Here is a 56348-nt window from a genome sequence, read left to right on the forward strand (position 1 = left end):
TCTGCGTCCATTCCTTTCGTTTTGAGCAGTTTGTCTAGCTTGTTGTAAGAAAGGTATGTGCCATGTTGAAAAAAAGTTTGCCTGACTTGATAGTTTGCAAAGTTGTACAAATTCTTTGATTGGAAGCAATATTCGTCTAACATGTGATAATAAGGATGAGTAGGACAAATGATATGCCTTTCAACACGATTCCCTTCCATCTTCGCCATTCACCTCCTTTTCTTCTAATATCTTTTTTATTTTTTGTCCTTTTCTTTTAGAGTATAATCTCATCGAATAACAATGCAATAAACGAACGATTTCTTCAAATATCTCCTCGCTATCTAATTTTTCAGACCCTACTTCACTCATAACGATGATCTCACAATTGTACTTTTTAAACAAATGAGAAAATAATTCAAACCCTACTCTGCTTAATCTGTCTTTATAAGTAATGACAACCCTTTCTACTTTTCCTGCAATGACATCGTCAAGTAATTTGAAAAAGTCTTTTCTCTTTTCAAAACTGATGCCACTTGCTACATCTGAAAATACTTTTGACACAGAATACCCATTTGCAAAACAAAATTGTTTTAGCATCTGAATTTGATTTTCTAAATCAGCTTTCTGTTTTGGTGTAGAAACTCTCGCATATATATAAGTTTTTCTTTCTACCCCTTTGTTGAACAACTTATACACACTATCTTTATCATAATCATATCTACCATTAGGTAGAATATTTACTTTGATTCCCCCTTCTTTAACGTATTTTGTTAAAGTAGGTCTTGATAGTTGAAGCAATTCTAATACTTCTTTTGCTTTTATTGGAATTACCACCTTTCGCAATATGATGATAACATATTGCCAGATTAAAAATAACTATTTTTATAAAAATTTTTAATTATTTTTATTTATTTGGTTAATTTTATTATCCATATACGTATAGATTGTGCAAAAGTTTCAAAAAAAAGAGGCGCGATTTGCACCTCTTTATTTAAAGGTAAGAAAGTATAAAATTTCACGATTAGGTGGAGCGCTGTCTAGCTCCAAGCGCCATTTCCCTCCTCGGTGGGGCTTGTGCGATCTTCGCCGATCGGCGGGCGCTTTGCGCTTTTCTTATTTGCTCCATCGCGCAATCAGCGATTGGACATGTTCTAATACAACTGGCAATTGTTCAAATGGCACCGGACGGCTAAAGTAATATCCTTGCATTTCTTCGCAGCCTTTTTCTAAAAGAAAACGAACTTGTTCTTCGGTTTCCACCCCTTCTGCCGTGACAAATAAATGCAGTTGATGGGAAAGCGAAATAATCGCACGGACAATTTCTTCCCCTTTTTGATTGTCGCTAATATTGCGAATGAATGACCGGTCAATTTTTACTGCATCAATCGGAAAGCGGTTCAAATAATTCAGCGACGAATAGCTAACGCCAAAATCGTCGATGGCAATTGTAATGCCCCGTTGCTTTAACTTTTGTAAAATAGGCACTACTTCTGCCGGCTCTTTCATAATCGCTGTTTCCGTAATTTCAAACACAAAAAACGACGGGCTTGTTTTCTCTGTAGCAAAAATATGCGACACGATATTTTCGAGCTGTTTGTCTAAAAATTGCCTTGCAGATAAATTGACCGCCATTTTTATATCGTAAAAACCTGCTTGCTGCAATTTTTTTAAATCGCGGCACGCTTGCCTCAACACCCAGCGCCCGATATCATGAATCATATTTGTTTCTTCGGCAATCGGAATAAACTCCGCCGGGCTAATCATTCCAAGCTGCGGGTGGTTCCAGCGGACAAGCGCTTCAAGGCTAATTGTCCCTAACGACATATTTACTTTCGGTTGATAATGAAGCGACAGTTCTTCTTTTTCAAGCGCGATTTGCAAATCGTTTTCTAAGCGGATTTTTTTTACAAAAATATCTTGCATATGCGCCTCGTATTCGGCGATGCGACTTGTCCCGTTCATTTTCGAATAATACACAGCCTTATCAGCATTGCTCAATAACGTCTCCACAGACAAATTCGCATCATAGGCATAACTTATTCCAATATTTGTCGTAATATTTAGCTTTTCTCCAGCGATAAAATACGGTTCTTGTAACAGTCGGTCTAATTTTTCAAGCAATTTTTTCAGTTCTTGTTCGTGTTCATAAATATAGGCAACAACAAACTCATCATCGCTCACCCGCGCTAACAACGTCTGCTCCGATTGAACCACTTTTAGTCGTTTTGCCACTTGGCGTAACAGTTCATCACCGTTCGCATGACCGAGGAAGTCGTTAATAAATTTAAACCGGTGAATATCGATAAGCAGCACGGCTAATCCAGTATGATTTAACAACAACTCATTCAGCTTCTCACGTAAATATTGGCGGTTGTAAAGCCCTGTCAGTACATCGTACTGCGCCATATATTCCATTTCTTTTTCGATGCTTTTTTGCTCAGAAACGTCGCGAATGACGAGAAATTTCGCTTCATGATTGTAATATGGAATCGCCATTTCACGTACATTTACTTCTTTTCGGCTCCCATCGAGCGCTATTAGCGTCCGTTCTTGCTGGTCGTTTTGTGGCAAAAAGAAATGTAACGGTTTTCCTTCTACTTCATATAGTTGTTTCGCTTTGACCATACGAAGCCCAGCTGAGTTCATATACATGATGGTGTCATCGACTTGAATAACGACCATATCCGGCAAAAATTCGACCACTTTCCGATATAGTTCTTCGCTTTGCCGGAGCCGCTCTTTCACTTTTACAAAATCAGTAAAATCTCTTAACATCGCCAGCCCGGCGACGACGCATCCGTTTTTGTCAAACACCGGCATGACGTTGGCGGAAACATATACTTTTGTACCATTTTGATGGGTTAATGTCATTCGAACCGCCGTTAAACTTTCCCCTTGCCCAAGCCGCATTAAACTTTGTTCAAACTTCGACTTGTATTCCGGGAACGCACGCAAAATATTTTGCGAAAGCATCTCCTCTTTTTTCCATCCGAGCAAGCGCTCCAATTCGTTATTAATGCGTAAAATTTGCCCTGTCAAATCAAACATCGCCAACGCGTCATGTGAGTAGGCAAATAATAAATGGAATAGCTGATGAATTTCCGTAAACTGCTCTTCACGCTTAATCGACTCTGTAATATCTCTTGTAAACGAGAGAACGTACACGACATCGCCATGTTGGTCAAAAATCGGAAGCAGCGTCGATTCGCCGATTCGATATTCATCCGCTACGTTCATTTGGTCACGATACGTTACAACCGATTTTGTTTCGGCAACTTTACGATATTGGGAGTTTAAATGATTCGCAATTTTTTCAGGATAAATATCGTCAATGCATTTCCCGATATCTTCTGCTGTTAAACTTGCTAAATGGAGCGCTTTTGGACTGACGTGGATGTAACGAAACCGTGTCCCTTTTTCCACTTTCATTAAAAATACGATATCAAACAATTGTTCCATTACATCAAATAACAGCTGTTCATCCGCTAATAGTTTTTGTACAAACTGATTTTTCCTCATTCGACTCATTCCTTTATGTTTCTCTCGTTGCACTTGTTTCTATCAGGCGTGTTGATTAACCAATAAAAACCAGTTGACATCGCTCTATTTCTAGCTTTTCTGCCTTAGTCGGCAAGCGAACCGCTTGCCGACTGGGCATGCGCACAGCATGCCCTCCTCGAACAATGAACACTTTGCGGGCAAATCTCATTTGCCCGCCGGCGTTCTTGTTCGAGGGAAGAGGCAGAAAAGCTTGTGTTCAGTTATATGATTCTGTGTTTTTTTAGTAAAATAATGGATAATCAACACCCGTGTGTTTCTATTATATATTTCGGCAAGCGTACAAAAATTTTAATAATCCCCAACAAAAAAACCTTATCCCTCCAATGGAAGGATAAGGATATTTTACTTGTTTTAACTGTTCAAATAACTGTTGCGGTAGATGTTGAATCGAATCAATTACTCCATCTAGCTTTGCTTCAATGCGATACAATAAATAAAATGTGACGACAATCGGAAACCCGACGTCAGAAATAAACGAAAGGTATGTTTCCATCGTAATCGCCTCGCTTTTATAGCTAAAGGGCCAGCAAAACTGGCCCCCTTTCCTATGGTAATGCAACGTCTGTCACGTCGTGCTGCAACAGCCGCGCCCCTTGCTTGCCGACTAAATCTCCACCGCTTGATGTGAAAATGTTAGCAGCAATAATAGTATCCATTACGGCAGATACTTGTTGGGCGTTAACTGGCTCAACTGGATGGTCAATAATGATCCGGACCGCTTTCCCTTGTTGGTTCAAAAATTGTAGTTCTAGCGTTTTCTCCATGTCCTGCGTCCTCCTTTATCAGTTTGTAATGAAATGCATATCGCTTCGTTCAATTTGCGCAAGCGGGTAGGCTTGCAATGAAGCAAGTGCTTGGGAAACCGCAAGCAGCTGCTCTGGTGTTGCCGTTACTTTAATGTTATTGAAGCTTTTGCGGCGGTACATTGGCTTCCCTGTTTCGTCTGTGCCTACTTCAAAAACGAGCCGCAATTGCGATTGCTGAATGAGTGATTGCGCCATCTCGTTCACCTCCTTTCGCCTATACTATCGAAGCAAAAGGAGAAAAAGGATAGGACAGTGTAAAAAATTTTCCTAAAACCTTCTGGAGTAAATTATTTGACAACCGGTGATAGTAACTTTACAATAAAGACAATTAACTTACAAAAAGTTAGTTACTTAAATAAAAATACTAAATAGGAGGTAGTAACTATGACAACTTCAACAATAACGGCAAAAGATTTTTTAACGGTAGTAAACGAACGACAATCGATTCGCAAATACAATCCAGACGTTACAATTAGCAAAGAGGAATTGACAGAAATCATTGAAATTGCTGGAAAAGCACCTTCTGCGTGGAATTTACAACATTGGCACTTTTTCGTCATCCATGGAAAAGAAGCGCAGCAACGGCTTCTCCCAATTGCATACAACCAGCAGCAAATTGTGGATGCTTCTGCTGTCATTGCCGTTTTAGGGGATTTAGAAGCAAATCGAAACACCGACGCAGTATATGACCCACTTGTGCAAATGGGCGCAATGACAAAAGAAGTGAAAGAAACATTAGCGCAACAAATCGAAACAGCATATAAAAACAAACAATACGCTCGCGACGCCGCGTTCAGCAACGCCTCCCTTGCAGCGATGCAACTTATGCTCGCCGCAACTGCGAAAGGATGGAACACATGCCCGATTGGCGGCTTCGATGCGGAAAAATTTGCGGCCGAATTCGAAGTGCCGAGCCGTTATATCCCTGTCATGCTCATCACGATTGGGAAAAGTAGTGCACCAGCTCATCGTTCTACTCGACTCCCGGTTGAAGCAACGACGACATGGGTTGTGGAATAAGAAAAAGAGGCGGCCTACTTTCGGCTCGCCTCTTTATATATCGGCAACGATACGTGCACTACCGTTCCCTTTCCGACTTCGCTATCAATGTTTATCGTTCCTTTATGTTCATGAATAATTTTTGTACTTGTTGTTAACCCAAGTCCCATTCCTTTTTCTTTTAACGTAAAAAACGGTTCGCCAATTTTTTCTAAGCGTTCTTTTGAAATGCCAATGCCTGTATCCGCGATGGTGATATGCGCATTCTCCTCTTCTAACCAAATTCGCACATTTAACTTTCCGCCTTTTGGCATCGCTTCAATCGCATTTTTCATAATGTTAATAAACACTTGTATCAACTGGTTTTTCTCCCCGAAAATAACTACTTTCGGTTCTCGATTATCGATGGAAACGTCGACACTATTCAATAACGCTTCATGGCTAATTAAATGAACGACATAATCAATCGCTTCACAAAGAAGAAACGGTTTGTAGCAATGGCTTTGCGGTTTAGCAAGCACGAGCAGCTCGCTGACAATTTGATTAATTCGCTCCAATTCTTCTAAAACAATATCGATATACGCTTCTTTCACTTCGCGCGTTTCTTTCATCATTTGCATAAACCCTTTAATGGACGTAAGCGGATTGCGAATTTCGTGGGCAATGCCCGCTGCCAATTCCCCAAGAACGGATAGCTTTTCTTTTTTCAATAGCAATTCTTCAGCCACTTTTTGTTGCGTAATATCCCGACCGATCGTTAACAATCCTTTTCGCTCGCCGTTCTCGTCAAAGAGCGGTACTTTAATCACGTCAAACGTTTTCATTTCCCCGCTTGGCACCATAAACGATTCTTGCGCGCGCGTCATCGCCCCTTTTTTCCATGCTTCTTCATCGGTTTTGACGCAATAAGCAAACGCTTCTTTGAAAAATGGGACAATCTCCCCTAGATCTAGATCAGTTTTTCCATAATAATCCACATCTTCAAGGTGGTACAATTTCCGTCCAAAATCGTTCACGCGCAGCCAGCGACCTTCACTATCTTTAAAACAAACGAAATCCGGCATAGAGTTAATAAGCGTAGACAGCTGTTGCTCATCTTCTACTGTTTTTTTCAACTGTTCGCTTTTTTCCATCATCCGGTAAAGGAAAAACGCTGACAATAGTACAAACAATCCACCTTTCGCAATGCTAACGATCACTTGCGCAGGATAATCGAAATGAAACATTTGCAAGATAACATCTGTCGCTACAATCCAGCAGACGCTAAATAAAAGATACAAAACAACCGTTTTTTGTTTTTTGAGCACCTTTCCATCGAACTCCTAACATTCATTCAATAACTCAAAAGCGGCGAAGCGTGCAAGCTCCACCGCTTAATTTTGCGGCATACGTATTACATTTCATGAACCCAATATAGCAACTTGTCTACAAACGCCGTTGCCTGTTCGTACGTCATCGTTTTTTGCAGCGACGTTAACAGCTTCGTTCGCAACATATTTGTTTCGTCTTCATAACGAATAAAACAGGACCATTCGAAATCCGGAACAGCAACGACTATATACTCTTCTTTTTTATTTTCGTAAATATAGACGTTTGTTACCGTCCGTTCATCCAATACGTTTGCTTTCCGTATTTTCACCGTCACACCTCTTCAACTACTATAAGAATGTAGCTTTATTTTATCAAAATTTTACAGACTGTTCAAATAGAAATTTTATCCCATTAATAAAATAAAGAATATTCAAAAAAATTATTGACGAATTGTGACAAAAATGTGACAATAGAAAAAAGGAAAAGGAAGTGATAAAAATGAGAATTGGAAAAATTTTTAAAAACGCGATTACATCTTATGTAACGGTGCTCGTCGTTCTCGTATTGCTTCCGGTCTTTCTCGTCACCAATGACATTAGTGTGCTTCAAGGAATTATCGAATCAATGAATAAATAAGACCTGTGGCTTTGTAGCCGCAGGTCTCGTTTTTAGCGATTTTGATAATACCCATACGGAAATGGCGGCATTCCGTAGTAGCCTGGGCCGTATGGAGCCATCTGTCCTGTAGGCATTTGCATCGGCGCACTTGGCATTGGATAAGGATACCCCATCGCTCCTGGCATCATTGGCATTCCTGCACTTGGAGACATCATGCCTGGGACACCCATTTCTCCCATCGGATACATCCCGTCCCACATCGACAGCGAATGACAACCGCACGGAGAACTATGGGAATGCATTGTCGGCATTTGCGCCGTTGGCATCATAGGCAATGCTGGCGCATTGTTGTCATGGTGGCGCATCATCTCGTCAACATCATACCCCTCGTCATACGGTTGGTTCATATATGGATTCCATTGATTCATCTTTCTCTCCCTTTCCTTTCGTTGTTAAGTATGTGTGATACATACCCACCATATTGTATGAATAAACAAGCAAAGGGTGTTTGCCCGCGCGGAAAATGGGTGTTTATCCTAGATGGCAAATTCGCTACAATACAGGTAAAGTCATCGTTTGGAGGTGAGCAAGATGAATGAATCCATCGCAGCTAAACTGTTAGACGATTTACGTGATGGAAACATTGCTGAGCTGTTCGTGAAAAAAGAGGATTTTCTCGTATTTCGTTCGGTGCTTGTGAAGCGAGATGATTTTAAACATTTTCGCGGCATCGCCCAGCGCGGTGGGCACGTTATTTATCATTATTTAAAAGAACCGCGCAGCTAGTTCCCTCCGAGGCGTTCGGAGGGGATATTCCTTAGCTTTTTTAACGCCGAAATGCGCCACTGTTTTACCGTTCCAATCGGAACACCTTCTTCTTCGGCAATTGTTTTTAGCGATTTCTGTTCGATGACATAGCCGATTACCCACTTCCGTTGTCGTTCGGTTAGTTCATTGAGTATATCTTCTACCACCATCCAATCCTCATTCGGCAACATTGCTGGAAGCATATGCATCATCTCATCTGTTAGCGCACATTCTTTTGTCCGTAATTGTTTTCGTAAATGCGATAGCATCGCCCAGTACATTTTTTTATACGCGAACGAAGAAAAACTCCCCTTTTCCGGCTGAAATTGCTGCGAAGCTTCCCATAACGCGATTAGACCAATTTGGTAATACTCATCCCATTCATTCGTTACATGTAGCTTTTTCATTATACTTACAATCATCGGTTTGTACGCTTCCACTACTTGTTCAAACGTCACGTTTAAACCCTTTCTGAAAGCGCGCTTTCGTGTATTCCGCGGTATTATTACAATAAAAAATCTTTTATGTTTCGTCGAATGCACGAATAGGGGAAACGAACGATTAGCCGCGGAAAAAATAAGCAATACGAGCAGGAAAAACAACGGATTTTCTGCACCATTTCGCATATAAATTGGCGATTTTCTATCATTTTTCGCTGCGTTTGTATCCGCTTTTTTTATAAACATAGGAAAAAAGAGGCTTTACTTTCACAAGAAAATGAGGCAAACTATAACAAATACGATGTAAAGGAGAGTAAGAATGGAAAAAGCAGAAGTAGGCAACATTATTGAGTTTAAAAACGGATTGCGTGGTGTTGTGGAGAAAGTGAATGAAAACTCCGTCATCGTAGATTTAACATATATGGAAAACTACAAGGAGTTAGATTTGCAAGAACGAACCGTCGTTAATCATAAAAATTACAAAATCATTAAGTAAAAAACCGGCCGCAGCTGCGGTCGGTTTTTATGCAAGTGTTTCGACTTCGTCTGACTCATAAATATAAATGCCTTTTCGGCATGCGGTCGCCGCATGAACCATGGCACGTGCGACTTGTTTTGCTTCAATCGGCTTATACTTTCGCCATTTACCGATAAATAAAAACGGCAGGCGCCCGAGCACTAATTCCGCCGTTTTTTCCGCAAGGCGAAATTCTTCTCGCTTGCCAAGCAATAGCGACGGGCGGAAAATGTGAAGCGATGGGATGGCTAATCGCTGCAGCGCTTCTTCCGTTTCTCCTTTGACGCGGTTATAGAAAAAAGGAGAATGCGGATCAGCCCCGATAGCAGAAACCGTTAAAAAGGTTTGCACATGGCATTTTTCTGCGAGCGTCGCTGCCCGCATCGTATATTCGTAATCCACTTGAATAAATTTTTGCTTTGTTTTCGCCTTTTTCATCGTCGTGCCGAGGCAGCTGAACACATCATCGACATAAAAATATCGTTCGTATAATTCTAATTGGTTAAAATCGATAACGACTTGTTCTAGCTTCTCGTGCTCGATTGGCAATCTGCGCCGTACAAAAACGGTGACTCGTTCGTACACGTCCGATTGCAAAAGCAAGGCGAGCAATTCACGCCCGATGAGTCCACTTGCTCCGATTAATAGAGCCGTCCTGTCTTCCAAGACTACTACCCCCAAATAAAAAAATCAATTGTCATTATATATAAGTTTCCGCAAAAAAACTACTACTTTTTTTGAACTTTTTTTTGAAAAAAATCTCCCTGCCAAGGCAGGGAGATTTAGCGATTATCTACTTTTTCTGGGTATAAGTCGTGGTTCATAAGCCGATATTCTGCCATTTTTTCGTATTTTGTTCCTGGACGACCCCAGTTGCAATACGGGTCAATCGAAATGCCGCCACGCGGAGTAAATTTCCCCCACACTTCAATATAGCGCGGCTCCATCACGCGAATTAAATCGTTCATAATAATATTGACGCAATCCTCATGAAAATCTCCGTGGTTGCGAAAGCTAAATAAATAAAGCTTTAATGACTTACTTTCCACACATTTTTTATCCGGGATGTAACTAATGTAAATAGTCGCGAAATCCGGTTGCCCAGTTTTTGGCATCTACTTTAGAAAGTAGGTGGACTATATCATATTCTTGCTCAACTGCGATATCGAGCAAGAACCCTTGCGCTTCCACCATGAGGTTTAACCTCATAGTGTACTCTACTCTCTTCCCTCATCACTACTCTAACTCGCTTCATGATGAAGTGATTTCGATAGTCTCTGCACCTTCCCTAAAAAATGAAACGCTTCATTTTTCAGGGCTTGGCTCAGGGTTGGAGAAATAGGGCTCTAATAAATAAAAAAGCTTTTTTTCTTCGTTGATTCTAAATGAATATTTTCTACCCTATTCTCTTTCCCTGAATTCACAAGGTTTAGCCGACAGTGTTACCACTGAAGTGTGCCCTTATTGACACAAGCTTGTAAACTCTGGGCAATTGAATTTTACAAAATAATCGCGATCGGGATGTTTGTTGTCAAATACTTCTAGCACCTCTGGGCTGTATTCGAACAAATATTTCGTTCCTTGGTTGCCAAGGAGCGTGACGCCTTGCAATTCTTCTTCTTTTCTTCCTGTCATCGTTTTTTCTCCTTTCGTTATTTATACTCCCCGCTTATTTCCCCATAAAAGGGTATGCAGCTGTGGCAAGACACGGACATCGTTCATGTCGGGCGAATGCACGACTTTTTCGACGAGCCACTCCAGCTTATGAAGCAGTTTCGCACGCAACGTTACGTCATCTGCTTCCCCCACTTCTTCATTGCCGACTTGCAAATAAAACGGAAGCATCGGGTAACGTTTATGCACATACGCCGCATATGCAAAATCAGCATCATCAAACACGACAACTTTTAAACTAACGTTTTCTTTTCTTCCTGCTTTCACAAGCTTTTCGAGGATGTCATCAAGCACGGAAAAGTCCGTCTCCATCCCTGAACTTGGCGGCTTCGGTGAAATCGTTAAATCGTCAATCGCATAAAACCAGTTTTGCCAACAGCTTCCTTGCGTTTCTAGCGCGACGCGAATATTTCTTTCTTTTAACAGCTCAATCAGCGTATCGAGCCCTTTCAATAGCGCTGGATTGCCACCGGAAATCGTCACATGACTAAAACGATTTCCACCTAACGAAACGAGTTCGTCCCAAATAGCTTCCGCTGTCATTTGCTTTATTTCCGCTTTCGCTGACCCATCCCATGTAAACGCGGAATCGCACCAGCGGCAACGGTAGTCGCAGCCAGCCGTGCGGACGAACATCGTCTTTTGTCCGATGACCATTCCCTCTCCTTGAATCGTTGGCCCGAAAATTTCAAGCACCGGAATTTTCGTCATTAGCGATTCCCTGCTTTCGGCCGGTAGACAACATAGCTTGTCGGGGACTCTCGCACAAATACTTGAACGCATGTTGGACGGTTTGGCATCGTATCAAGATGTTCTTGCACGATTTCGGCAATTTTACGTGCGACTACTTCAGTCGTCGGAAAATCTTCGGCACGCGTATTGCTAAATAAGTCTGTATGGTCATTGATTAACGTATGGTCGAGTTTGCCGTGCACGATTTTTTTTAGCTGTTGGAAATTAATTAAAAAGCCAGATTCATCGAGTTCATCGCCCGCCACCGTAATGTTGACAAAATACGTATGTCCGTGCATGTTTGCACATTTTCCTGCCGCTTCGTGCGGAATAAAATGTGCTGCCGCAATTTGCATATCTTTATTTAACTCATAGCGAAAATTATGAAATACTTGTGGATAAATTTGCTGGAGCATCAGTTTTTCACTCCTTCCTTTTTCTCTAAATATTGCTCAAGACCCCGCTTACGCAGCTTACACGCCGGACATTCCCCGCATCCGTCCGCAATAATGCCGTTATAGCACGTTAACGTCTTCGACCGGACGAAATCAAGTGCTCCGAGTTCATCAGCCAACTCCCATGTTTCTGCTTTATTCAGCCACATCAGCGGCGTATGAATAACGAATTGGTAATCCATCGCTAAATTTAGCGTAACGTTTAACGACTTAATGAAAATATCGCGGCAATCCGGATAGCCGCTAAAATCCGTTTCACATACACCTGTGACGAGATGGCGCGCCCCTTTTTGCTTTGCAAGCACTGCTGCAAACGACAAAAACAGCAAATTCCGCCCATCGACAAACGTAGACGGCAATTCGCCTTCTTTTTGCTCAATCGCAATGTCGCTTCTCGTCAACGCGTTTGGCGCCAACTGGTTCAATAGCGACATATCGAGCACCGTGTGCGGAACACCAAGCTCGTTCGCAATCGATGCCGCTACTTCAATCTCGAGCCGATGACGTTGATTGTAGTCAAATGTCACTGCTTCTACTTCCCGAAACTGCTTCAGCGCCCAAAATAAACACGTCGTGCTATCTTGGCCGCCGCTAAACACAACAACTGCTTTTTCTTGTTTCATCTGTCTCGCGCTCCTTTCTTTTTTGTAAGAAGAAAGAGCATTCTAAAACAAAAAGCCATACCCTCCTAAGGATATAGCTTTCCCTAGTTTTTTATAGAGGGTTGTTCTAGAACCTCTCCCGCCCAAATCGTGCGGAGTTCTTCTATAAAGTTTTTTTCCTCCCATACTATATCATACTTCTTTCGTTCATACTAGCCTTCCCTTTCAAACGTTTCGTGAACAAAGCAAGTAAATAAAGAAACGGAATGTAGCCGATGACAAGATAAAATCCAATCGTGGAAACAAATTTCCCTAATTGGTCAATTTCTTCCCGCGTATTAAAAAAGAGCGAAGCGACAAAAATAGTGATTAACACAACAGGTAAGGAGAGTCGCTGTTTTAGCGAAACCATTTGTTTTAAGCCGCGCGTTGCCGACCAAATGGCTAAGCAAATAATTGGAAATACGACGAGTACATAAATCGAAATAATAATATACTCCATCCGTTCAATAAACGGAATTTCTGGGATTTTCCCTAGCGTTAACGTCGGCCAAATGACATGCTTCACCTGTTCTTCATTATAAAAAACGGTCGAAATAAAAATCACTACTAAATAAATGAACATCGTAAATCCGTTCGCCAACTGCGCCCATCGATGCGACTGTTGTCCGTCTTTAATAAACGCATAATACATAAGCAATAATTCAAACCCAAGATATTCAACCGTCACTTCTTTTGCACCTTTTAATATATCGAGCATCGAATGATCAAGTATCGGGAAAAAGTTGCGATAATGCGCATATTCCAATGGAAAAAAAAGCATCGGAAAAATCGTTAATAGCGGAATGACTACTCCCCATAAACATAATCCGACAACCGAGCGAAAGCCCCCCAAAACGGTGTAATACGTAAGCAACAATAAAATAAGGCTAAATTGCCACGTTCCCATGAGCGGAAACATCCATACTTGCACAACCTCAATATATAAACGCAACACAATGAGCGCCAGCAAAAGAAAATAACATACAAACCCAATATTCAATACATTCCCGAGCCATTTTCCAAAATATTGAATATTTAACTGAATGACATCTTCGCTCGTTCCTGACAGCTGAAACGTTTGATACATCATCCAAATCAATATATGTGCCACAATCCCAGCGACAATGATGCTTATCCAGCCGTCGTGCCCCACTTTCTCATTCAGTCGTCGCTGGAAACTAAGCACCCCAATACCAATTTGCGCCCCATGAACTGTAAAAAAGACAAAAAACGGCGAAATGAAAAAACGCTCCCGGTTCAACGTCATCTTCCCCTCCATTTCTAGCTATTCCCCGATGCCTGTTTGCACAATATCTACTTTGACATGCGGACGGATCGTCAGCTTTTTATATTGTTTATAAAACGATTTTTCGTTCCAGTGCCTTGTATAGCTGCGAACAAAATCGCCAATGCCGAGTGGATCAATCTCTTTTGTTTGAAACTGACGAATCAATTTGGAAATATCTTTGTTCAACTGCTTTTCCATCTGGTGGCGAATAAGTGCGAACGATTCTTTATTCGGCAAATCAAGCCAAATCGGGTAATCACGAATGGATGCGCGAATATGAATGCGAATATCAATCACTGGCTTCTTTCCTTTTTTCAATGAATATTTCGACGTCGCATACAAATTCTCCAACAATACTCTCCCTTTTTGCTTTTCCTTTGAAATTGGCAGTTGGTAAACGCCGTTTTTCGTTTCATCGAGCAACATTTTTACTAAAAACGATTGCCGCAAATCAATGCGTCCGACGTAATGGCCATCTTTAAATAATGCAAGCCCTTCTAGCTTGACGAAATTTCCCTTCTTTTCGAAATAAGGCAAAAATGGGTCTCGTCCTTTCCCAAAGTAGTTGTATAAAAAAATGTGTAAATTTGTGTTTGGCAAATTCATTTCGCGAATATTTTGTTCCACGAGATTGGATAAATACAACGTATCACTTAACGTCGTTTTTGCGGTAATACGCAACAGTTCTTCCGCATCCCCTTTTGCCACCGCCAGCTGTAAATGGCTGCCGACTTTATTGTTTCGCGCTAGACTGTGCACAATTTCCGTAATTCCTTTTTTCGCAAACGCTTTGCCAAACAAAACAAGTCGCATTTGCCCTTCTTCAATTGGCAGCGCCGACTTCGATGATAAACGCGGAATTAGATCATATGTCGTCGATGATTCAGTCGTTAAAATGTCTGGTTTGGTCATCGGTCCTTGCTTAAACGTCGGATAAATCGCCGTACCAGTGTACGTCCCATTTTTCCAATCGTATCCCATCGCGTGAATAATTTGCACTTGGTCGACGATGCGAGAACTTTTGCAACCGACTAATACGAATATCAAGAGAAGTAGATAAAGAGCTCGTTTCATACGTTTTCCCTTCTTACTCGTCAATATCTTTTTTCTTCTTTGCTTTGTTTGGGTCGTACCGCCAAAACGTCTGCGGGCGCAAATAGCTTGGCCGTTTGGCGGTAAATGGGTACGACGAGCGGATAAAACTGTCTGCAAAATCTTTGACGCGGAGCGGATACAATGGCACTAAATACGGGTTCCCAAACGATTTCAGCCTTCCTAGATGAATGAGCAATAAGCAAATCGCAAACGCAATGCCAACCCCGCCCCAAAACGAAGCAAACAAAATAATCGGAAACCGGATAAACCGAATCGTATTTGACATTTTAAAAATAGGTGTCGTAAACGACGCAAGGGCAGCGAGCGACACAATAATAAGCAAAATATTGCTCGTTAACGCCGCTTCGACCGATGCTTGTCCAATCACGATCCCGCCGACAATTCCGAGCGTTTGCGCGACTTTTGTCGGCAAACGTGCCCCCGCCTCGCGCAACAGCTCAATCGTAATCTCTAAAAATAATACTTCCAGTGTCGGGGGGAAAGGCACGTTCGAGCGCGAAAAAATAATCGGTCCAAGCAAATCTTTCGGAATCATCTCATAATGGTACGTTAACACAGCAACATAAACGGGCGACGCTAAAATTGAAAACATGACGCCAAACATGCGAATGAGTCGAAAAAACGAACCGAGCACCCATGGCAAATAATAGTCTTCTGGCGATGTAAAAAAATCAAACAATGTCGATGGTCCAGTAATCACATACGGTGAACCGTCCGCTAAAATAGCGACCTGTCCCCCCACTAACGCATAAACGACGCGATCCACCCGCTCGGTCGATACAAACGATGGAAACGGCGACGACGAGTTGTCAGACAATAATTGGTCGATGATCGATGTATCAAACACAATATCAAACTCAATCTCATTCACCCGTTGGATAACTGTTTCTAACGTTTGTTCATCGATAATTCCGTCGATATAGGCGATCACTACTTTCGTTTTTGACATCGTGCCAATTGTTAGTTCGCGAAACACTAAATTTGGGGTATTAATTTGTCGGCGCAGTAAATGCAAATTTGTTCCGATGTTTTCGACAAAGCCAACTTTCGGACCGACGACGCTAAACTCATTTTCTGAATCGTTATTTTGCCGAAGCCCTAAATTTTCATTTGCTAAATTAATTAATGCCCAACTGCGCTCGTCGTTTTTAAAGCGAATGAGTGCAAATCCTTTTAATAGCTTTGTTTCTATTGTTTGAACATCCGAAGTGATTTCAATTCGTTGAACGGGGATGATTTGTTGAAGGTCGCGCACGGAAAAAGTAGTATAGTTGGACACATCCCGCTGCAGATGGCAAAGCACTTGTTGCTGCAACAGTTTTGGATCAACGAGCGAATCAAAGTACGCGATCGAAAAATCGTGTCCATTTATGTCAAATTCCAACGTAGCAAAATCGCTCGACTGTTTCAATTTTTGCAATAGCTGTGCTAGCGTTTTCGGGTTGTTCGGCTTTCTTTTAAAAAAAAACGAGAAAATGGACATAGAAAATCCCCTCAACTAGTCGTTCTTTTTCCTTATTGTTCCGCTTATTGTTTGTTTTATGCATTGAATACATTTTTTACGTTGATGAATCTGAATTTTCAGTATATATTGAAAGAAAGAATAGGGGGGATATATGATGGACCGGTTGCTTAAAAAACGACGCGCCCAACAAGCGCTCAAAAAAGTCACCGATGTCGCCGCAAAGCTACAACAAAAGCTAGACCGAACAAAACCGCTTGCCGAACAAATAGAATCGGTTCGCTCGTTTTTAGACGAACAGCTAGAGCGGGATGAATATTTTGTCATTGTCGATGAAACGGGATACGCTGTTGTTCATACAAATCGCCTGCGAGAAGGGCGGACGTTCTCCGATGACACCGGACAAAAAGCAGCCAAAACGACCGTTCCTTTGCTGCAAGCGTATAAACGCGATACAGGGGAGTTATTAATTGACGCAAGCTGTCCGCTTTATACAGACACGACAGGAAAGCGCTTTAATTTACGGATGGGACGGCTAATGCATCGCCCGTATTTGCAGCTTCACTTTAGCTTGTTAGCGCTTGTCCCTGCTTCGATTAGTTTTGGGATGGCGATGCTTTTTGCTCTTCCTTCTTTCGTTACCTTTTTGCTGACAGTGGGCATTAGTTTAGGGATGGGGGGCTTTTTTTACAAAGCGGTTGTTCGTGACATGCGCCATTGGTATAGTGTCACCCGAACCGTATCGTCAGGCAATCTTCGCGCAGAAGTGCACACCGCCAAAAAGCGAACAGAATTTCACCAAATCGGCTATGAACTAAATAAAATGATTGTTGGCGTGCGCACCATTTTAGAGGAATTAGCAAAAGCGACAGCAACCGTACAGCAAGTAAGTGAAAATCAACAAGGAGAAACGAAACGATTGTCGGAAGCGTTTGCGGAAATTGCCGCTGCGATGGAGACGTTTCGCGAAGGTGCCAAACAGCAGACGGCTTCCGTCGCAGAAGCGAACGAGCTTGTCGCCGGAATGATGACCGAAGTACAAGACATGCAAACAGATTTTGAACGCGTCGTCAGCCAAGCGCAAGGGGCGATGAAATCAGCAAATGAAGGGGCGCGACTAATCGATCGGACGAAACAACAGATGCAACATATGCAGCATGACTTGAACGAAACGGTAAATCTTATTCATACCGTTTCCGAAGAAGCGAACCGAACCGTCGAAATGGTATCAGCCATTACCGCCATTGCCAAACAAACAAACTTATTGGCATTAAACGCATCGATTGAAGCGTCACGCGCCGGTGAGGCAGGAAAAGGGTTTGCCATTGTCGCCCAAGAAGTAAGAGTGCTCGCGGAAAATACGAATGCGTTTGCCGCGCATATTTTATCGTCGCTTAAAACGATGCGCAACATGTTACAGCGTGTCGTCGAAGCAGTGGAACAAAACGGACAGGCGGCAAATGAAACGATGACATCATTATTACAGACAAACGAAACGATGGCTTCCTTCCAACGGATGTCTGTAGAAATGAATGAGTTGTTGCATCGGAGTCGAACGCATGTAATGAAAATTACGACTAACGGAAACGAACTGAAGCAGGCGATTGAAGAAGTGCATGCGATTGCGAACGATTTTACAAGCATGGTGCACGAAACGACCGCCGGACTAGAGCAACAAACCATGGCTATCCATGAATTAGCCAATGAAGCTGCTTTACTTTCGCAATCCATTCAAAAATTGCAACAAATTACAAGCCGCTTCCACTAATTAGCGAAGGCATTTGTCGATAGGCGACAAATGCCTTAAGGCATTTTGCGCAATGCTAATAAAAAAAGAAAGAGGATGCTTATATAGCCAAACAGTGGATATAAAACCGATAATAACACGCTATACCGAAACGAACCGACAACATATAGTAAAGCAAGGATAACAAGGAAAAATAGCGGAGACGAAACGAAATGGAACTGCCGGCGAAGCCCGAACACGCCACCAACCAAGGAAGTGAAAATTTCCCCATAAATTATAAGTAAATAGAGCCAATATAACGAAACGAAAAACGTATGGATAATTTCTGCCATCGGGATGTCATAGTTCAGCACATACGGAAACGATAGTAGCACAACATGGCTGCTTAATAAAATGAGCGTTAATACCCCCCCGCCAAGCAACGCTCCCCTTTTTACCGTTCGTTCATCTCTCGCTTCCGTTGCCAGCGGAACGAGCACTGGCTGCGCTAATGCTAAATTAAATGCCGCATACGAAAACGGGGAAAATAGCGCTCGCCACGAAGGAGGGGAAACAGTTGCTGCCATGCACCATTTATCAGCAACCACGAGTTTTCCTAATATCCCAATGCTAAACAATAACATAAGCGGCACGACAAACACGTTTACTGCCAATAATCCTTTTCGGTCATAAAGCATCGTAATAAACAATAAACAAATGGTAATTATTAGTCCAAATTGTTTTGCCAAGCCAAGCTGTTCATAAAAGAGTGCCCCTGCCCCTGATAGCATCACCGCTGTCACGCCAAGCACCATCAGCGTCATCACAGCGGTAACGATGATATTCGCAGATTTGCCAAATAAATAATCGTTCAGCTGCTTGTAAGAAGAAGCGCGCAACGCCCTTGCCATCATCATCAGACGCATGCCGCCCCACGTAAACAATCCTCCGCTTATAATCACCCCAATCGTTCCAATCGTTCCGTATTGGGTAAAAAACGCAACAATTTCTTTCCCGGTCGCAAATCCAGCACCGACGACTGTTCCAACGTATACCGCCGCAATTTGCCAAGCACCTACCCACGTTTTGTCCACCTTTTTCACCTCGTCCCACTTGTCTCTCTGCTTATGTATATGAAGAAAGGAACAAAGAAAGACGACAATAAAAAAGAAAAGGATGCCGTTTCGACATCCTTACTGGACAGTCACTTGTTCGACTTGGTGCTCGTGTAAGTCTTTCGTTTCTACATGCACTTTCACAACATACGTTCCTTTTTCTTTAAAAGTGGTAGTTGTTTCGTATTCTCCTTTTCCTTTCTCCGTAGCCTTAATAAACTCGTGTTTTCCCTTCCCTTTCCAAATTTCGAAATGAACGTCTGTACCGACAAGCGGGGTATTGTCATGCGTCACATGCGCGACAAGCTCTGCTTGCTTATTTGCTTCATATGATTGCTTCATAAGCATAATCATAACGTCGTCTGAAGAATGATCGTGTTGGTCGTGTTCCGTCGCAGAAGCTGATGGGTTCCCGACAACGATGTCCGTTTTCGGCATGTTATGCATATTACGCGCTGTCACATGGGCAACAATCGAGTACGTACCTGCTTCTGTGAACGTTTTTGTCACCGCATATTTTCCATTTCCTTTATTCTTCGCTTGCAACATCTCGTGCTTTTCGCTGCCTTGTTTCCAAATTTCAAACTTCACTTCGTCTGCATCGTCTACTTTTTCGTTTCCATATGTAACAAGACAGGAGATTTCCGTTGCTTTATTTACATCAATCGGTGATTTCGTTTCAATTTTAACATTCAAAATCGCTTGTTCTTCTCCATGTTCCGTATGGCTGCATGCTGCAATAAGTATTAGTGCAAAGCTAGCAAGGAAAAAAAACATCTTTCGTTTCACGTTTCTCCAACCCCTTTTTCTGTTTTCCACGTTTACTATATCACATCTTTTTTGCCATCCGTCATTATTCACACTTTCTTCAAAAACATTTCATCGTTCGCACAAATTTTTTCAAAAAGGACTTGAAAGTCAAAAAAGGTCAAAGTATAATAAAGCTAGAAAGGTCAAAGATAGTCAAAGTCAAATTATAAAAAAGGAGGGTATGCCTAATGATGTGCCAAGCATGCCAACAAAACAAAGCAACTGTCTTTGTGAATTTGCAATTTAATCACGAGAAAAAACAATTACACCTTTGCCATGACTGCTACGAACAACAAAAACAGGAATTAACTATTCCAATGAATTTCGGCTTCGGGAAATTCCCGACATTTCCGTTGGATGACTTATTTTCAAGCGAATTTGCCTCACCTTCAGAAACGAACACGCCAGCGTTCAACGCTCAGCCAGCAAAACAAAAGCAACGCGGCGGCGGTTTTTTAGACAAATTCGGCCGCAACTTAACGCAACTTGCGAAAGCAGGGCTTATTGACCCAGTCATCGGACGAGAGAAAGAAATTGAGCGTGTCATCGAAATTTTAAACCGACGGAATAAAAACAATCCGGTGTTAATCGGTGAGCCAGGGGTTGGAAAAACGGCGATTGTCGAAGGGTTAGCATTGAAAATCGCCGAAGGACAAGTTCCAGAAAAACTAATAAACAAAGAAGTATACTTGCTCGATGTCGCTTCCCTTGTTGCTAACACCGGCATTCGTGGACAATTTGAAGAGCGGATGAAGTCGTTAATTGCTGAGTTGCAGCGCCGCAAAAACGTCATTTTATTCATCGACGAAATTCATTTGCTTGTCGGAGCTGGTTCAGCAGAAGGCTCGATGGATGCAGGCAATATTTTAAAACCAGCGCTTGCTCGCGGCGAGTTGCAAGTTGTTGGCGCAACGACATTAAAAGAATATCGGCAAATCGAAAAAGACGCTGCGCTTGAACGCCGCTTCCAACCAGTCATCGTCCATGAACCGACGGTGGAACAAGCAATCACCATTTTAAAAGGCATTCAAGCAAAATATGAACAATTCCATCATGTCAAATATACGGATGAAGCAATTAAAGCATGTGTAATGTTGTCGAACCGTTACATTCAAGACCGGTTCTTGCCAGATAAAGCAATTGACTTGTTAGACGAAGCCGGTTCGAAAGCAAATTTACGCATTGGTCCAACCGATGAAAAACAACTGCACGAACGGCTCGCACAATTGGCAAAAGAAAAAGAACAAGCAGCAAAAGAAGAAAACTATGAACTCGCGGCGAAATTGCGAGCAGAAGAGCTTACATTAGAAAAACAGCTGCAAAATGTGAAAGCGCAAGAAACGCCAATCATTGATGTTGCAGACATTCAGCAATTAATCGAAGAAAAAACAGGCATTCCTGTCGGCAAATTGCAAACGGATGAAAAAGAAAAAATGAAACACCTTGAAGAAAACTTGGCGAAAAAAGTCATCGGTCAGGAAGAAGCGGTAAGAAAAGTAGCGAAAGCAATCCGCCGCAGCCGTGCCGGATTAAAAGCGAAAAACCGTCCAATTGGTTCGTTCTTATTTATCGGACCGACAGGCGTTGGGAAAACCGAGTTGTCGAAAACATTGGCTGAAGAACTATTCGGCTCAAAAGACGCCATGATTCGCCTTGACATGAGCGAATATATGGAAAAACACTCGGTATCGAAATTAATCGGTTCTCCTCCTGGCTACGTCGGTCACGAAGAAGCAGGGCAACTTACAGAAAAAGTGCGCCGTAACCCGTACAGCATCATTTTGCTTGATGAAATCGAGAAAGCTCATCCAGACGTCCAACATATGTTCTTGCAAATTTTAGAAGATGGCCGACTCACAGATAGTCAAGGTCGTACCGTCAGCTTTAAAGATACAGTCATTATCGCCACAAGCAACGCAGGTACGTCTGATAAAAAAATTACGGTCGGCTTTGAAAAAGATGGAGAAACAACGACAACAAACATTCTTGATACGTTGCGCCACTACTTTAAGCCAGAATTTTTAAACCGTTTTGATGCAATCATTGAATTTAAACCGCTCGAAAAAGAGCATATGCTACAAATTGTCGAGCTTATGCTTGCTGAGCTAAAAACGACGCTACAAGAACAACAAATCGAACTAACTGTAACGGAAGCGGCGAAAGAAAAACTAGCTGAGCTTGGTTACCATCCAACGTTCGGGGCTCGTCCGCTCCGCCGCGTCATTCAGGAGCATGTCGAAGACCAAATTGCCGATGTGTTGCTTGAGGACACCGATGCAACGATGATTCAAGTCGATGTCGAAAACGGGCAAGTCATCGTCCAAGCAAAAAAGAACGCCTAATCCACTAGTGGGTTAGGCCTCTTTTTTTCGCAGCCCGTTCATTAAAAACTGAATCGTTCGTTCCATTTCCGCCTCGTCGTCCCAATCATAATCAGGCATAAGGAGAAAGCGTGCCGCAAAAAATCCCGCAATCGTTGTAATCGTCAAGCGAATGACGGATTCCACAGGAAAATCCGCAATTTCCCCTCGTTCTTGAAAATATTCCACAATCTTTTTAAATTTCTCATAGACGTGTTCCGTAAACACCGCTTCTAACTGTTTTTTTATTTCAGCATGAAACGCAATCTCTTGCCAAAGAACGCGAATTGCCGGCAAATATTTTTTCACAAATTTGTAGCGATTTTTCCAAACGGTGCGTACAAAATCTTCGTAATGTTCGTATTGATGTTCAAACACTTCTTTTACAAATTCTTTCACTAAAAATGGCGCTACTGATTGAAACAACGTCGGTGTCACAATCGCCAGTAACAATTCTTTTTTTGTTTTATAATGCCGAAAAATCGTTCCTTCCGCAACACCAGCTCGTTTAGCAATTTCGCTTGTCGATGTCGCTGCATATCCTTTTTCCGCAAACATTTCAATCGCTGCTTCTAAAATTTTCAATTGCTTTTCGCTAAATTTCCCGTCTTCCTCGCTAAATTTCAACAGCTCCTCGAGCCATTCTTCATGCATGAACTAGCATCTCCTTGTTGCTAAAGTTTTCGATGTTTTTTCAAAGCGAATATGTTTAGTGTAACAAAAATAACGGCAAAGCTACATAATGCAAGCAAATCGGTGCGAATATCACTAAGCCCCATTCCTTTATACATAACGTTTTTCAATGCATCGCCCCCGTAATACATCGGCATAATTTTGGCAATTGCTTGCAGCCAGTCAGCCATTTCGTCCACCGGAAGAATGCCAGCGAAGAAAATTTGCGGAATAATGACGACCGGAATAAATTGCATCATTTGAAACTCGGAATGCGCGAACGCCGATAATAAAATTCCGAGCGACAGGGCGACGAGCGCCAACAATAAATTAATGACAATCACGTGCCATAACGAGCCGACAAGGGTGATATCTAACACTTTGACGGCAAAAAAGACGACGATTAACGTCTGAATGACCGCAAATGTCCCGTATCCGAGCAAATAGCCAAAAACAATTTCATGCCGACGAATTGGTGTTGCTAACAAACGTTCAAGCGTACCGATTGTTCGCTCACGCAACAACGCAATGCCCGCGATCAGAAAGACGAAGAAAAAGACGAAATACCCTACTAATATCGGGCTTAACGTATCAAAAAAAGAAGTATCTTTATTGCCGTATACGTACGATGTATGGATAGTCGGCGACTTTGGTTGTTCTATTTTTATCGGAATAGGTAGACGTTGTTGAATCGTTTGCAATGCTTTTTCCATTGTCGCTTTTTGCTGTTTCGCTGCTTCTTTGGCGATTGTCTGTTGAATTTTCACTTGCAACGCTTTCGCTTTCGACGGATCGGCATTTTCAAGCGTTAAGTGAATGTCATTATCGCTCATTTCCATCCATCCGTCTAAATGGTCAGCAACAATTCGTTTTTTGACATCGCCTACTTTCTCGTACTCGACGACGTCAATATCTTTCTTTTTTAGTTCGTTCACGATGGCGGTATCGACATGCACCACGCCTAGTTTCGGATGTGCCTCTGTATTTTCTGTAAACAGAAAATGAAACAACGTTAAAATGAAAAGCGGGGCAACAAACATTAAGCCGAGCGTCCGTTTGTCGCGCACCATTTGCTGAAAAATTCGTTTCACTACCGCTACCGTTCTCATCCGCGCTTCCCTCCCGCTTTCACGAATACGTTTTCTAAATCAACCGCCTCATATTGCTTTTTTAACTCCGCTGGGGAACCGCTCGTAATAATTTTTCCTTCTCTTACCATTGCCAAACGGTCACATTTTTCTGCTTCGTCCATTACGTGTGTCGTTACGACAATCGTTTTTCCTGCTTGTTTAAGGCGTGTCAATTCTCCCCAAATCGATAACCGCAATTCTGGGTCAATGCCGACCGTTGGTTCGTCTAATACGAGAATTTCCGGGTTATGAATAAGTGCGATTGCCAGCGATAACCGCCGCTTCATTCCTCCTGAATACGCCATGACTTTTTTCGATAAATGCGGCGTCAGTTGGACGAGCTCAGCAGCATACATGATTCGTTCTTTCCGTTCCGTCTTTTTCAGTTCGTAAAGCGAGGCAAAAAACTGCAAATTTTCTTCCCCTGTCAGCTCTGGATATAGCGCATCGGATTGCGCCATATAACCGATATGAGAAAGCGCAGACATATTCGGCATCGGTTGATTTAACACCGTCACCTCTCCGGAAAAATCGCTGTCCATCCCGACAAGAATTTTCACTAACGTCGTTTTCCCTGAGCCGGAAGGACCGATTAGCCCGTATATCTCCCCTTTATTTACCGTCAAATCAATAGTTGTTAATACTTCTTTTTTGCCAAACGACTTGCTCACGTTCTTTGCCACAATGGTGCGCACGAGAAAGCCCCCTTCCAAAAATGAGTGATTACTTACCCCCATTTTACATTGCTTTTTTCTGTTTTTCAAGTGAGTACTCACTCACATTTTATTTTTTCTTTCTATTCATTTTTTCACAAAAATGATGATTGACGAACACTGTCGAATCATGTATGATTATCACGTCAATTGAAGATGTTCTCGTCAACTAAGATGAGATAGAGGCTGCGGCGAATAAAAGTAGTTTGAACGAGGGGCAGAGAACCTAATGACGTCAAACGAAAGGATTCGTTGCCGAAGTTTATAGCGTGCTCTGGCGCTATAAGCTGGGACTGTTTCCGAACAGGGACAGGACTGTCACCGCTTTTGGCGGTGGAGAGCTATCGATCTTAAGTTTGATGCGGATGTTTATGCACCCGTTGAAAACTTAAGGGTGTATTTTTTTTGTCTATCATCATAAGAAAGGAGTTTCCTACATTGCAACAAAACAAATTAGGTCTTTGGATGTTAACGGCGCTTGTCGTCGGCAATATGGTTGGTTCTGGAATTTTCATGCTTCCTCGCTCATTAGCGGAAGCAGCTAGCCCGCTTGGGGTGATTCTCGCTTGGTTATTAACAGGGGGCGGGGTACTGATGACTGCGCTCGTGTTCGGGAATTTGGCGATTCGCAAACCTGATTTGAATGGCGGTCCGCAAATTTATGCAAAAGAACTGTTTCCGAAAGGATCAAGTATTTCAATTTTATCCGGGTTTATGTCTTCTTGGGGGTATTGGATTGGCAACTTTGCCGGCAACGTAGCAATTATTACAACGTTCGCAAGCTATTTGTCCACATTTTTCCCTATTTTAACGAGTAAACAATCGTTATTTACCATCGGTTCGACCGATATTAAGCTTGGAAACTTGTTAACGTTTCTCGTTTGCACCGTTTTGTTATGGGGAATGCATTTTATTATTTTACGCGGCATTGAAGGAGCAGGGAAATTAAATTTCATCGCAACAGCTGCGAAAGTACTAGGATTTTTCTTATTTATCGTTATTAGCTTATTTGCCTTTGAGCGGAGCAATATCGGCTCCTTTGTCGCTCCTCGTTATGACGAAGCTGGGCACGCCATTAGCTTATTAGGGCAAGTGAATAATGCAGCAGTCGCAACGTTATGGGCGTTTATCGGGGTGGAGTCAGCAATTGTGTTTGCTTCCCGCGCCCGCAAACAGTCGGATGTCAAGCGGGCAACGATTCTTGGATTGCTCATCGCCCTCGCCATTTATATCGGCATTAGCGTGCTTGTCATGGGGCTATTGCCGCAAAAACAATTGATTCAATCGGAAAAACCGCTCGTCGATGCGATTCAAACAATTTTAGGCGCAAGCGGCGGATATATTCTTGCAGGACTTGGACTAATAAGCTTACTTGGCTCCACGCTTGGCTGGGTATTGTTAAGCGCTGAAGTGCCGTATCAAGCAGCGAAACAAGGATTGTTTATGCGGTCGTTTTTAAAAGAAAATAAAAAAGGAATGCCGAGTTTTTCCTTGATTTTATCCAACAGTTTAGCACAAATTTTCATTTTCTCTACTATTTCTCATTCGATGTCGGCAGCGTTTGATTTCGTCATTTACATCGCAACGCTTGCGTATCTTGTTCCGTACTTTATCGCTTCCGTGTTCCAGCTAAAGCTAACGATAACAGGCGAAACGTATGAACAAACAGGAAAAAGCCGCATCGCTGACGGAATCATCGCGTTATTAGCAACGATTTATTCCGTTTGGGTCATTATTACCGGCACCGCAGATATGAAAACGTTCATGCTTGGTGTCGCTTTATTAGCAAGTGGCATTTTCTTCTATCCGCAAGTAAAAAAAGCAGCACAAAAAGCAGAAAAAGACGAAAAACTATCTGCGTAAACTATATAGGTGCACGTTGAAGCTTTAACATTTTTATCATTTACGTCGTTATTTTTCGACTGTCGGGCGACCGAACAACCAGCCGCTCCCCAGACAAATGAATTTGTCTGGGAGCGGTGTTGTTCGGTTCTCCGTCACGCTTTGGCGTGACGAAAGCAAGCCAAAGGCTTGCCTCGACAGTCGAAAAATGAAATTAAACTTCTCAGTTGCATGTATATAGGCGTGTTGATTAACCGTTAAAAACCAGTTAATATCGCTCGATTCCTAGCTTTTCTGTCGTACGATTCTGTATTTTTTAGTAAAATAGTGGATAATCAACATTCGTGTGCGTAAACAATAAAGCGGCTTCATCAGCCGCTTTATTGTTTTGCTCCGTATCCTAGTTTTTTCAACAGCGCAATTGCCTGTTCTTTTTCTTCTGCCGTTAAGCCGGCAAGTGTTTCGTGAATCGTCTGCTCATGTTTCGGAAACACTTCTTCAATAAAGGTGGTGCCTTTGTCGGTAATTGACGCATATGTCACACGGCGGTCTTTTTCGCACGCCTTGCGGACGATGAGTCCTTTTTTCTCCAACTTGTCGATAACGTACGTAATGCTGCCACTAGCAAGTAAAATTTTCTCCCCGATTTGCTGAAGCGGCTGATCCCCTTTATGGTACAACAATTCCAGCACGGCAAACTCCGTCGGGTTTACGCCAAATGAGTGAATGGATTTATTCACTTGATCGTTTACTGCGCGATATGCTCTCGAAAATACAATAAACAATTTTAATGATTGCGCAATCTCTTCTTTTCCCGCCACTTGTCATCCAATCCTTTACCCGTCGAATTCGAAGCCATTGTAGCGAAAAATGCTATCTTTGTCAACGAGGGATTGGAAGAAAGCTACTTTCCTACTTCTTCTTTTTCTTCATATGGATGGGCAACCCAGCCGGAAGGATCAATAAATAAACGAACGGCAACAACTTGGCGATCGTCCATTAACGTAAAGAAATGCGGATTTCCTTCTGGAACGGAAATGACGTCACCAGCCTCGAGTTCCACGTTAAAATAACCTGTTTGTTCATCGCCTTTAATGATAAAAATACCATGACCGGCGACGATGGCACGAACCTCATCTTCTGTGTGCGTATGCACTTGTTCAAACTTTTTCAATAGCTCTTCTAAATTTGGTGTTTGTTCGCAAAGCGCGACAACGTCCCACGCTTGATACCCTCTTCGTTTCGCTAAATCTTCAATTTCTGTTTGAAACGTTGTTAAAATTTCCGTTTTTTCTTCGTCTGTTAATACAAATTTATTTTGCAGATGCGCTGGAAGTTTATTTGCATCCCAATGTTCATACAGCACCCCTTGCTTATTTAAAAACGCCGCGACGTTTTCGTTCCCTTCAATGATTTCCCCGGTGTTTCGCACTTTAATGACTGCCATACATATCCCCCTTATCGTTTGAAAAGTAATAATTTTACATGATAGCTACATAAAAACTCACATGCTTCTAAAAACTTTTTCGCTTCAAACGCATCTTTTCCCCATACGGTAATGCCGTGGTTGCGAATTAATACAGCTCCGGCATCATCATTTACATGTTCGGCGAACATTCGTGCTAGCGTCGGAATATGCGCAACATTCGGGATAATTGGAATGCGAAATACTGCATCTTCTTCCCATAGTCCGAACGCTTTAATAATTTCCTGATTCGTAAAGACGACTTCCCCTTTGTCACCATACCATTCAGAAATAACGTTATTGTCAACCGTATGCACATGCAGGACGCAACCGGCATTCGTTTTGTTGTAAATTTCAACGTGCAATAGCGTCTCGGCTGACGGTTTCAAATGCGTCGCTTCTGCTGGTTTTCCGTCCGCACCGACAAGCAAAAAATCTTCCGCCGTTTCTTTTCGTTTATCTTTTCCGCTTGCGGTCACAAGAAACGTCAACGGCTCATCGCTTACTTTGATCGATAAATTGCCGCTTGTCGCCATAAACCAGTCGCGCTCTGCCAGTTCTCGTTTTACTTCGGCAAGCTCGTTCCATTTTTGTTGCCTCACACGATCACCTCGATTTCTTTTAACACTTGAATCACGTCGTAAAACGTCGTAAACGGTGTATGCGATAAATGAAGCGCACGGCATTTTTCAAGCAAAAAGTCGCGCGCGATCACGTGATCGGCTAGTTTTGCCGCCGCTAAATCGGTAATCGAATCGCCGATGACGATCGTTTTTGCCCCTTTTGGCGCAAGTTTACGAAGAAGCGACGGCTTGCAGCATCCACAGCCGTTTTCGCAATGTTCATCGCACGCGTACGGCCACGTAATACGAATCGTTTCCCCGCTAAAATCGGCGCTGTTACAAAAAATGCGTTCTTTTTCAATGAACCCGTCTAACAATGGATAAACGAAAAAGTCGATGCCGCCGCTGACGATATAAAGGGGAATTTGTTGTTCGTTCGTAAACGCAACAAACTCGGAAAATCCGTCGCGAATACTTGCTGTGTCAAGCAAAAATTGCACGATGTCTTCTTTTAGCGTCGTCGGTAAAAGCGAAAACATGCGCCCGACTCCTTGTTGTACGGAACATCTTTGCGCGAGTACATCATCTTTGATCGCTTCCCACTCCGGCGGAGCAAATTGTTTCATAATCGCAATAATGTTATCGTTTAACGTAATCGTTCCGTCAAAGTCGCAAAAAATGACCGGCTTCATCATGCGCTCCCCCATAAGTCAAGCGCTTGTTGTAACGCTTCGTTTTCTTTTGCCGCGTCATGAAGCGAACGACCTGCGAGCACCGCTTCTACCGCGGCACGAAACGCTTGCCCGCCACCAACCGCCCCTCGCGGATGCCCATGCACCCCGCCACCTGCGTTAATGACGGAATCGATGCCAAAATCGCGCATAAGAAGCGGCACAAGCCCTGGATGAATGCCGGCAGATGGCACAGGGAACGTGCGTAAAAACGGCTCTTCTTTCGTTAATTCATGAGCGATCGCAAGCGTCTGTTCTTTTTCAAGCGCGACACTTCCGTACGGTGATGGGAAAAGCGAAAAGTCCGCCCCTGCCATGCGCAATAGTTTTCCGAGAAGCAGCGCATAGCTTACGCCATACACGTGCGATGAAGCGATTGCCCCGCTAAACGACGGATGCGCCATGATCGGCAAATGAATGTCATCATCTTCACGAAGCGCTTGCAACACATCAAGCCCATATGTAAAGACGTTAAACAATAACACGTCCGCACCCAACTCTGCTGCTCGCTTCGCTTTCTCTTTTAGTTCAAACGTTTTGCCTGTTAAGTTCACCGCATATAACGTGCGATGCCCTGTTTGTTCGTACACGTCGTTGAGCGCTTGTTTTCCTGCAACAATGCGTTTCTCAAACGGCGTGAGGTCGTTTTCAAACAAAATTTCATCGTCTTTCACTAAATCAACTCCGCCGAGCGCTTGCAGTTTTAATTGCTCGGTCACATATGACAAATTGCGCCCAATGACCGCTTTAAAAATGCTCATCACAAGCGGACGGTCAAAGACGCCAAGTTTTTCGCGAATGCCGTCAATGCCAAAGCGTGGACCAGGAAATGCTCGTTTTAATTCATCAGAAAATGTTAAATCTAACAGTTTAATCGTTCCATCTAACGACAATTTCCCAAACGTCGTTGTAAGAATGGCTGGAAAATCGGTGCTAAAGTTCAGGCTCGGATATGAAATGCGCACAAGCGCGCGTTTGAGCCGCTTCCCAAAATATGCATTGACGCGTTCATCTTCCTCAAGCTCTTCTATCGACTCGACGATGCCTTTATGTTTTTTCAGCTGTTCTTGTTCAAGCTGCGGCAAATCGGTCCATGATCCTACGGTAAGCCCAAGCGCAATCCCTTCTGCTTTTTTCGCCAAATCTTTGTCATCATGAATTAAATATGTTGCAGTAATCATCTTCCCACTCCTTTATAAGAAAAGCGCCCGCCTATCGGCGAAGATCGCACAAGCCCCACCGAGGAGGGAACGCCTCAGGCCGATGGCGCTTGGAGCTAGACAGCGCTCCACCTAATCGTGAAATTTTATACTTTCTTACCTTTCAAGTAAAAAGCCTCTTCATAAGAAGAGGCTTTTGGTCGTCTCTTCTTATCTCTCAGCGTATTGCTGCGAGAATTAGCACCGTGCTTAACGTCTGTTAAGTCGGTTGCCGGGCTTCATCGGGCTCGTCCCTCCACCTACTCTTGATAAGAATGCGCATATTTATTTTATTTTCCGAAAATTTTTGTTTGCAAATTTAATTTGAATTATGCCAGTACTTTCTGCATTTGTCAACGATTTTTTAAAAAAGCTGAAGTCGCCCAATGCGTTCTGCTGCTTCTTTCAGCCGTTCTTCGCTTGTGAGCAGCCCTGTGCGCACATATCCTTCGCCATGCTCGCCAAACCCGATGCCTGGGGCGACAGCGACGTGCGCTTTTTCAAGTAAAAGGTCAGCAAACGTCTCAGACGTATAGCCGTTTGGTACTGGAAGCCATGCGAAAAACGAGCCAGCTGGCGCTATGACGTTCCAGCCAATCTCACGCAGCGCTTGGATAAACGTATTGCGTCGCGATTCATACATCGCAACAAGTTCATGGACGCATTGTTGCGATTCTAAAAGTGCCACCGCTGCCGCTTCTTGAATCGCACCGAACAAGCTGACGTATAAGTGGTCTTGCAACAAATTAATCGCCGCAATGACGTTTTCATTGCCGACCGCAAAGCCAATGCGCCAGCCTGCCATATTATACGTTTTCGAAAACGTATAAATTTCAATGCCGACCTCTTTCGCTCCTTTCGTCTGCAAAAAGCTGAGCGGTTTTTTTCCGTCAAAGCCGATTGCACCATATGCAAAATCGTGGACGACGCAAATGTTATGCTTTTCGGCAAACGAAACCGTATGTGCAAAAAATTGTTTGGTCGCCGTCGCCCCCGTCGGATTGTTTGGATAGTTTAAAAACATTAATTTTGCTTTCCGAACCACTTCTTCTTTCAGCCCATCGTAGTCCGGTAAAAAGCCGTTTTCTGCGAAAAGCGGCATCATTGCCATTTCCGCCCTAGCAAGCGCTACCCCCGACCAATAGTCAGGATAGCCAGGATCCGGCACGAGCACAACGTCGCCGGGATTTAATAAACATTGCGGAATTTCGACAAGACCTGCTTTGCCGCCGAATAAAATGGCGACTTCTTTTTCTGGGTCAATCGTTACCCCATATTCCCGCTTGTAAAAGGTCGCCACCGCTTCTTTCAAAAACGAATAGCCGCGAAATGGCGAATATTTATGGTATTTTGGATTGGCAGCTGCCTTTTGGAGCGCTGCAACAATATGCGGTGGGGTCGGCTGATCTGGGTTTCCTTGCCCTAAATTAATGACATCGTGCCCTTCTGCTATCACTTTGCTCACTTTATTGACGAGCGACGCAAAAAACTGGGTTGGAAGACGATTTAGTACATCCGATTGGGTAAATTTCAATGGCTCCACCTACTCAAAAAATTCTTGAAATTCTAGTCAAACATCATATATCGTAAAGAATAAATTGTAAAGTACATTTTTGCGAAAGGGGCGAAAGATTGTGAAAATAGCATGCTTGCAGCTCGATATTGCCTTTGGCAATCCAGCAGAAAATAAACGGCGCGTGCAGCGTGAATTGGAACAAATATGCGACCAACAACTAGATGTTATCGTTCTTCCAGAACTATGGACGACAGGATATGATTTACCGAACTTGCAAACGATTGCGGACGAAGACGGGAAAGACACGAAATCATTCATTTCGGAATTAGCACAGCTATACAACGTCAATATTGTGGCTGGTTCTGTCGCGAAAAAAACGAAAACAAGTATTACGAATACAATGTACGTTGCGAATCGAACCGGAGATATCGTCGGGGAGTATAGCAAACTCCATCTTTTTCGCCTCATGGACGAACATTTGTATTTGCAATCCGGGGACGAAACAGGGTTTTTTACGCTAGATGGCACGTTATGCGCGGGCGTTATTTGCTATGACATTCGCTTTCCGGAATGGATTCGCGCTCATACCGTTCAAGGGGCAAACGTGCTCTTTGTTGTGGCGGAATGGCCGCTTCCTCGCCTTTCTCATTGGCGAACGCTTTTACAAGCGCGGGCGATTGAAAACCAATGCTATGTCGTCGCGTGTAATCGAGCAGGAACGGATCCAAACAACGTCTTTGCTGGACATTCTCTCATCATTGACCCGTGGGGAAACATCGTTAACGAAGCGGGGGAAACACCGTGCTCGTTAATTGGTGAAATCGATTTAGCAAAAGTGAGCGAAGTGCGTAGCCAAATCCCCATTTTCCAAGATCGCCGGCTTGCCGCTTACACAAAAGCAGAAAAAATTTTTTAAAAAACGTATTGACAAAACAAACCAATGCCATGTATGATTCGAATCAAGTGAGTGTACTAAACTTTCACATTGTTTCTAACATTCAAATAACGATAACACTCTTATCAAGAGCAGGCGGAGGGACGAGCCCAATGAAGCCCGGCAACCGGCGGCAACGCACGGTGCTAATTCTTGCAGCGATACGCTGAGAGATAAGAGGTGCGAAGCGAACTTCAAACCTCTTTCGAAAGCGAAAGAGGTTTTTTATTTTAGATTTTAGGGAGGAATAGCGATGTCTAAATCTATTTATGAACCGCTAACAGAGAGCGGTGCGGTTGCGTTAGCGGTCCGGCTCGGGCTTTTTCCAGAAGGAACTCCACTAACGTGCCGAGAAATTGGCGATGGAAACTTAAACCTTGTGTTTCATGTCGTCGACCAACGAACTGGAAGCGGAGTGATTATTAAACAAGCGCTGCCATATGCAAAAGTAGTCGGCGAAAGCTGGCCGCTGACGTTAAAACGCGCCGTTATTGAAAGCAACGCTTTACGCACGTTTGCTAGCTATGTGCCGCAATATGTGCCAACCGTTTATTATTCGGATGAATCGTTAGCGATTACTGTCATGGAAGATTTGTCGCATTTACAAATTGCTCGTAAAGGACTCATCGAAGGGAAAACATTCCCGCTTCTTTCTGAACATATCGGCGAATTTATCGCGAAAACATTGTTTTATACGTCGGATTTTGGAATGAACCAACAACAGAAAAAACAGCTGGCGCAACAATTCATCAACCCAGAGCTATGCAAAATTACGGAAGATCTCGTATTTACCGATCCGTTTTTTGATCACGAAACGAACAATTTTGAACCAGAACTTCGTCATGACGTAGAGGCACTTTGGAAAGATGAAGCACTTCACCTCGAAACAGCAAAATTGAAACGAAAATTTTTAACGGAGGCAGATGCGCTCATTCACGGTGACCTTCATACTGGAAGCATTTTTGCAAGCGACACAGAAACGAAAGTGATTGACCCGGAATTTGCGTTTTATGGCCCGTTTGGGTTTGACATCGGGCAGTTTTTCGCCAATTTATTGTTAAATGCGTTGTCCCGTAAAGAACATGAACAAGCACCGATATTGCATCATATCGAAAAAACGTGGGATGTTTTTTCGACCGTCTTCGCTAACCTTTGGAACGAGCATAATGTCGAGCCGTATGCGAAAACAAACGGCTGGCTGCAAGACCTATTGCACGACATTTTCGTCGATGCGGTTGGATTTGCTGGCTGTGAAGTCATTCGCCGAACGATTGGCTTAGCCCATGTCGCTGACCTTGATGGAATTTCTGACAAACAAACGCGCCTTGAGGCAAAGCGGCGTGCCCTTCAGCTTGGTAGAACGCTTATTTTACAGCGCGATTCGCTTCGGAACACGAAAGATATTTTTACTACGTTCGCTCAAACATCGGCCGAAGGGTACTTAGCATAAGAAAATTGTACGAAAGGCGGAAATCTCTAGCCGATACTTGTGAAACGAAAGGAAGAACGATATGGCTGAATTACTTTCCATTCCCCGCTCGGTTGAATGGAACGAAACACACATTACCATTTTAAATCAACAAAAGTTGCCTTTTCAGACTGAATATTTAGAATTAAAAGAACTAGAAGATGTTTGGGATGCGATTGCCACATTAAAAGTGCGTGGGGCGCCTGCAATCGGAATGACGGCTGCTTACGGACTTGCGCTCGCTGCCCAACAGTACGACGGTTCGCTCGCGGAATTTCAAAAGCAGCTCCAAAATGCCCGTAATTATTTAGCAAGCGCCCGCCCTACCGCGGTCAACTTAGTTTGGGCGCTCGATCGCCTTGTCAAAAGCGCGGCGAAAGCTACGTCAGTAAATGAGGCGAAAACTGCGCTCATTCACGAAGCGATTCGCATTCAAGTCGAAGACGAAGATACGTGCCGATCGATTGGCGAATATGCACTGTCGTTATTTCAAGCAGGCGACCGAGTATTGACGATTTGCAATGCCGGCTCGATCGCCACCGCTCGCTACGGAACAGCGCTTGCGCCATTTTATCTCGCGAAAGAAAAAGGAATCCGTCTTCACGTCTATGCATCAGAAACGCGACCGGTGCTACAAGGAGCAAGGCTAACGACGTGGGAGCTAATGCAAGCAGGCATTGATGTCACACTTATTACCGATAACATGGCGGCGCAAACGATAAAAACAAAACGAATAAACGCTGTCATTGTTGGAGCTGATCGAATCGCAGCAAACGGGGACACGGCGAATAAAATTGGAACGTTCGGGCTTGCGCTGCTCGCTAAATCTTTCGGCATTCCGTTTTACGTCGCTGCCCCGCTGTCAACCATTGATTTGGCAACGAAAACAGGGGATGATATTCCGATTGAGGAGCGAAATCCAGAAGAAGTGACCCATCTCTCCGGAACACGAATCGCTCCTGAAGGCGTCAACGTCTACAATCCGGCGTTTGACGTCACGCCAAACGAGCTCATTACTGCCATTATTACCGAAAAAGGAATCATCCGCGGCAATTATAAAACGGCATTACCAACACTTTTTGCATCGGCTACGAAATAGGAATGTTTCCCCATCGGCTTACAAACCTATTTATGATATGATAGGATAAAAGCATAAAACGATGCGTGTATTCGTATGAACGGGGGAACAATTGGATGAAGATGATGACTACAGTGCTCACACAACTATTAAACAGCACGATCCACTCCATTAAAATGGTCATTCCAGCAGGCATTCAGATTGGAAAACCAGCGCTTTATACAGCGAACTCACTCCAGTCTTCGTTGTCGGTTTTAATCGGAATGACTGGACAAGTTCATGGGCAATTGGTCATTGGGGGCACTGCGTCTTTATTTTCGCAAATTAGCCAAATGATGTACGGGATGATGCTAGAAGGTGAAATGCTTGAGTCGTTTACGTGTGAGCTTGGGAATATGATTGCTGGACAACTAGTAACACACGCCTCAAGCCAGCAATTAACGATGGACATTACTCCCCCGACATTGCTCGTTGGTGAAACAAGTGTCAAAGGGTTTCAAAAAGCGATTCTCGTTCCGGTGAGCGTAGAGGAAAAGGGGACGTTAAACGTCATCGTTACCGTGCATGAATAGAAGAAAAAAAACTAGAAGCAGCCGGCGCTTCTAGTTTTTTTATCCGCTTCTATAATGCTGCTCTAACTGAAGCAGCTTTTCTTTTACGTCCGTTCGGTTCCCTGCATACCCTGTTAACGCGTTGTTTTTTCCGATGACGCGATGGCACGGGACAATAATGGCTAGCTCGTTCGCCCGATTTGCCTGTCCGACAGCACGAACTGCTTTCGGATGGCCAATTTTTTCGGCAATGTCGCTGTAGCTTGCCGTTTCACCATATGGAATATCGCAAAGCGCTTGCCATACTTTTTGTTGAAACGGCGTTCCTTCCCATTTCACCGGCAGTTGAAACACGGTTCGTTTCCCGCGAAAATATTCGTCTAGTTGCTTTACCGCTTCTTGTAGTAATGGGGCGTCGCTTTTTACGAATTCGTATTGATTATTCATCTTTTCCCAACCGTCGGCAAATAGCTCGACATGAACGATCGCTTCGCCATCGGAAATGATGTAAATATCGCCGAACTCATTTGTTTTATATATGGTATACTCCCGTTTCTTCGTCATCTGTATCCACCCGCTCGATTGGCAATGTAATATGGAAAGTCGTCCCGACACCTACTTCGCTTTCGACATCAATTTTCCCTTGATGCTCCTCAATAATTTTATAACTAACCATCAATCCAAGTCCAGTCCCTCGCTCTTTTGTCGTATAAAATGGCTCGCCTAGCTTTTTTATTTTATCTTGCGGAATGCCGCACCCTTGGTCTGTAACGGAAATGCGAACATAGTCCGTTCCTATTTTTCGGATACGAACATGTATATCCCCGCCTTTCGGCATCACTTCGATTGCATTTTTTAAAATATTGATAAACACTTGTTTTAATTGGTTCGGCTCGCAGTAAAGAAGTGGAAGTTTTTCTTCGAAATCGGCAATAATTTGCACGTTATGCATCATCGCCTGCGCACTAATTAAATCAATCGTATCTTTCATAATTTTGCATACGTCGTTTTGTTTATATTGCACTGCTTGCGGCTTTGCCAGTACGAGAAATTCCGTAATAATCGACTCAATCCGCTTCAATTCGGACATAATCACATCAAAATACATCGAATAATCGTCTTTTATGCTGCCTTGCAGCAATTGAATAAATCCTTTTAGCGCTGTCATCGGGTTACGGATTTCATGGGCGATGCCGGCGGCTAACTCTCCGACAACGTTTAACGTATCCGATTTGCGAAGCTGCCATTCGAGCTCTTTCTTTTCGGTTACATCGCGAAGCATCATCATGCCAACGTTCGCAATAATTTCTTTTTTCAGCGAAAGTTCGATAGTTCGCTGCTCCCCTTCTTTTGTTAACACCGTCATTTCCCCATACGCTTCGCCTAGCTGCTCGCACTGTTTAATGAGTTTATCAAACACTTTCCGCTCTTTTTCTGGAATGCATGTAATAAATGACTGGGCAAGCAACTGTTCTTTCGTCGTTTGAAAAATGTCGCACGCAATCGGATTGACGTCTAAAATTCGATACCCTTCTCCCCACAGTAAAATGCCGTTCATCGAATGGTCGAAAATGCTGCGAAACTTTTGTTCGCTTTCTTGCAATTCTTTTTCCATCTTTCCTCTTTCCGTCACGTTGCGAAAAATGGCTAAATGGTACCCGTCAATGACGCCTTGTTTCATCGTAAATTCGAGCTGTTTGTCTTCGCCGTTTGGCATATGAAATGTTAATTCATCGCGAATTTCGCCTGTTTTCCGAAATTGCTCTAATACGTGTTGCACTTTTTCGTCATAGTCGACAAAGTCAAGCAAGTTTCTCCGTACGAGCAAACTGAGCGGAAGTTCAAACGTCCGGCTTGCCGCTGGATTGGCATTGAGGATGTGCCCGCTATCATTCCAAATCAAAATCGCTTCGTGGGCTTGCTCGAAAATGGCGCGAAATCGTTCTTCACTTTTTTGTAGCTTTATTTCCATGTTTTTCTTTTCGGTGACATCGCGCATAATCGCCATAAAAAATCCGCTATAGATGTTCGAGGTCATCGTTAATTCAAACATTTTGACCGTTCCGTCAAAACGAATGAGCGATAGCTCCCCTTTCGCTGTCCCTTTTTCTTTTAATTCAACAAGCAACTCAACGAAATCATCCTTGCATTGCCTTGCCACAAATTGTTGAAACGATAAATGAAGCAGCTTTTCTTTTTCTAAATTTAAACTCATACAAAACGCTGGATTGACGTCCACAAACCGCCCAAACTCATCAAAAATGACAATGCTATCGACAGCGCGGTTAAACACATCTTTAAATAAAAATTCGTTAATAATTCGCTCCCGTTCTAGCGCCTTGCGCGCAGAAATGTCGCGCATAATCGCTAAATCAAAGCGATTAAACGCATCTTTTTTCATCGAAAATTCAATATGCTTAATTTTTCCGTCCCGTAATTTTATCAACAACTCATCGCTAAATGAGCCGAATTTTTGCAGCATTGATTGCTGAAATAATAAAATATCCGGAGGGACTAACTCAAGAAACATTTGAAAGCGCTTTCCTACTAATTCTTCCTTTTCCATTTCAAACAGATGGCATGCTGCTTCGTTGACCTCGACAAATTCGCCACTTTTATCAAAAATAATAATCGCATCTAATGACCGTTCAAAAATAATCGCATAACCGCTTAATTGTTCTTTCAACCGCCGGTTTTCTTCTTCTAATGATTTCACATTGACGATTAATTCTTGTTTTTCACTAGGAGAAAGGCTGTTGCTCATTATCGTTCCTCCCCCAACCGCATAATATCAACAATCAATATATATTCGTCAAAAAAAAAGGTACTCCTGCTACATATTTTAAAATTTTCCGAAAACATCCCACTTGCTCAGTTTGTTTTATTTTTTTATACATTGTGTTATACTAAAATGTTGACGCTTATATTAAAGGGGTTTTTTACGATGAAAATTGTATGCGCAACGTTAAACGCAAAATATATTCATACAAACTTAGCCATTCGTTATTTGAAAGCATATGTTCAGCCGCAATTTGCTGTGGAAATTGCGGAGTATACGATTAAAGACCCAGCGATGAGCATCGTGACCGATCTTTACCAAAAAAAACCGGACGTCATCGGATTTAGCTGTTACATTTGGAACATTGAAGAAACGATTAAAGTATGCAAAATGTTAAAGAAAATCGATCCACACATCACAATTGTCGTCGGCGGGCCAGAAGTGTCGTACGATGTGCGCGAATGGCTCGAAACTGTCGATGCATTTGACTTTATCGTCATCGGTGAAGGAGAAGAAACGTTTAAACAACTGTTAATTCAGTTAAGCGGGGCACGCGATTTTCATGCCGTGCACGGATTGGCGTTTCGTGAAAATGGGAAAATGATCATCAACCCGCAGCGAAACAAAATTAATCTCGCCGATATGCCGTCGCCGTATCGTTTTAAAGAAGACGTTCCTCATTTAGCGAAGCGGGTGACATATGTCGAAACGAGCCGCGGCTGTCCGTTCAGCTGTCAGTTTTGTTTATCGTCCATTGAGGTTGGCGTTCGCTATTTTGACAGAGAAAAAATAAAAGAAGACATCCGTTATTTAATGAAGCATGGCGCAAGAACGATTAAGTTCGTCGATCGTACCTTTAACATTAGCCGCAGCTACGCGATGGAGATGTTTCGATTTTTAATTGACGAACATGTACCAGGGACGGTGTTTCAATTTGAAATTACTGCAGATATTATGCGCCCAGAAGTGATTGAGTTTTTAAATAAAGAAGCGCCGCCAGGACTGTTTCGCTTTGAAATTGGCGTTCAATCGACAAACGATGAAGTGAACCGGCTGGTGATGCGCAAACAAAATTTTGCCAAGCTCACCCGTACCGTAACGATGGTCAAACAAGGCGGAAAAATTGCCCAACACCTTGATTTAATTGCTGGTCTTCCAGAAGAAGATTACACGTCGTTTCGGAAAACGTTCAACGACGTGTTCGCCCTTCGTCCAGAAGAGTTGCAGCTTGGCTTTTTAAAAATGTTGCGGGGAACAGGACTTCGCCTGCGCGCGTCGGAATACGGGTATGTGTTTATGGACCATGCGCCATATGAAGTATTAAAAAATAACGTACTTTCGTTTGACGATATGACGCGTATTAAACAAGTCGAGGACGTGTTAGAAAAGTATTGGAACGCCCATCGGATGGACGAAACGATTGAATATTTAGTGACGCACGTCTTTCCAACGCCGTTTGACTTTTTCCAAGCGTTTGGCACGTATTGGGACGAACAAGGATGGGCGCGCATCGGCCATCAGCTCGAAGATTTATTCCGCCGCTTATATGCATTTTTACAAGCAAAGCAAATCGAGCAAGTACCGATTGTCGAAGCATTAATGAAATACGACTATTTACAAAATCAAAAACATAAACCGCGGAAGCCGTGGTGGGAAGAAAAAATCGCGAAAGAAGAACGGACGATTGTTTATCGCCAGCTTTTAGAAAATCCGCTGTTGCTTGGAGAACCATTTGCGGCATTGGAGCTAGACGAAAAAGAATTATTTAAACATACTGTAATGGAAATCATTCCGATTGATATCGACCATTATGTAAAAACAAAAGAAGTGCGAAACATACAAACCGTCATGGTTGCTTACTTTGACCCGATTCAGCGAAAAACGGCGATCTTTTCTGCTCCGTTCTCTTTATTTGCACATCCAGTGAAAAAGTAGGGAAGCCCCTACTTTTTCTTTTTTCGTTTTGTTTCTTCCTTTAACATAAGTAGCTGATGGGCATTTAAATCCCCTGTTTCCACCGAAAACTCTTCGCGGGCTGTCCGCGGTTGGTTTTTCTTCATTCCCCTTGCCGCCCTTTTTTCGAATTGCGGTTTGCGCCACGAATCATTTCTTCATCACTAGCGTATTGCGCAATGGCTTCGGATTCCGGCAAACTTTCGGTCGGGGTTTTATTGTTGTTTTCCGCTGCGTTGTATTTCACTTTTCGTTTCATTTCGTTTCCTCCTTGCGATGGTATGCAATCAATACGATTTCTTCTCCCGTTTCTTCCCGCAACGTTTTTTCAAGCTGTTGTAGTTTTTTTAGCGATTGCTCGCGAAGGGTTGCGACTGGAAATGCATTATTTGTCAAGGTTCTCCCCCCTTCAATCGTTTTTCTTATTTTCCGGAAAAATAGGCGGTTTATTCATCGGTTTTTTGCTCACACTATCATTGAGGTGAGACAGATGAAAAAAGAACAAAACATACAATCGCCGATTTTTGACGAAACACAACCGCACCAAATTCATGCTCCGTCGTTTAAAGGAACAGGGATGCACATGCAACCGCCATTTGTGAACAAACATGGTGTCGTCATTGGCGACAGCAAATACAATTCCCCAGACTCCCCGCTCAATCAATGGAGCGAAGACACTGACCCAAGCGTGATGGCCGGAGAAGAATGGGTGCATCCAACAAACGATATCGGCTGGAATACAGCGGAAAATCGCGAGCTATTAGAAGCGAAAAAACGGCCGCAAGCCGCGCCATTTATGCATCCGGACAAAGATGTAAGCTACGGGCAAGATTAACAAAGACGTGCCAACTATCATACGTTGATGGAGAGAATCTTTTGGATGAGGTGGCCGTAGTGAATAACGAATGGATTCAAGCAATAAAAGTGTTCGGGATTGGAATTATTATCATTGGGTATATCACTTTGTTTATTGGCGAATATAGCGAATGGCAAGAAATAAAACGAACAGGGGGATTTTAACTATTTTCCCCCTGTAAACGAAATTCCTTTAATGAAGTAGCGATTGAAGAAGATATAAATGACAAGCACGGGTAACGTAAATACCATCGATGCCGCCATAATATAGTTCCAGTAGCTAATATATTGCCCTTTAAAACTGTTCAAGCCGAGCGGCAATGTAAATAACTCTGGATCGGAAAGAATAATAAGTGGTCGCATAAAGTCATTCCACGAACCCATGAAAACAAAAATCGCTTGTGCCGCTAATGCCGGACGAGCAAGCGGCAATACAATCCGGAAAAACGTGCCGATGCGACTTAACCCGTCCAACGCCGCAGCTTCCTCTAATTCTCTTGGAAAGTTAATGAAAAATTGCCGCATCATGAAAATAAATGTTGCATTAATCATTGTCGGGACAATCATCCCTTGATACGAATTGAGCCACCCTAGCTGCTTTAAAATTAAGTAGTTCGGAATCATCGTCACTTGTGCTGGAATCATGAGCACAGCCAAAATAATAATAAATAACGGTTTTTTCCCAGGAAACTGCAAACGAGCAAGCGCATATCCAGCCATCGAATTAAACAATAAGTTAAGCAACGTTACCGTTACTGCGATAATGACACTATTGAACAACCAGCGCGGAAACAGTTGTTGCTCAATAAAAATTTGTTTATAGTTATCAAGCGTAAAATGCTTTGGAATAAACGAAATCGTGCCGCTCACAATTTCTTCAAGCGTTTTAAAGGAAGAAGACAACGCCCATAAAAACGGAATCATCGTTACGATCGCATAAAGAACGAGAATAACATACAAAGACGCCTTGCCAATGCCTAGTTTTTTCTTCATCCATTTTCATCTCCTTAATAAAGAGATTCTTCTTTCGAAAATCTCCGTTGCACTAATGTCGCGATTAAAATAATAATCGCTAATGCGAAAGCTAATGCAGCTGCATATCCCATCGTTCCTAACGTTTTAAATGCGTATTGATAAATAAGCAGTACGACGGTTAACGTTGAATTGTTCGGACCTCCAGAACCGGCAGAGAAGATGTAAGACTGGTCAAATAGCTGAAACGTTCCAATCAGCCCCATAATGACAACAAACGATGTAACTGGTCGCAAATAAGGAACAGTGACGTACCAAAATTTTTGGATGGCATTTGCCCCATCTAACTCCGCCGCTTCATAAAGCGAATCAGGAATATCTTGCAATGCCGCTAAATAAATGACCATGAAAAACGGAGCGGTCGACCAAATATTCATCACCATAATCGCGTTCAGAGCCACTTTTGGATCGCCAAGCCAGTTATACGTCGGTAATCCAACGGCTTGCAGCAAATGGTTAATGAGCCCATTTTGGTTGTACATCCACATAAAGATTAACGTTAGTACAGCTGAAGACGTAAGCGTTGGCAAAAAGTAAACGATACGGAAAAACTTTTGCCCTTTCAATCCTGCATTTAATGTTGCTGCTAACACAAGCGCTAGCATCGTTTGGCACGGGACAACGAGCACGACATATTTCACCGTATTCCATAAGGCAATTTTCGCTCGTAAATCTCCTGTCATTCGTTTAAAGTTATCGAATCCAACAAATTCAAACGTAGTCGTGCCAAGCAGCTGTACTTTATGGAATGCTAAAAAAATGGCAAATAAGATTGGACCAATAATAAATAAAAGTAATACAAATAACGTTGGAGATAATAATAAGTACCCTGTTCCTGCCTCACGCCATGCTTTTTTTCTCATCGTTCTTCCTCTCCTCATACGCGATTCCATTAAGCCGTTCCCCTCTTGCTAGTACGCTAATCTACTAGAAAGGAGGGAACCGCTTAATGCTAAAGCTGATAGAAGGAGACTCCTTCTATCAGCGCTGTCATTATTTATTCCCTTCAATTTCTTTGTTTGCTGTTTCTTGTGCTTCTTTCAATGCATCTGCTAGTGGACGCTGCCCTAAAAAGGCACTGACAAATTGGTTATTGAAGTTATTTGTAATAATCGGCAAGTTCGTTCCGTTTTGCCATACCGTTGCGTAGGAAGCACCAGCTACAATTGGCGCGCGCAACGGATCTTTATCAAATCCTAACTCAGCTGCTACCGATTTGCGCGTCGGTAACGCCAATCCTTTGCTCGTCCAAATTTTCATTCCCTCTTTTCCCGTTAAGAAGGAAATTAATTTCCAAGCAGCTTCCTTCTTCTGTGAATTTTTGTTCATCACATATGCAACAGTATATGCCATCGTTGCTTTTTTCCCGTTGATTGTTGGGATTTCTGCTGTTCCATATTCTAAATTCGGGAACGTATCTTTTAAGAACGGAATTGCCCAGTTTCCTTCAATGACCATCGCTGCTTTTCCTTGTCCGAACATTTCACCGCCCCAGTTTGCGCCAACTTCACTCGGTTGAGCAGCTGATTTATCTTTCACATGCATATCAACGATCGGTTGAAGCGCTTCGACTACTTTCGGATCAGCAAAACTTGCTTTATTATCCGTAACTACTTTCCCACCTTTTGATTCGGCAATGTAGTATAAGCGCGCTAATTCTGGCGCCACCCCGAAGCCATATACTTGTGTGCCTTTCGTTAGTTTTTTCGCTACTTCGCGCAATTCATCCCAAGTTTTCGGTACTTCTACCCCTGCTTCTTCAAACATTTTTTTGTTATAAAAGAGCGCAAGCGTTGAATAGTCTTTTGGGAATCCGTAAATTTTCCCGTCTTCTCCTTTAAACGCATCAAGCAACGGTTTTTCAAAGTCATTGATATCAAAATCATCCGTGACATATTTGTCTAGCGGTTCGAGTGCTCCCGTTTTAATTAATGCCGGCGCTTCAAACGCATCAAGATAGAAAACATCTGGTCCTTCCCCGCCAACTAGCCGTGTTTTAATCACATCCATATATTGGTCAGAAATGACTTCATATTTTACTTTAATGTTCGGGTATTTCTTTTGAAACTCATCTAATGTTTGTTGCAATAGCTTTTGTTCTGTCGGATTTCCTCCCCAACCAGCAAGCGTCACTTCCACTTTTTCATTTTTTGTTCCACTAGTTTCTTTCCCTGCTGTTTTTTCTTCCCCGCTACTGCAACCTGCTAAAGCGCTTCCAAATAGCATTGTCGACATACCAATTGCCAACCATTTTTTCATCTTCCTATCTCCCCTTTTATGGAATAATTTGTATATAACAAGAGAGAGAATATCTCCCTTGGTATTAAACAAGTTTTACCTCGTAACCAGTTGTATTTTGGGCAATATGAACGTTTGTTTCACCGTTTTGACGTGTAACAGTAACCGATAATCGTCCGTTGCCGATCGCGATATTCTCGACTTTTAAGACATTCATCGGCTCAAGCAATGTTGGTGACAAGCGAATTTCCTTTTTTAGACTATTAGGGAACAACCCAAGTAACGATTGAACAAAAACAAGTGGAGTCCCTGCCGCCCACGCTTGAGGAGAGCAAGCAACAGGATATTTCACAGGCTTGCCGAATTGTTTGCTGTATCCGCAAAATAATTCTGGCAGACGGTCGTATTCAAAATGAGAAGCTGCTTCAATAAGACCTCCCATGACTATGTTGGCTTCTTCCCGTTTTCCCAATTTGCTCAATCCAAGCAAAATAATGCTATTATCGTGAGGCCAGACGCTGCCGTCATGGTAACTCATTGGATTGTATCCTGCTTCCCCTTCTCCCATTGTACGAATCCCGTAACCAGAAAACATTTTTGGCGACAACAGCGTACGAATCGTCTTCTCCATTCGTTCTGAATCAAGCATCTCGGCAAACAGCACATGCCCTGGGTTAGACGTAATCGTCCCCACTTGCTGCTTGTTCCCATCTAATGCAATCGCATAAAATTGCACATCCTCCATCCAAAACTGTTTCTCAAATTTCACTCTTAACTCTTCCGCCTGCTGGCGAAGCTTTGCCGCTTGCTCATGCTCATTGAGCTGTTCAAAAATATCCGCCAATCCCATTTTTGCTTGATACACATAGCCTTGCACTTCCACAAGGGCAATCGGAGACTCAGCATATTCACCGTTACGGTGAACGATAGAATCACCAGAATCTTTCCATCCTTGATTAGCAATCCCTTTCGCTGATTCTTGGTGATATTCAACAAATAAATCGCCATCGCGATCCCCGTATTGATCAATCCACATGAGTGCGTCATCAATATTGTTTTTTAGTTGACGAACAAGCTCGAAATCACCTGTCCATTTCACATACTCTGTCAACAGGACAAGGAACAACGGGGTCGCATCAATCGTCCCGTAATATGGCGTAAACGGGATTTGATTTGTATTTGCCAATTCACCAAAACGCATTTCGTGCATCACTTTTCCAGGTTGCTCGTCTCGCCAAGGGTCAAAGTGTTTTCCTTGATATTTTGCCATTGTAAGAAGCGTCCCTTTTGCGATTTCCGGTTGAAAAGGAAGCATTTGCAGTGCAGCAATTAAACTATCTCGACCAAACGGCACCCCAAACCATGGTAACCCTGCGACTGGAAATGGACCGTACCCTAAATCGGTTAACAATACTCGCAAATCGCCAATCCCGCGGCTGACTAAACGGGCAAGCGGCTCATAATCGGTCGTTATTTTCGTAATGTTGCTCTCCCATTGACGGTAAGACGCTTTCAAACGGTCTAGTGCCTCTATCGGAGAAGCGATATTTCTCTGTGCTTCTTCGCCGATTTGCGGTTGGATGATCAATGTAACGGTTTGCTCCTCGGCATGGTTCAACGCAAAATCAAAAACAATTTCTCCATGTTCCTCCACCGCTTTCTCTTGCCGATCCCATGTGATTGTTGTTGCGCGTTTCAGTTGATCGGCTCCTTCATAATGAAAAGTGAGCGAGCGATTGCCAATCGTTTGACCCGTACGTTTGCCAACTTTCCCTGTTTGAAAGCCACGGATGATAAACATATCCGCAAAATCAACATCCACCTGTATACTCAGTTCGAATTGCACCGGCTTTGGATAGTAATTTTTTAGGTTGATTCTTTCATAAAGCACACCTTCGTATATAAAACGTTTTCTTTCGATTTCAACCGATTCTCGCCATAATAATATCTCCCCATCTTTCTCCATATGAGGGTTTGTTAATAAGATCGTTGCCACATAATTTTCTCCCGCATCCGAAGATAATAGGACAGGCTCTTGCCCATTAATGTGCAAATGTAACTTGCTTAAAAAACGGGTATCTTTCGTGTATAGTCCAAGCCCGTACGGATGGTTTTTAGGGATATTTCCTTTTTCATCTGTCAGAAAAAATAGATCGTTTTCTTTAATGACTCGATACTCCATTCAAGGATACCTCCTGTGTATTCCAAAACGTTTCGGATGACGATGATATAAAAATCCAAAACGTTTCGGATTTTGTTTAAAAAATAGTTCCAAAACGTTTTGAATCCGGCGGCTAGTAAAAAACCACTATCCGTGGTTTTTTACCGTCGATTCACGTATTTTCAATTCAGTTTCAAGCACTCGCACGCGAGACTGCGCCTTTCCTTCCAACATTTCGATCAATAATTTAGCCGCTTCGTACCCCATCGCGAACTTATTTTGAGCAATGGTAGATAACGGCGGAGTGGTGTACGAGGCTAAAATAATGTCATCATAACCGATGATCGCTAGTTCTTCTGGGATTCGCTTTCCTAACGTTTTCGCTGCTTTCATCACTCCGAGCGCCATTAAGTCGCTCGCACAAAAAAACGAGGTAATTTCTGGGTGCTGCGTCAACAGCCTTACTGCTTCTTGCTCAGCCCGTTCTTCTTTAAACGCGCCATTGGCCACCAAATGCTCATGAAAAGGCAAACCTGCTTCAAATAACGCCTCTTGAAATCCTTTCAATCGTTGTTCGCTGACGAACGCAAATTCATACCCGTTGATCATCGCAATATGCCGGTGGCCGAGCGAAATGAGATGTTGTACCGCTTTTTTCGCGCCTAGCACGTTGTCCGTCGTCACATATCCGACTGTTTCCGACTCGATCGGAATATCGATCAATACACACGGGATGTCGCTTTCGACCACTTCTTGCAAATACGGGTCATCGACGCGAATTCCTTGTAAAATAGCGCCATCTACACGCCGTTCACGACATAGCTGTGTGTACGTTTTCTCCCGCTGTTTCGTTGAAGTTGTGCTAAATAGCACCATATCATAGTCCACTTCACTGACATATTGATTCACGCCCGCAAGCACTTCAAACGTAAAATTATCTTTCGTACTTTCTCGTGTCAATCCCGAAACAAGTAAGCCGATCGTTTTGGATTTGTTCATCACAAGACCGCGTGCTAACGTATTCGGACTATAATTTAACTGTTTGGCAATTTCGATAATTTTTTTTCTTGTCTTTTCGTTTACGTCCGAATAACCGTTTAACGCTCGAGAAACAGTCGTAATCGAAACACCAGCTGCTTTGGCTATATCTTTAATCGTCGTCACTTCTTTTTCCTCCAAAACGTTTCGGATCGCTTTCTGATTTGGATTGTAACCGAAATTGAAACCGATTGCAATAAAAAGTTAGTGACAAATTTTTTACGATGTCGATTTCCTCCACTACAATTTTTTTTGAAACTACTCTCCCCACTTTATAATGTCGGTGCTATAATTTACCTAAAGCGTGAAGGGGGAATGACGTTATGACCATTGGCAAAAAATATGGAATCGTTTTCAGTTTTTCGACACTCCTTTTTGTGATCGTTTTTATCTTTGTCGCCTTTCTCATCTATCATATGACGACTGTCGTAAAACAAGTCGAAGAAAAAAGCGACCAAGCGATTTTAATTACAGAACTTTCCTCATCTTTTCGCCAAAAATATATTTTGATTACCGATTATATGACGAACCCTCGACCTGAAACGTTGCAGCAATATGAACAGCAAACGAACCAATTTAAGAAAAACATCGAAAAATTACAGCCGCATATGGTGACAGAGGAAGAAAAAAAGATTTACCGCGCGACGCTTGCTGTTGAAAAACAGCTTACTGATTTGCTTTATAAAAACATTCAACCAACCGTATTAGAAAACCGCAACCGTGGCGAACAAATGGACATTTATCAAGTCATTAGCTTTCAAAATAAAGCAGAAGTTATTCGCGATGTCAGCATCGAGAAACTAGAACAACTTCGTACGATGATTACAACCGACCGAAATAACCTAATCGCTCAAATGAACGATCAAATAAAGCAAACGATGCTTATTATGATAACGACAGTTGTTTCTGCGATCATTCTTTCAGCTATTTTACTCATCATCGTCAGTCGAAAAATTAGCAAAGCACTATTTCAAGCGGTTGGCATATGTAAGCAACTAGCGCGTGGAAACTTACGTGTCACTCAGATAGATACTACAAGAAAAGACGAAATTGGCGAAATGATGAATGCCATGAACGAACTTGCCACCCATCTGCAGCAATCCATTGAACAAATTCGCCAATCGGCCGAATGTGTCAACGATATGTCCGAAAAACTAAAACTAAACGCCGAATCGACAACCGAAACGAACGAACAAATTACCGAAGCAATGTTACAAGTAGCCACCGGCGCTGATGAGCAAGTGGCAGCGGCAGAACAGACAAACGAAACCGTACAATCTGTCTCCGCACAATTAACAACCGTTACTACTCGAATGGAAAAAACAACGGATATTACGAACAAAACGAGTCAAAAAGTAGCCCAAGGCGCCCAATTCGTCAACGAAACGACAACGCAAATGGAACGAATTAACGAAAAAGTCACCCATTTATCGACCATTATTCAAACATTGGACAAGCAATCGAGCGAAATCCAGCAAATCGTTGGTCTCATTACTGCTATTTCTGAACAAACGAATTTGCTCGCTTTAAACGCCGCCATTGAAGCAGCGCGAGCAGGAGAGCACGGAAAAGGATTCGGCGTCGTCGCGTCCGAAGTGCGAAAGCTTGCGGAACAAACAGCCGTTGCTGCCGGCAATATTCGCGACCTCCTCCATTTGGCACAACAAGAAACGACGCGCGCCGTTTTAGCGATGAATGAAAGCAATGAAGCTGTCAAACACGGCAGAGACATGATGAAACAACTTGAAGACACTTTCCATCATATCGCCGAATCAATTTGGAACGTCAAAACCGAGTGTGAAACCGTGCGGAGCGCAGTTTTAGCCGCAAATGAAAAAATGGCAGAAATGACTGTTTCGGCGGAAGGCATTATTCGTGTGTCCAAAATGACAGCAACCAATATTGAACAAGTCGCAGCCGCCACCGAAGAACAAAACGCCACAATGCAAGAGTTGCTTGCGTCGTCGCACGAGCTAGCTAGCACCGCCAACCAATTAAACCAATCCGTTACGCGATTTGTGCTTTAGAATGCCAAAAACTTGCCATACCCTCTGTAATTGCCATTATAAATCTTTTGCCGTGCCGCATACTAACAGTGCAAGGCAATAAAAAAACAGGAGGAGAACAACATGGCAAGAAATAATAAATTGCTCGTACCGGGAATTGAACAAGCCCTTGATCAAATAAAATATGAAATCGCCCAAGAGTTTGGCGTGCAACTAGGTTCTGACACCGCCTCGCGCGCGAATGGTTCCGTCGGCGGCGAAATTACGAAACGGTTAATCGCTCAAGCACAAAGCCAACTTGCTGGCACATTCCAACCAACTGAATAACATGGCAAAGAGGCTGTCCCATCATGGAACAGCCTCTCCTTATGCTTGCGTTTCTGGGGTAAACGTCCGTTTGGCAAACTCGCTATCGAGCATAAACATTGCGTTATTGTCATTTTGGATACGACGCAACTTTTGGATAATATTATCAAACATCGCTTCCTCTTCTACTTGCTCATCAATAAACCATTTTAAAAAGTTAATCGTCGCATGCTCCCGCTCGTCCCACGCAATATCAGACAACTGGTAAATTCGTTTCGTCACTTCTTTTTCTTGCACGAGCGCTTTTTCAAAACAGTCCAACACAGACGTAAAATCGTTATTCGGTGAATCAAAGCCTGTAATAATCGCTCGCTCCCCTAACGCATTAATAAAGTTGTAAAACTTCATCGCGTGAAACCGTTCTTCTTCCGCCTGCACTAAAAAAAAGTTAGCAAATCCATCTAGGCTTTCTGCAGAACAATACGCTGCCATCGCCATATATGCATGGGCAGAAAAAAATTCAAAATTCATTTGCTCATTTAATCCTTGCAACAACTTTTCACTAATCACTATCCTCACCTCTATTTCGTCATCATGTTTCCATTATACCAAAAAAAGCCGAATTAGCCAAAAAGGCCTTCGCCGATTCCCGGCAAAGACCTTTTGACATTAGCTTACTTTTTCGTTTACATTCGCTTGTTCATTTAGCGTACTATGACGGCGACCATAAACGAAATAAATAATAAGACCAATCAATAGCCATGAAACGAAACCAATCCATGTCATCGCTGGCAACTGAAGTACTAAATAGCCGCAAAACGCTACTGCTAATAGCGGAACAAGTGGAACAAGCGGTGTTTTAAACGCTCGTTTCAAATCCGGCTGTGTTTTGCGTAAAACAAGCACACCGACAGAAACAACGATGAACGCAAACAACGTTCCAATGTTCGTTAGCTCCGCCAATTTATTTAACGGTACAACCCCTGCAAAGAACGCTACTAATAAGCCTGTTAGCCATGTGTTCACAAATGGCACTTGTCTTACTGGGCTAACGCGCGAAAATACTTTTGGCAATAACCCATCACGGCTGATGGCATAAAATAAACGAGTTTGACCGTACATCATGACAAGCAATACCGTTGTGATTCCGGCAATTGCTCCTAACGAAATAAACCCGGCTACCCAATCTTGATGAATGTAGTTTAACGCAAACGCTACAGGGTTTTTCACGTTCAATTGGTCATACGGAACAATCCCTGTTAATACAAGCGAAACGGCAATATACAAAATCGTACAAACTAATAGGGACGCAATAATTCCGATTGGCATATTACGTTGTGGATTTTTCACTTCTTCCGCAGCTGTAGACACAGCATCAAAACCGATATATGCAAAAAATACTGTCGCTGCTCCTGTCGCAACGCCTGAGAAGCCAAACGGCATAAACGGCGTCCAGTTTGCTGGTTTCACATACCATACACCAACCGCAAGGAACAATAACACAACTGCTACTTTAATCACCACGATAATCGAGTTAAAACGGGCTGATTTTTTCACACCGCGCGTCAATAAGAATGTAATGAATAAAACAACGATAATAGCCGGTAAATCAATAATCGTTCCTTTCGCTGGATCGTATGCACTTGTTAGCGCTTTCGGAAGTTCAATGCCAAATCCCGCTAACAATCCTTGGAAATAACCAGACCAACCGGCAGCAACCGCTGACGAAGAAACCCCATACTCTAAAATTAAGTCCCACCCTAAAATCCAAGCAAGCAGTTCCCCGAAAGCTGCGTAGCTATACGTATAGGCGCTTCCTGATACCGGAACGGTCGAAGCAAACTCTGCATAGCAAAGTGCCGCAAATACGCACGCAAGACCTGAAAGAATGAACGAAAGAACAAGTGCTGGTCCCGCATGTTCTGCAGCAGCTACTCCAGTAAGTACGAAAATCCCCGTACCGATAATTGCGCCAATCCCAAGCATCGTTAAATCAAAGGCACCTAGTTCTTTTTTTAGCGATGCCCCTTTCCCCCCTGCTTCTTTCAGAAGGACATCAATCGGCTTTTTTCTAAATAAATTCATCCCGCTGTCTCCCCTTGTCGTTTTCTGTAGAATATTGCAGAAGTTATACGTTTAGGATTGTATACTATTCGATAATTTTTGTAAAGTTGAAAAATAAAGAAATTAAATATTATTTTTCATTTTAAATTAAATCATTAAGAAAAATTAATATTTAATCGCCATTATTAATTTTCTATAATAATTTATTTAACTTTTCTAATAAAATTTTAATTTTAAATTTTATTTTTTAAAATTCATAATTTACAAATTTTTCTGATAAGTGTATAATGGATTTGTGACAAAATCATGAACATCTAAACGAAAGGAGGATCGCTTTATTTCACTTTTCACCCGAAAAATAAAAAGCATTTTTGAGGAGGGGGTTAACTTATGGCAGTGAAAGAATTTTCTTCCCAACAGCAACAAACCGTTGACTACAGTCAAGTAGTCCAATCAGCTTCTTTCCAGCAGCTGATGCGAGAAAAACGCGCATTTATTTTACCTTTTTCGTTGTTCTTTTTAGCGTTTTATTTTACGCTACCGATTTTAACGTCTTACTCAACGGTGTTAAACACTCCTGCATTCGGTTCAATTAGCTGGGCATGGGTGTTTGCTTTCGCCCAATTCATTATGACGTGGACGCTTTGCATGTTGTATTCAAAACGGGCTGCACGCTTTGATGAAATGGTTGAAAAAATTAAACAGGAAGTAAAAGGAGGCAATGTCTAATGCATGGATTAGCATTTTCTCTATTCTTAATTATCGTTGCACTAACACTCGTCATTACCTACTTTGCTTCCAAACGGACAAAAACAACGAGCGAGTTTTACACAGCAGACAGCGCGTTAACCGGTTGGCAAAACGGATTAGCAATTGCTGGCGATTACATGTCCGCTGCCTCCTTTTTAGGGATTGCAGGGATGATTGCGTTAGTCGGGTTTGACGGATTTTTCTACAGCATTGGTTTCCTTGTTGCTTACCTTGTCGTCCTTTATATCGTTGCTGAGCCGCTTCGCAACTTAGGGAAGTATACGATGGCAGACATGATTGCGGCAAGATTTGATGATAAAAAGGTGCGCGGTGTCGCCGCATTAAATACGATTTCCATTTCTATTTTTTACATGATTGCACAGCTTGTCGGGGCGGGCGCCCTTATTAAGCTTTTATTGGGCATTGACTACATTTACGCTGTTTTAATCGTAGGCACGTTGATGACCGTTTATGTCGTATTCGGCGGAATGACGGCCACCAGCTGGGTACAAATTGTCAAAGCTGTTTTGTTAATGGCTGGGACGTTTGTCATTTCCGTTATTGTATTTGCTAAGTTCGATTTTAGCATTGCTAAAATGTTTAACGAAGTAAAAACGGCGACACCATTAAAAGAAGCATTTTTAAATCCAGGCAATAAATTTAAAAATCCACTTGACACTATTTCGCTCAACTTAGCTCTCATCTTAGGTACAGCAGGACTTCCACACATTTTAATTCGTTTCTTTACCGTAAAAGATGCACCAACTGCTCGCAAATCAGTCGTGTACGCAACATGGATTATCGGATTGTTCTATGTGATGACGATTTTCTTAGGATTTGGCGCAGCCGCATTCGTTGGCTATGATAAAATCGTTGCGGCAAACCCAGCCGGAAACATGGCGGCACCATTACTAGCAGAAGCGTTAGGCGGCGATTTCTTGTTTGCGTTCGTTTCTGCGGTCGCTTTCGCTACCATTCTAGCGGTTGTGGCTGGACTTGTATTATCTGCCGCTTCTGCTTTTGCCCATGACTTCTATAGCCACATCATTCGACATGGGCAGGCGACGGAAAAAGAACAAATGTTAGCTGCACGATGGGCATCAATTGGGGTTGCAGTATTGTCTATTTTATTAGCGTTATTCGCTCAAAAAATGAACGTTGCTTTCCTTGTCGCCTTAGCATTTGCAGTAGCAGCAAGCGCGAACTTGCCAATCATTTTGTTAACGATCTTTTGGAAGCGCTTTAATACTACTGGAGCTATTACTGGTATGCTTGTCGGCTTGTTTAGCTCGCTCTTACTTGTAGCGCTTAGCCCGAACGTCTGGGCACCACAGCCTGGTGTTGCGATTCTCGTCGGTGAGCCAATTTTCAAACTTGCAAATCCAGGCATTGTGTCCATTCCGTTAGGCTTTATCGCTGCCATTGTCGGCACACTCCTCTCATCGAAAAAAGCAGATGAGAAAAAGTTCGATGAGATTCTTGTCAAAGCTAATACAGGTATTAAAGAGTTAACGAACTAATAAAAAACCTCGCCCAAGGGGCGAGGTTTTTAGCTAACTTTTTCATTAGCATGAGCTTGTCCGTTTAGCGTACTGTGACGCCGACCATAGAAGAAATAAACGACAAGACCGACTAATAACCACGACACGAAACCAATCCATGTCATCGCTGGCAACTGAAGCACTAAATAGCCGCAAAACGCGACAGCCAACAATGGAACAACTGGAACAAGCGGTGTTTTAAACGCCCGTTTTAAATCTGGCTGCGTCTTGCGTAAAATTAGTACGCCGATCGATACGGTAATAAACGCAAATAACGTACCGATATTTGTTAGCTCCGCGAGCTTATTCAACGGAACGACACCGGCAAAGAAGGCAGCGAATAAGCATGTTAACCACGTGTTGACGACTGGCACTTGTCTTACTGGGCTAACGCGCGAAAATACTTTTGGCAATAACCCGTCCCGGCTGATGGCATAAAATAAACGAGTTTGTCCGTATAACATGACAAGTAATACGGTTGTAATCCCGGCAATCGCTCCTAACGAAATAAATCCGGCTACCCAGTCTTGATGAATGTAGTTTAACGCAAACGCTACAGGGTTTTTCACGTTCAATTGGTCATACGGAACAATGCCTGTTAATACGAGCGAAACGGCAATATACAATACCGTACAAATTAAAAGCGATGCGATAATCCCAATCGGCATGTTGCGCTGCGGATTTTTCACTTCTTCTGCAGCAGTAGACACCGCGTCAAAGCCAATATATGCAAAAAATACCGTCGCTGCCCCTGTCGCAACACCTGAGAAGCCGAACGGCATAAACGGCGTCCAGTTTGCCGGCTTCACATACCATACACCAACCGCAAGGAACAATAATACAACTGTTACTTTAATAATAACCATGATGGAGTTGAAGCGAGCAGATTTTTTCACTCCACGTGTTAATAAAAGGGCAATAACAAGCACGATGAAAATCGCTGGCACATCAATATACGTTCCTTTCGCTGGGTCATATGCACTCGTTAATGCTTTCGGAAGTTCAATGCCAAATCCCGCTAACAACCCTTGGAAATATCCAGACCAACCGGCCGCTACCGCAGAAGACGCAACGCCGTACTCTAAAATTAAGTCCCATCCTAAAATCCAAGCAATCAATTCACCAAATGTCGCATAGCTGTACGTATACGCACTTCCTGATACCGGAACAGTCGACGCGAACTCCGCATAACAAAGCGCCGCAAACACGCACGCCAGACCAGAAAGAATAAACGAAAGAACAAGTGCAGGTCCCGCATGCTCAGAAGCAGCCACTCCCGTTAAGACGAAAATGCCTGTCCCAATAATCGCGCCAATCCCGAGCATTGTTAAATCAAAGGC

Annotated in this window: 59 protein-coding genes, 3 pseudogenes and 4 riboswitches (1 of these 66 running past the window's edge); of the genes and pseudogenes, 18 read left to right on the top strand and 44 right to left on the bottom strand. The window is 42.9% G+C overall.

The window, feature by feature from the left end:
• From GGR02_RS17295 to GGR02_RS09515, 7 genes and pseudogenes are all read right to left on the bottom strand, one after another.
• Nucleotides 1-200, bottom strand: a pseudogene (locus GGR02_RS17295) (RNA-guided endonuclease TnpB family protein); the annotation flags it as partial.
• Nucleotides 181-804: an IS607 family transposase gene (locus GGR02_RS09495; protein ID WP_183184560.1), complete on the bottom strand. Its 624-nt coding sequence runs from the start codon at nt 802-804 to the stop codon at nt 181-183. The gene GGR02_RS09495 and the pseudogene GGR02_RS17295, both read right to left, overlap by 20 nt.
• Nucleotides 805-1095: 291 nt before the next feature.
• Nucleotides 1096-3501 (bottom strand): EAL domain-containing protein, encoded by a 2406-nt coding sequence (locus GGR02_RS09500; protein ID WP_183184493.1) that lies wholly within the window; start codon nt 3499-3501, stop codon nt 1096-1098.
• 55 nt (nt 3502-3556) lie between these two features.
• The gene (locus tag GGR02_RS17540) at nt 3557-3691 is read right to left on the bottom strand and encodes a hypothetical protein (RefSeq protein WP_260175050.1); all 135 of its coding nucleotides are present in this window, start codon (nt 3689-3691) and stop codon (nt 3557-3559) included.
• 216 nt (nt 3692-3907) lie between these two features.
• Nucleotides 3908-4036: pseudogene (locus GGR02_RS17545) on the bottom strand (YvrJ family protein); the annotation flags it as partial.
• 52 nt (nt 4037-4088) lie between these two features.
• On the bottom strand, nt 4089-4307 hold the full coding sequence (locus GGR02_RS09510) for a DUF2922 domain-containing protein (protein WP_183184495.1): 219 nt from the start codon (nt 4305-4307) through the stop codon (nt 4089-4091).
• Nucleotides 4308-4325: 18 nt separating this feature from the next.
• On the bottom strand, nt 4326-4544 hold the full coding sequence (locus GGR02_RS09515; protein ID WP_183184496.1) for a DUF1659 domain-containing protein: 219 nt from the start codon (nt 4542-4544) through the stop codon (nt 4326-4328).
• Nucleotides 4545-4733: 189 nt separating this feature from the next.
• Here GGR02_RS09515 and GGR02_RS09520 point away from each other — a divergent pair, with 189 nt between their 5' ends.
• Nucleotides 4734-5369, top strand: a complete 636-nt coding sequence (locus GGR02_RS09520) for a nitroreductase family protein (RefSeq protein WP_183184497.1) — start codon at nt 4734-4736, stop codon at nt 5367-5369.
• Nucleotides 5370-5383: 14 nt separating this feature from the next.
• Here GGR02_RS09520 and GGR02_RS09525 read toward each other — a convergent pair whose 3' ends face one another.
• Both GGR02_RS09525 and GGR02_RS09530 read right to left on the bottom strand, forming a co-directional pair.
• Nucleotides 5384-6655 carry an ATP-binding protein gene (locus tag GGR02_RS09525; RefSeq protein ID WP_183184498.1) on the bottom strand — a complete coding sequence of 424 codons (1272 nt, stop codon included), beginning with the start codon at nt 6653-6655 and terminating at the stop codon, nt 5384-5386.
• A gap of 86 nt (nt 6656-6741) precedes the next feature.
• Complete coding sequence (locus GGR02_RS09530) at nt 6742-6987, bottom strand: YueH family protein (protein ID WP_183184499.1); 246 nt, start codon at nt 6985-6987, stop codon at nt 6742-6744.
• Between the two features lie 170 nt (nt 6988-7157).
• On the opposite strand from GGR02_RS09530, the gene GGR02_RS09535 reads away from it, so the two are divergent.
• Nucleotides 7158-7295, top strand: a complete 138-nt coding sequence (locus tag GGR02_RS09535; RefSeq protein WP_183184500.1) for a hypothetical protein — start codon at nt 7158-7160, stop codon at nt 7293-7295.
• A gap of 32 nt (nt 7296-7327) precedes the next feature.
• Here GGR02_RS09535 and GGR02_RS09540 read toward each other — a convergent pair whose 3' ends face one another.
• Nucleotides 7328-7705 carry a hypothetical protein gene (locus GGR02_RS09540; RefSeq protein ID WP_183184501.1) on the bottom strand — a complete coding sequence of 126 codons (378 nt, stop codon included), beginning with the start codon at nt 7703-7705 and terminating at the stop codon, nt 7328-7330.
• A gap of 163 nt (nt 7706-7868) precedes the next feature.
• Here GGR02_RS09540 and GGR02_RS09545 point away from each other — a divergent pair, with 163 nt between their 5' ends.
• Nucleotides 7869-8063 (top strand): hypothetical protein, encoded by a 195-nt coding sequence (locus GGR02_RS09545; RefSeq protein ID WP_183184502.1) that lies wholly within the window; start codon nt 7869-7871, stop codon nt 8061-8063.
• Here the strand turns inward: GGR02_RS09545 and GGR02_RS09550 are convergent.
• Nucleotides 8060-8542, bottom strand: coding sequence for a sigma-70 family RNA polymerase sigma factor (locus GGR02_RS09550; protein ID WP_183184503.1), 483 nt, complete (start codon nt 8540-8542; stop codon nt 8060-8062). The two genes, GGR02_RS09545 and GGR02_RS09550, sit on opposite strands and share 4 nt — an antisense overlap.
• A gap of 301 nt (nt 8543-8843) precedes the next feature.
• On the opposite strand from GGR02_RS09550, the gene GGR02_RS09555 reads away from it, so the two are divergent.
• The gene (locus tag GGR02_RS09555) at nt 8844-9020 is read left to right on the top strand and encodes a YkvS family protein (protein WP_084256221.1); all 177 of its coding nucleotides are present in this window, start codon (nt 8844-8846) and stop codon (nt 9018-9020) included.
• A 27-nt stretch (nt 9021-9047) separates the two neighbouring features.
• Here the strand turns inward: GGR02_RS09555 and GGR02_RS09560 are convergent, their stop codons facing one another.
• From GGR02_RS09560 to GGR02_RS09605, 10 genes and pseudogenes are all read right to left on the bottom strand, one after another.
• Nucleotides 9048-9707 carry an oxidoreductase gene (locus GGR02_RS09560; protein WP_183184504.1) on the bottom strand — a complete coding sequence of 220 codons (660 nt, stop codon included), beginning with the start codon at nt 9705-9707 and terminating at the stop codon, nt 9048-9050.
• A 116-nt stretch (nt 9708-9823) separates the two neighbouring features.
• Nucleotides 9824-10153: pseudogene (gene queF / locus GGR02_RS09565) on the bottom strand (preQ(1) synthase); the annotation flags it as partial.
• Nucleotides 10113-10250, bottom strand: coding sequence for a hypothetical protein (locus tag GGR02_RS09570; RefSeq protein WP_183184567.1), 138 nt, complete (start codon nt 10248-10250; stop codon nt 10113-10115). The gene GGR02_RS09570 and the pseudogene queF, both read right to left, overlap by 41 nt.
• A 252-nt stretch (nt 10251-10502) precedes the next feature.
• A complete protein-coding gene (locus tag GGR02_RS09575) occupies nt 10503-10676 on the bottom strand; it encodes a tunnelling fold family protein (protein WP_373286623.1) in 174 nt (57 codons plus the stop codon).
• 21 nt (nt 10677-10697) lie between these two features.
• Nucleotides 10698-11426, bottom strand: coding sequence for a 7-carboxy-7-deazaguanine synthase QueE (queE, locus tag GGR02_RS09580; RefSeq protein WP_183184505.1), 729 nt, complete (start codon nt 11424-11426; stop codon nt 10698-10700).
• Complete coding sequence (queD, locus tag GGR02_RS09585; RefSeq protein WP_183184506.1) at nt 11426-11863, bottom strand: 6-carboxytetrahydropterin synthase QueD; 438 nt, start codon at nt 11861-11863, stop codon at nt 11426-11428. Before queD ends, queE begins: the two co-directional genes overlap by 1 nt.
• On the bottom strand, nt 11863-12525 hold the full coding sequence (gene queC, locus GGR02_RS09590; RefSeq protein ID WP_183184507.1) for a 7-cyano-7-deazaguanine synthase QueC: 663 nt from the start codon (nt 12523-12525) through the stop codon (nt 11863-11865). Before queC ends, queD begins: the two co-directional genes overlap by 1 nt.
• A 77-nt stretch (nt 12526-12602) precedes the next feature.
• Nucleotides 12603-12647: riboswitch (PreQ1 riboswitch) on the bottom strand.
• Between the two features lie 44 nt (nt 12648-12691).
• Nucleotides 12692-13813: a GerAB/ArcD/ProY family transporter gene (locus GGR02_RS09595; RefSeq protein WP_183184508.1), complete on the bottom strand. Its 1122-nt coding sequence runs from the start codon at nt 13811-13813 to the stop codon at nt 12692-12694.
• An 18-nt stretch (nt 13814-13831) separates the two neighbouring features.
• A complete protein-coding gene (locus GGR02_RS09600; RefSeq protein ID WP_183184509.1) occupies nt 13832-14908 on the bottom strand; it encodes a Ger(x)C family spore germination protein in 1077 nt (358 codons plus the stop codon).
• 13 nt (nt 14909-14921) lie between these two features.
• Nucleotides 14922-16433 (bottom strand): spore germination protein, encoded by a 1512-nt coding sequence (locus GGR02_RS09605; protein WP_183184510.1) that lies wholly within the window; start codon nt 16431-16433, stop codon nt 14922-14924.
• Between the two features lie 136 nt (nt 16434-16569).
• Here GGR02_RS09605 and GGR02_RS09610 point away from each other — a divergent pair, with 136 nt between their 5' ends.
• Nucleotides 16570-18180 carry a methyl-accepting chemotaxis protein gene (locus GGR02_RS09610; RefSeq protein WP_183184511.1) on the top strand — a complete coding sequence of 537 codons (1611 nt, stop codon included), beginning with the start codon at nt 16570-16572 and terminating at the stop codon, nt 18178-18180.
• Between the two features lie 35 nt (nt 18181-18215).
• On the opposite strand, the gene GGR02_RS09615 is transcribed toward GGR02_RS09610, so the two are convergent.
• Together GGR02_RS09615 and GGR02_RS09620 are read right to left on the bottom strand one after the other, a co-directional pair.
• A complete protein-coding gene (locus GGR02_RS09615) occupies nt 18216-19241 on the bottom strand; it encodes a YkvI family membrane protein (RefSeq protein WP_373286624.1) in 1026 nt (341 codons plus the stop codon).
• 90 nt (nt 19242-19331) lie between these two features.
• Nucleotides 19332-20042 carry a FixH family protein gene (locus GGR02_RS09620; RefSeq protein ID WP_373286625.1) on the bottom strand — a complete coding sequence of 237 codons (711 nt, stop codon included), beginning with the start codon at nt 20040-20042 and terminating at the stop codon, nt 19332-19334.
• 209 nt (nt 20043-20251) lie between these two features.
• Between GGR02_RS09620 and GGR02_RS09625 the strand changes: the two genes are divergently transcribed.
• Nucleotides 20252-22405: an ATP-dependent Clp protease ATP-binding subunit gene (locus tag GGR02_RS09625; RefSeq protein WP_183184513.1), complete on the top strand. Its 2154-nt coding sequence runs from the start codon at nt 20252-20254 to the stop codon at nt 22403-22405.
• Nucleotides 22406-22417: 12 nt separating this feature from the next.
• On the opposite strand, the gene GGR02_RS09630 is transcribed toward GGR02_RS09625, so the two are convergent.
• The 3 genes from GGR02_RS09630 to GGR02_RS09640 are packed head-to-tail and all read right to left on the bottom strand — an operon-like array spanning nt 22418 to nt 24962.
• Nucleotides 22418-23077: a TetR/AcrR family transcriptional regulator gene (locus GGR02_RS09630; protein ID WP_183184514.1), complete on the bottom strand. Its 660-nt coding sequence runs from the start codon at nt 23075-23077 to the stop codon at nt 22418-22420.
• Between the two features lie 20 nt (nt 23078-23097).
• Complete coding sequence (locus tag GGR02_RS09635) at nt 23098-24204, bottom strand: ABC transporter permease (protein ID WP_183184515.1); 1107 nt, start codon at nt 24202-24204, stop codon at nt 23098-23100.
• Entirely contained in the window at nt 24201-24962 is a 762-nt protein-coding gene (locus GGR02_RS09640; protein WP_183184562.1) for an ABC transporter ATP-binding protein, read from the bottom strand. Before GGR02_RS09640 ends, GGR02_RS09635 begins: the two co-directional genes overlap by 4 nt.
• Before the next feature lie 148 nt (nt 24963-25110).
• Nucleotides 25111-25290, top strand: a riboswitch (Lysine riboswitch).
• An 86-nt stretch (nt 25291-25376) separates the two neighbouring features.
• Here GGR02_RS09640 and GGR02_RS09645 point away from each other — a divergent pair.
• Nucleotides 25377-26801: an amino acid permease gene (locus GGR02_RS09645; protein ID WP_229706172.1), complete on the top strand. Its 1425-nt coding sequence runs from the start codon at nt 25377-25379 to the stop codon at nt 26799-26801.
• 359 nt (nt 26802-27160) lie between these two features.
• Here the strand turns inward: GGR02_RS09645 and GGR02_RS09650 are convergent, their stop codons facing one another.
• The 6 genes from GGR02_RS09650 to GGR02_RS09675 all read right to left on the bottom strand — a co-directional run bounded on the left by GGR02_RS09650 (nt 27161) and on the right by GGR02_RS09675 (nt 32272).
• Nucleotides 27161-27601, bottom strand: coding sequence for a MarR family winged helix-turn-helix transcriptional regulator (locus tag GGR02_RS09650; RefSeq protein WP_183184516.1), 441 nt, complete (start codon nt 27599-27601; stop codon nt 27161-27163).
• An 83-nt stretch (nt 27602-27684) separates the two neighbouring features.
• Nucleotides 27685-28227, bottom strand: coding sequence for a 1,2-dihydroxy-3-keto-5-methylthiopentene dioxygenase (locus tag GGR02_RS09655; protein ID WP_183184517.1), 543 nt, complete (start codon nt 28225-28227; stop codon nt 27685-27687).
• An 11-nt stretch (nt 28228-28238) separates the two neighbouring features.
• Nucleotides 28239-28847: a methylthioribulose 1-phosphate dehydratase gene (locus tag GGR02_RS09660; RefSeq protein WP_183184518.1), complete on the bottom strand. Its 609-nt coding sequence runs from the start codon at nt 28845-28847 to the stop codon at nt 28239-28241.
• Nucleotides 28844-29503, bottom strand: coding sequence for a 2-hydroxy-3-keto-5-methylthiopentenyl-1-phosphate phosphatase (locus GGR02_RS09665; protein WP_306415779.1), 660 nt, complete (start codon nt 29501-29503; stop codon nt 28844-28846). The genes GGR02_RS09660 and GGR02_RS09665 overlap by 4 nt, the downstream gene beginning before the upstream one ends.
• Nucleotides 29500-30720, bottom strand: a complete 1221-nt coding sequence (gene mtnW, locus GGR02_RS09670) for a 2,3-diketo-5-methylthiopentyl-1-phosphate enolase (RefSeq protein ID WP_183184520.1) — start codon at nt 30718-30720, stop codon at nt 29500-29502. Before mtnW ends, GGR02_RS09665 begins: the two co-directional genes overlap by 4 nt.
• 186 nt (nt 30721-30906) lie before the next feature.
• A riboswitch (SAM riboswitch) is annotated at nt 30907-31014 on the bottom strand.
• A gap of 88 nt (nt 31015-31102) precedes the next feature.
• On the bottom strand, nt 31103-32272 hold the full coding sequence (locus GGR02_RS09675; RefSeq protein WP_183184521.1) for a pyridoxal phosphate-dependent aminotransferase: 1170 nt from the start codon (nt 32270-32272) through the stop codon (nt 31103-31105).
• Nucleotides 32273-32372: 100 nt separating this feature from the next.
• On the opposite strand from GGR02_RS09675, the gene GGR02_RS09680 reads away from it, so the two are divergent.
• From GGR02_RS09680 to GGR02_RS09695, 4 genes are all read left to right on the top strand, one after another.
• Nucleotides 32373-33170 carry a carbon-nitrogen family hydrolase gene (locus GGR02_RS09680; RefSeq protein WP_183184522.1) on the top strand — a complete coding sequence of 266 codons (798 nt, stop codon included), beginning with the start codon at nt 32373-32375 and terminating at the stop codon, nt 33168-33170.
• A gap of 98 nt (nt 33171-33268) precedes the next feature.
• A riboswitch (SAM riboswitch) is annotated at nt 33269-33368 on the top strand.
• Nucleotides 33369-33441: 73 nt separating this feature from the next.
• Nucleotides 33442-34638: an S-methyl-5-thioribose kinase gene (mtnK, locus tag GGR02_RS09685; protein WP_183184523.1), complete on the top strand. Its 1197-nt coding sequence runs from the start codon at nt 33442-33444 to the stop codon at nt 34636-34638.
• A gap of 61 nt (nt 34639-34699) precedes the next feature.
• On the top strand, nt 34700-35755 hold the full coding sequence (gene mtnA, locus GGR02_RS09690; RefSeq protein WP_183184524.1) for an S-methyl-5-thioribose-1-phosphate isomerase: 1056 nt from the start codon (nt 34700-34702) through the stop codon (nt 35753-35755).
• 95 nt (nt 35756-35850) lie between these two features.
• Nucleotides 35851-36306: a chemotaxis protein CheX gene (locus GGR02_RS09695; protein WP_229706173.1), complete on the top strand. Its 456-nt coding sequence runs from the start codon at nt 35851-35853 to the stop codon at nt 36304-36306.
• 39 nt (nt 36307-36345) lie between these two features.
• Here the strand turns inward: GGR02_RS09695 and GGR02_RS09700 are convergent, their stop codons facing one another.
• Together GGR02_RS09700 and GGR02_RS09705 are read right to left on the bottom strand one after the other, a co-directional pair.
• Entirely contained in the window at nt 36346-36849 is a 504-nt protein-coding gene (locus GGR02_RS09700; RefSeq protein ID WP_183184525.1) for a methylated-DNA--[protein]-cysteine S-methyltransferase, read from the bottom strand.
• Entirely contained in the window at nt 36818-39049 is a 2232-nt protein-coding gene (locus GGR02_RS09705) for a PAS domain-containing sensor histidine kinase (RefSeq protein ID WP_183184526.1), read from the bottom strand. Before GGR02_RS09705 ends, GGR02_RS09700 begins: the two co-directional genes overlap by 32 nt.
• Nucleotides 39050-39229: 180 nt before the next feature.
• On the opposite strand from GGR02_RS09705, the gene GGR02_RS09710 reads away from it, so the two are divergent.
• Nucleotides 39230-40999: a B12-binding domain-containing radical SAM protein gene (locus tag GGR02_RS09710; protein ID WP_183184527.1), complete on the top strand. Its 1770-nt coding sequence runs from the start codon at nt 39230-39232 to the stop codon at nt 40997-40999.
• A 121-nt stretch (nt 41000-41120) separates the two neighbouring features.
• On the opposite strand, the gene GGR02_RS09715 is transcribed toward GGR02_RS09710, so the two are convergent.
• Both GGR02_RS09715 and GGR02_RS09720 read right to left on the bottom strand, forming a co-directional pair.
• Complete coding sequence (locus GGR02_RS09715; protein ID WP_183184528.1) at nt 41121-41276, bottom strand: hypothetical protein; 156 nt, start codon at nt 41274-41276, stop codon at nt 41121-41123.
• Nucleotides 41273-41413 (bottom strand): hypothetical protein, encoded by a 141-nt coding sequence (locus GGR02_RS09720; RefSeq protein WP_169806994.1) that lies wholly within the window; start codon nt 41411-41413, stop codon nt 41273-41275. The genes GGR02_RS09715 and GGR02_RS09720 overlap by 4 nt, the downstream gene beginning before the upstream one ends.
• Before the next feature lie 94 nt (nt 41414-41507).
• On the opposite strand from GGR02_RS09720, the gene GGR02_RS09725 reads away from it, so the two are divergent.
• Together GGR02_RS09725 and GGR02_RS17550 are read left to right on the top strand one after the other, a co-directional pair.
• Nucleotides 41508-41852 carry a DUF3905 domain-containing protein gene (locus GGR02_RS09725; protein WP_183184529.1) on the top strand — a complete coding sequence of 115 codons (345 nt, stop codon included), beginning with the start codon at nt 41508-41510 and terminating at the stop codon, nt 41850-41852.
• Nucleotides 41853-41911: 59 nt separating this feature from the next.
• Entirely contained in the window at nt 41912-42037 is a 126-nt protein-coding gene (locus tag GGR02_RS17550; protein WP_260175054.1) for a hypothetical protein, read from the top strand.
• Here GGR02_RS17550 and GGR02_RS09730 read toward each other — a convergent pair whose 3' ends face one another.
• The 5 genes from GGR02_RS09730 to GGR02_RS09750 all read right to left on the bottom strand — a co-directional run bounded on the left by GGR02_RS09730 (nt 42038) and on the right by GGR02_RS09750 (nt 48467).
• Nucleotides 42038-42865 carry a carbohydrate ABC transporter permease gene (locus GGR02_RS09730; RefSeq protein WP_183184530.1) on the bottom strand — a complete coding sequence of 276 codons (828 nt, stop codon included), beginning with the start codon at nt 42863-42865 and terminating at the stop codon, nt 42038-42040.
• Between the two features lie 14 nt (nt 42866-42879).
• Complete coding sequence (locus GGR02_RS09735; protein WP_373286626.1) at nt 42880-43767, bottom strand: carbohydrate ABC transporter permease; 888 nt, start codon at nt 43765-43767, stop codon at nt 42880-42882.
• A gap of 130 nt (nt 43768-43897) precedes the next feature.
• Nucleotides 43898-45163, bottom strand: a complete 1266-nt coding sequence (locus GGR02_RS09740) for an ABC transporter substrate-binding protein (protein WP_183184531.1) — start codon at nt 45161-45163, stop codon at nt 43898-43900.
• Nucleotides 45164-45227: 64 nt separating this feature from the next.
• Entirely contained in the window at nt 45228-47324 is a 2097-nt protein-coding gene (locus GGR02_RS09745; protein ID WP_183184532.1) for an amylo-alpha-1,6-glucosidase, read from the bottom strand.
• 126 nt (nt 47325-47450) lie between these two features.
• Nucleotides 47451-48467, bottom strand: a complete 1017-nt coding sequence (locus tag GGR02_RS09750; RefSeq protein ID WP_183184533.1) for a LacI family DNA-binding transcriptional regulator — start codon at nt 48465-48467, stop codon at nt 47451-47453.
• A 197-nt stretch (nt 48468-48664) separates the two neighbouring features.
• Between GGR02_RS09750 and GGR02_RS09755 the strand changes: the two genes are divergently transcribed.
• Both GGR02_RS09755 and GGR02_RS09760 read left to right on the top strand, forming a co-directional pair.
• A complete protein-coding gene (locus GGR02_RS09755; protein ID WP_183184534.1) occupies nt 48665-50368 on the top strand; it encodes a methyl-accepting chemotaxis protein in 1704 nt (567 codons plus the stop codon).
• A gap of 102 nt (nt 50369-50470) precedes the next feature.
• The gene (locus GGR02_RS09760; RefSeq protein WP_183184535.1) at nt 50471-50674 is read left to right on the top strand and encodes an alpha/beta-type small acid-soluble spore protein; all 204 of its coding nucleotides are present in this window, start codon (nt 50471-50473) and stop codon (nt 50672-50674) included.
• Nucleotides 50675-50713: 39 nt separating this feature from the next.
• Here the strand turns inward: GGR02_RS09760 and GGR02_RS09765 are convergent, their stop codons facing one another.
• Nucleotides 50714-51223 (bottom strand): ferritin, encoded by a 510-nt coding sequence (locus tag GGR02_RS09765; RefSeq protein ID WP_183184536.1) that lies wholly within the window; start codon nt 51221-51223, stop codon nt 50714-50716.
• Between the two features lie 99 nt (nt 51224-51322).
• Nucleotides 51323-52738 (bottom strand): amino acid permease, encoded by a 1416-nt coding sequence (locus tag GGR02_RS09770; RefSeq protein WP_183184537.1) that lies wholly within the window; start codon nt 52736-52738, stop codon nt 51323-51325.
• 369 nt (nt 52739-53107) lie between these two features.
• Here GGR02_RS09770 and GGR02_RS09775 point away from each other — a divergent pair, with 369 nt between their 5' ends.
• Nucleotides 53108-53446 (top strand): DUF485 domain-containing protein, encoded by a 339-nt coding sequence (locus GGR02_RS09775; protein ID WP_183184538.1) that lies wholly within the window; start codon nt 53108-53110, stop codon nt 53444-53446.
• Nucleotides 53446-54987, top strand: a complete 1542-nt coding sequence (locus tag GGR02_RS09780; RefSeq protein ID WP_183184539.1) for a solute symporter family protein — start codon at nt 53446-53448, stop codon at nt 54985-54987. Before GGR02_RS09775 ends, GGR02_RS09780 begins: the two co-directional genes overlap by 1 nt.
• Nucleotides 54988-55016: 29 nt before the next feature.
• Here the strand turns inward: GGR02_RS09780 and GGR02_RS09785 are convergent, their stop codons facing one another.
• On the bottom strand, nt 55017-56348 hold the 3' portion of the coding sequence (locus tag GGR02_RS09785; RefSeq protein ID WP_183184540.1) for an amino acid permease. It continues 84 nt past the right edge of the window; 1332 of the gene's 1416 nt are visible here — the last part of the coding sequence; its start codon lies beyond the right edge, outside the window — the gene reads right to left on this strand; its stop codon occupies nt 55017-55019.

Origin of the sequence: Anoxybacteroides voinovskiense (genome assembly GCF_014196205.1) — a bacterium.
GTDB lineage: Bacteria > Bacillota > Bacilli > Bacillales > Anoxybacillaceae > Anoxybacteroides > Anoxybacteroides voinovskiense.

What these genes read in the sequence shown, in the direction of transcription:
- GGR02_RS09570 (WP_183184567.1), bottom strand. Translation starts at nt 10,250, where the DNA reads ATGAGGTTAAACCTCATGGTGGAAGCGCAAGGGTTCTTGCTCGATATC.
- GGR02_RS09630 (WP_183184514.1), bottom strand. Translation starts at nt 23,077, where the DNA reads ATGCATGAAGAATGGCTCGAGGAGCTGTTGAAATTTAGCGAGGAAGAC.
- GGR02_RS09745 (WP_183184532.1), bottom strand. Translation starts at nt 47,324, where the DNA reads ATGGAGTATCGAGTCATTAAAGAAAACGATCTATTTTTTCTGACAGAT.
- GGR02_RS09535 (WP_183184500.1), top strand. Translation starts at nt 7,158, where the DNA reads ATGAGAATTGGAAAAATTTTTAAAAACGCGATTACATCTTATGTAACG.
- GGR02_RS09715 (WP_183184528.1), bottom strand. Translation starts at nt 41,276, where the DNA reads ATGAAACGAAAAGTGAAATACAACGCAGCGGAAAACAACAATAAAACC.
- GGR02_RS09635 (WP_183184515.1), bottom strand. Translation starts at nt 24,204, where the DNA reads ATGAGAACGGTAGCGGTAGTGAAACGAATTTTTCAGCAAATGGTGCGC.
- mtnA (WP_183184524.1), top strand. Translation starts at nt 34,700, where the DNA reads ATGGCTGAATTACTTTCCATTCCCCGCTCGGTTGAATGGAACGAAACA.
- GGR02_RS09520 (WP_183184497.1), top strand. Translation starts at nt 4,734, where the DNA reads ATGACAACTTCAACAATAACGGCAAAAGATTTTTTAACGGTAGTAAAC.
- GGR02_RS09725 (WP_183184529.1), top strand. Translation starts at nt 41,508, where the DNA reads ATGAAAAAAGAACAAAACATACAATCGCCGATTTTTGACGAAACACAA.
- GGR02_RS09730 (WP_183184530.1), bottom strand. Translation starts at nt 42,865, where the DNA reads ATGAAGAAAAAACTAGGCATTGGCAAGGCGTCTTTGTATGTTATTCTC.
- GGR02_RS09770 (WP_183184537.1), bottom strand. Translation starts at nt 52,738, where the DNA reads ATGAATTTATTTAGAAAAAAGCCGATTGATGTCCTTCTGAAAGAAGCA.
- GGR02_RS09510 (WP_183184495.1), bottom strand. Translation starts at nt 4,307, where the DNA reads ATGGAGAAAACGCTAGAACTACAATTTTTGAACCAACAAGGGAAAGCG.
- GGR02_RS09780 (WP_183184539.1), top strand. Translation starts at nt 53,446, where the DNA reads ATGCATGGATTAGCATTTTCTCTATTCTTAATTATCGTTGCACTAACA.
- GGR02_RS09735 (WP_373286626.1), bottom strand. Translation starts at nt 43,767, where the DNA reads ATGAGAAAAAAAGCATGGCGTGAGGCAGGAACAGGGTACTTATTATTA.
- GGR02_RS17540 (WP_260175050.1), bottom strand. Translation starts at nt 3,691, where the DNA reads ATGAGATTTGCCCGCAAAGTGTTCATTGTTCGAGGAGGGCATGCTGTG.
- GGR02_RS09595 (WP_183184508.1), bottom strand. Translation starts at nt 13,813, where the DNA reads ATGACGTTGAACCGGGAGCGTTTTTTCATTTCGCCGTTTTTTGTCTTT.
- GGR02_RS09740 (WP_183184531.1), bottom strand. Translation starts at nt 45,163, where the DNA reads ATGAAAAAATGGTTGGCAATTGGTATGTCGACAATGCTATTTGGAAGC.
- queC (WP_183184507.1), bottom strand. Translation starts at nt 12,525, where the DNA reads ATGAAACAAGAAAAAGCAGTTGTTGTGTTTAGCGGCGGCCAAGATAGC.
- GGR02_RS09625 (WP_183184513.1), top strand. Translation starts at nt 20,252, where the DNA reads ATGATGTGCCAAGCATGCCAACAAAACAAAGCAACTGTCTTTGTGAAT.
- GGR02_RS09695 (WP_229706173.1), top strand. Translation starts at nt 35,851, where the DNA reads ATGAAGATGATGACTACAGTGCTCACACAACTATTAAACAGCACGATC.
- mtnW (WP_183184520.1), bottom strand. Translation starts at nt 30,720, where the DNA reads ATGATTACTGCAACATATTTAATTCATGATGACAAAGATTTGGCGAAA.
- GGR02_RS09640 (WP_183184562.1), bottom strand. Translation starts at nt 24,962, where the DNA reads ATGGGGGTAAGTAATCACTCATTTTTGGAAGGGGGCTTTCTCGTGCGC.
- GGR02_RS09665 (WP_306415779.1), bottom strand. Translation starts at nt 29,503, where the DNA reads ATGATGAAGCCGGTCATTTTTTGCGACTTTGACGGAACGATTACGTTA.
- GGR02_RS09515 (WP_183184496.1), bottom strand. Translation starts at nt 4,544, where the DNA reads ATGGCGCAATCACTCATTCAGCAATCGCAATTGCGGCTCGTTTTTGAA.
- queD (WP_183184506.1), bottom strand. Translation starts at nt 11,863, where the DNA reads ATGCTCCAGCAAATTTATCCACAAGTATTTCATAATTTTCGCTATGAG.
- GGR02_RS09710 (WP_183184527.1), top strand. Translation starts at nt 39,230, where the DNA reads ATGAAAATTGTATGCGCAACGTTAAACGCAAAATATATTCATACAAAC.
- GGR02_RS09600 (WP_183184509.1), bottom strand. Translation starts at nt 14,908, where the DNA reads ATGAAACGAGCTCTTTATCTACTTCTCTTGATATTCGTATTAGTCGGT.
- GGR02_RS09545 (WP_183184502.1), top strand. Translation starts at nt 7,869, where the DNA reads ATGAATGAATCCATCGCAGCTAAACTGTTAGACGATTTACGTGATGGA.
- mtnK (WP_183184523.1), top strand. Translation starts at nt 33,442, where the DNA reads ATGTCTAAATCTATTTATGAACCGCTAACAGAGAGCGGTGCGGTTGCG.
- GGR02_RS09655 (WP_183184517.1), bottom strand. Translation starts at nt 28,227, where the DNA reads ATGGCAGTCATTAAAGTGCGAAACACCGGGGAAATCATTGAAGGGAAC.
- GGR02_RS09500 (WP_183184493.1), bottom strand. Translation starts at nt 3,501, where the DNA reads ATGAGGAAAAATCAGTTTGTACAAAAACTATTAGCGGATGAACAGCTG.
- GGR02_RS09540 (WP_183184501.1), bottom strand. Translation starts at nt 7,705, where the DNA reads ATGAATCAATGGAATCCATATATGAACCAACCGTATGACGAGGGGTAT.
- queE (WP_183184505.1), bottom strand. Translation starts at nt 11,426, where the DNA reads ATGACGAAAATTCCGGTGCTTGAAATTTTCGGGCCAACGATTCAAGGA.
- GGR02_RS09575 (WP_373286623.1), bottom strand. Translation starts at nt 10,676, where the DNA reads ATGACAGGAAGAAAAGAAGAAGAATTGCAAGGCGTCACGCTCCTTGGC.
- GGR02_RS09555 (WP_084256221.1), top strand. Translation starts at nt 8,844, where the DNA reads ATGGAAAAAGCAGAAGTAGGCAACATTATTGAGTTTAAAAACGGATTG.
- GGR02_RS09755 (WP_183184534.1), top strand. Translation starts at nt 48,665, where the DNA reads ATGACCATTGGCAAAAAATATGGAATCGTTTTCAGTTTTTCGACACTC.
- GGR02_RS09605 (WP_183184510.1), bottom strand. Translation starts at nt 16,433, where the DNA reads ATGTCCATTTTCTCGTTTTTTTTTAAAAGAAAGCCGAACAACCCGAAA.
- GGR02_RS09760 (WP_183184535.1), top strand. Translation starts at nt 50,471, where the DNA reads ATGGCAAGAAATAATAAATTGCTCGTACCGGGAATTGAACAAGCCCTT.
- GGR02_RS09705 (WP_183184526.1), bottom strand. Translation starts at nt 39,049, where the DNA reads ATGAGCAACAGCCTTTCTCCTAGTGAAAAACAAGAATTAATCGTCAAT.
- GGR02_RS09775 (WP_183184538.1), top strand. Translation starts at nt 53,108, where the DNA reads ATGGCAGTGAAAGAATTTTCTTCCCAACAGCAACAAACCGTTGACTAC.
- GGR02_RS09610 (WP_183184511.1), top strand. Translation starts at nt 16,570, where the DNA reads ATGGACCGGTTGCTTAAAAAACGACGCGCCCAACAAGCGCTCAAAAAA.
- GGR02_RS09700 (WP_183184525.1), bottom strand. Translation starts at nt 36,849, where the DNA reads ATGACGAAGAAACGGGAGTATACCATATATAAAACAAATGAGTTCGGC.